This window comes from Mesorhizobium sp. M0145 (assembly GCF_040322355.1).
Lineage (GTDB): Bacteria > Pseudomonadota > Alphaproteobacteria > Rhizobiales > Rhizobiaceae > Mesorhizobium.
Genome location: NZ_JAMYTK010000006.1, coordinates 1 through 56,613, shown reverse-complemented (window position 1 = coordinate 56,613; position 56,613 = coordinate 1). Strand labels below are relative to the sequence as shown.

The following is a 56,613-nucleotide window of genomic DNA, read 5'->3' as shown; positions in this document are numbered from 1 at the left end:
GAATTTGCGGGGCTGGTCGAGGGTCGGGGTAATTCCGGCGCACTACCCGTGCAGAGATCGTCGGTGCCGCTGCTCGGCTTCGCCCAGGCGGGCGCCGGTGGCTTCTTCGACGACGCCGGGTTTCCAGCGGGGCAGGGATGGGACCTGATCGAGCTTCCGGCACGGGCAACCGAAACCTCCTATGCCTTGAAGGTCCAGGGCGATTCCATGCTGCCGCTCTATCGCAATGGCGATGTCCTGATCGTCGAGCCAGGGGCTACCATACGAAAGGGTGATCGCGTCGTCGTCAAGACCAATGCCGGCGAGGTGATGGCCAAGGTGCTCGACCGCCAGACACCGAGGTCGATCGCGCTGGTCTCCCTCAATCCCGATCACCCGGACCGCGACATCCCCATGCGCGATGTCGAATGGGTGGCGCGGATTGTCTGGGCAAGCCAGTAGGCGCGGGGCCGGTGCGTCTGCCTCACCTTGCCTTGGCTGTTCTGGCGATCCCGGCGATGGCCACGGCAATTGTCGCCGGCGGCCGCGCCGTCCAGAGCGAAAGCGGCGGCCCCTGGGAGCAAATCCAGGTCGGCGCTGAACCGCAGCCCGCCGCGCCGGCTACGTCGGCCATCCCGAAACCAGTGCCGGCCAAGCAGGCGGCGCATTCGAGGGCAATCGATCCAGAAATCGTGGTGCCGCCGCAGCTCGGTTCCAACGAGCTTGAACGGATAGAGCCGCGCGCCCCGTTGAGCGATCTGGCATTGGCCGGACCGCCCAAGCCGCCAAAAACGAAAATGCCCGACGACTGGAAAGGCACGAAACTATTCCAGCCCGTCGCGTCGGCCGCCGGGGTCATCGAAGCAAAGGGCTATTCGATTGCGGTTTCCGGTATCGACATCGTCAAGCAGGAGGAGACTTGCACCGACGGCGGCGAGTCCTGGAATTGCGGCATTCGGGCGCGAACGGCCTTCCGCGCCTTTCTCCGCAGTCGTGCGGTGGTCTGTGCCGTGCCGCCCGAAGGCGGTCCTGATCTGATCGCCGCCGAGTGCCGGATCGGCAATCAGGATATCGGCCAATGGCTGGTCGAAAATGGCTGGGCGCGCGCCGCCAAGGGCGGCCCTTACGTAGAAGCCGGCGAGAAGGCGCGTGCAGCAAAAAAAGGCGTCTTCGGGCCGCCGCCGAGCGTTTCAGGCCTGCCGCCGCTCCCGGCTGCTGCGTCGCGATCCGCGCCTGTAGCGCCTAGCTCGATCCTGGAGGAGCAAGACGGCGTCCTCATGCCGCCAGCTGACCAGCCAGCGCCCGCTGAATGAGCTCGCGCGTTTCGGCGATGCCGTAGAGCGCGGCGAAGGAGCCGAAGCGCGGCCCGCGTTCCTGACCTATCAGCACCTGATAGATCATCTGGAAGAAGGCGACGGAGACACCGGGTCCGCCCTCCGGGCTCTGCTTGGAATGATCCTGGTAGCGCTCGATCTTGCGCGCAACATTGAGGGCAGCGTTCTGGATTGCCTCGCTGTCGGCATCAGCCGGCAGCGCGGCGAGCGCTTCCGAAAGCTTGGTCAGCGCCTCGCGCTCGACCGCGTCGGCAGCACGGTACACTTTCGCCGGCTTCACGAAATCGTCGAAATAGCGGATGGCATATTCGGCCAGCCGGTCGAGCTCGGGATGGGTTGTCGGCGTCACACCCGGCGCGTGGCGCGAAATGAAACCCCACAGCACGTCCCTGTTCTGCGCATTCGAGGCGCTGACCAGGTTGAGCAGCAGCGAGAACGGAACCGGCAGGTCGACTGCCGGGGGATTGCCGTCATGCATGTGCCAGACCGGATTGCCCAGCCGCTCCTTCCAGTCCTGCCCCTGATAGGCAGAGAGGAACGTGTAATATTCGTCTACCGCCTTCGGGATGACGTCGAAATAAAGCTTCTTCGCGGTTCGCGGGCGCTGGAACATATAAAGGCTAAGGCTCTCGGTCGGCGCGTAAGTCAGCCACTCGTCGATGGTCAGCCCATTGCCCTTCGACTTCGAGATCTTCTGGCCGTTCTCATCGAGGAACAGCTCATAATTGAAGCCCTCCGGTGCCGGAGCATCGAGCGCGCGGCAAATCTGCCCGGCGAGCTTGACGGAATCGATCAGATCCTTGCCGGACATCTCGTAATCGACGCCGAGTGCTGCCCAGCGCATCGCCCAATCTGGCTTCCATTGCAGCTTGGCATGACCGCCGGTCACCGGCGTCTCGAAGCGCTCGCCGGTGTCCGGGTCGCGCCACACGATGGTGCCGGCGTCGAGCTTGCGCTCGTCGATCGCGACTTGCATGACGATGCCGGTCTTGGGATGGATCGGCAGGAAGGGCGAATAGCTCAGCGCCCGCTCCTCGCGCAGCGACGGCAGCATAATTGCCATCACCTTATCGAAGCGCTCGAGCATCTTGAGCAGCGTCGCGTCGAAGCGGCCGGAAGTATAATAGTCGGTCGAGGAAGCGAATTCGTAATCGAAGCCGAAACGGTCGAGGAAAGCGCGCAGCCGTGCGTTATTGGCGGCGCCGAAGGACGGATACTCATTGGAGAACGGGTCCGGTATCCTGGTCAGCGGCTTGCCGAGATAGGCGCGCAGCATGTCCTTGTTAGGCACATTGTCCGGCACCTTGCGCAATCCGTCCATGTCGTCGGAGAAGCACAGCAGCCGCGTCTTGACCTTGTCTTCAGTCAGCACGCGGAAGGCGTGGCGCACCATAGATGTGCGCGCCACCTCGCCGAACGTGCCGATGTGCGGCAGGCCGGACGGGCCGTAGCCGGTCTCGAACAGCACCGTTTCCGGGTAGCCGCTGCTCGCGTAGCGGGCGACGATCTTGTTCGCTTCCTCGAATGGCCACGCCTTGCTTTCGGCGGCGGCGGCGAGGACTTCCGGGCTGAGATCGATCGGCTGTTGTTCGGCCATGATGCTATTCCTGCAACTTTGCCAGCATCCATGCCGGCAGCCGCATGCTCTAGACCATGATCCCGAAAAGTGGAACCCGGTTTTCGGGCAGCACCGTGATCAGGCAAGAAGATTAAGAGCCCCCGTCCCGATAGTCAGGATGGATCAGGTTCCAAGGCGTGATCGGAGCGCCAACGATCGCGGCTGTTTTTCCTTGCGGCGCCGGTCCCTCGTTCCTAACTTCGGGACCGTCTCAAGGAGTTGTAAATGCCATTGTCGCCACACGAAGCCATGATCTACCTGATGGTCATCACCTCGGCGTCAGACCGCGACATGACCGACGTCGAACTGGCGCGGATCGGCGACGTCGTTCGATCCTGGCCGGTGTTTGAGGATTTCAACCAGGAGCGGCTGGTCGAGGTCGCCCAGGCCTGCCAGAAAATGCTGCATGAAAAGGATGGGCTGGAGGGCGTCCTGGCGCGCGTCGCCGAGGCGCTGCCCGAACGCCTGCGTGACACCGCCTATGCCGCCGCCTTCGAGGTCGCAGCTGTCGATCTCGAAATGCGCCTGGAGGAGGTGCGCGTCCTGCAGCTCGTCCGCCGGGAACTCGACCTCGATGCGCTGACGGTCGCCGCCATTGCGCGAGCCGCCAAGGCCCGCCTTCGCACGCTGACCTGAGCCGGCGGCCAAGCTCAGAAAAGACTGACGGGAAAATAGCGCAGATAGAACTCAGCGAACGTGCCTTTCACCGAGATTTCCTGCAGCGCGTAGTCGAAAGCGGCGGCCAGTGCCGGATCGTCGGCCCTAGTGGCGATTGCCATGCCTGAGCCGAGATATTCGGGCGCCAGATAGGGGCCGCCGGCAAAGCGGCAGCAGCCCGCTGCATCCGAACCGCCGAGCCAGAAGGCGAAACGCATGCCGTCGCCGAAGGCGGCGTCGATCTTGCCGGCTTTCAGCTCGCCATAAAGCTCCTCCGGCTTTGCGAACGGGACGATTTGGACGTCGCCGAAATAATCGCGCAGCATCCGCTCGTGCGCGGAGCCGGCGATCACGCCGACACGCTTGCTGCGCAGCTTGTCGAACATTGGTTCGGTCAGCGCCTGTGTCTTCAGCATGATGAAGCGTGCCGGAAATTGCAGGTAGGAGCGTGAAAATGCGTATTTCGACCGCGACTCCGGCGTCGCGGCGATGCCGGCAATGATCGCTTCGCCCTCGCCTTTCCCGAGCGCACCTTCGAGCTCGGCCCAGGGCAGCGCCTGGATCTGGCATTTTTCGGCAATGCCGAGCTCGGCGCAGATGGCGCGCGCCAGGTCGACATGGAAGCCCGACAGCCGGCCTGCCCCATCGAGGAAATTGAACGGCGGGAAATCCGTGGTGGTCAGGAATCGCAGCCGCGGCAGCGTCGAAAGGTCCGGCTTTGGCAGCCGCTCCTTGGCGTCCCAGAACACCGGCACCTGCGGCTCCGCGGCGAGCGCAGCAGCCGCAAGCGATTGCGCTCCGATCAATATCAAGATCAATGAAATGGATATGCGCCGAAACGCCACGCGACGACTCCGTCCGGTCTTGCCCCGCCTTTCGTACGAAATAACACAGGTTTTTGTACGAAAAAAACACAGGTACGACGGTTTTTGGTTTCATCATTGCAATTTAGGGATATTGTTTAGTGAGTTTGCAAGTGACTGCGTGATGCCGGCTGAAGAGGAGCAGTAGGACGCACAGGGGAGGCAGCTTTGCAGTCCGGGGTTGATGGCGTGGTGCGGGTTGATCACTGCCATTGGCCTCAAGAGCGGAAGGCAACATGGGGTAGATGTTGCGATGGGTCATTTCGATCGTACGCTGGAGTTGATAGATCAGTTGCAGCACGCCGGCACAGCCGCCGCCGTCTGCGAAAAGCTGCTGGGGGTAACAAGCGGGTTCGGGCTGACGGCGCTGATGGCCGGGACGGTTCCGCAACCTGGCACGCCGAGAAACCAGCAAAAGGACCATGTGCTGCTCTGCGACTGGCCGGCTGAATGGCTTGAGCGCTACGTCGCGCGCAACTACGTCGATCACGACCCCGTCGTCAGCCACATGAAGCAGCTTCAAGCGCCATTCCAGTGGCGGGAAGCATCTCAGGGCATCCGCATCGGCAAGAGCGGCGGCGAGGTGATGGGCGATGCCGGCGAATTCAAGCTGCGCGACGGGTTGGCCTTCCCGCTAATCACGCTCGATGGCCAGATCGTCATGGTGTCGCTAGGCGGCGAGGCTGTCGAATTGTCGAGCGCCGAGTTCGGGTTGGTGTCGCTGGTCTCGACTTATGCGATTGGCCGCGCAATGCAGCTCCACACCATGGCGGGCAAAACCATCGATCATGTCGAATTAACGCCGCGTGAGCGCGAATGCCTGCAATGGGCTGCTGTTGGCAAGTCCGAATGGGAGATTTCACAAATTCTCGGCATTTCGGAACACACGTCAGAGAAACACCTTCTTAACGCCAAAAGCAAACTCGGTGCCGTCAACCGGGTCCAGGCCGTCGCGGAAGCGATAAGGCGCGGCTATATTAACTAGGTCGGCCGCGCCGGCCTAGAAATTCTTGCTTGCGTGATCGCGTAATTTTTTTGGGAAAGCACGGCCGTATCTTCCTGTTGAAACTAGGAGACGGCAAATGCTTTTTTCCCTCACGACCCAGGAATTGATGGAACGGCCCGACCTCTGGGAGGCAGTTCATCGTTTGCGTTACAGAGTTTTCGTCGAAGAGATGGGATGGACCGATCTGCAGCGCCCTGATGGCCTCGAGATCGATCAATTCGACCACGACGAGGCAGTGCACCAGATCGTCATCCGCAATGGCGAGCTCGCCGGTTATCAGCGGATGTTGCCGACGACCCGAGCACATCTTCTAACCGATGTGCTGGCGGACCTTTATGAGGGAACCCCACCGTCGGGCCCGAATGTCTATGAACTGACCCGCTATGCGGTTGCGCCGGGATTCCGCGACGGTCGGCGCGGCGTGTCGACGGTCGGCACCGAGCTGATCGCCGGCTTCGTCGAGTGGGGTCTGAAGCGCAACGTCAACCAGGTGATCATCGAATTCGAGCCGATGTGGGTGCTTCGCGCGCTGCAGCTGCATTTCCTGGCAACGCCGCTCGGTTACCAGCGTACCTATGGCAACCAGCAGGTGGTTGCCACACTGCTCACCTTCAACGAGCACACGCTCGACGTGGTGCGTTCGCGCCGCAACCATTTTGCGCCGGTGCTGGCCAGAGGGTACCCGGACATGCTCGGACAGAGACGCGCCTCGTGAGATTGGAGAGAGGCCATGAACGTTCACTCAAAAGCAGAATTCCGCAATCACACGCTGATCGTCACGGTATCGTCGGGTGACGGCCGCCCGGTGCTGGACAGGCGGGCCTATGAAAGCCTGGCCAGGACATTCCACGAAGCCGCTGTCGACGACGACGTCCGCGTCGTGGTCCTGCGCGGCTTGGCCGGGTGCTTCTGCCTCGGTGCCGATTTCTCCGAATTTCTCGACGCCACCAAACATCGGCGACTGATCGCCGCCGTCACCGATATGTTCCGCACGCTGGCGACGTTCCCGAAACCGGTCCTTGCCTGTGTCGACGGCGACGCCGTCGGCGTCGGTTGCACCATCCTGTTCCACTGCGACATGGTGATCGCCTCGAGCAAGAGCACGTTTCGGGTGCCGTTCGTCGATTTCGGCCTGGTGCCGGACGCGGCGACCAGCATTCTGGCGCCGCAGAAGCTCGGCTATGCCGGGGCGTTCCGCTTCTTCTGCCTGGGCGACACGCTCGCCGCCGAAGATGCCAGGGCACTGGGCCTTGTCGGCGAGATCGTGACGGACGGCAGCGTCGAGGAAGCCACGTTGGCAAGAGCCAGGCAACTCGCCAAGAAGCCTGTCGCGGCGCTGCTACAGACGCGCGACCTGCTTAGGGGCGACACCGGCGCGCTCTGCGACCGCATCGACCAGGAGATCTCGCTTTTCCAGCAGGCGCTGCAGGACGACACCACGCTGAAGCGACTGCAGCGGATTGCCCGGCTGGCGGCATGAGAGCCGCGTATCGATGAGGTGAGCTTATTTTTCGAGGAAAGTCGGCCCTTCGCCGATGATCTTCTTGTCCTCCTTGCCGATGACGTCGAGGTAGCGGCCGTCATAGGGAAGCGAAAGGAGAATGCGCTGCATGACGGCCAGCCGAGCGCGCCGTTTGTCGTTCGCCCGCACAATGATCCAGGGCGCGAACTCCTTGTGCGTGCGCTCGACCATCAGGTCGCGCGCTTTGGTGTATTCGTCCCATTTGGTGATGCCGGCGATGTCGATTGGCGAAAACTTCCAGCTCTTCAGCGGGCTCCAGCGGCGGTCGTGGAATCGCTCGAGCTGCGTTTCCCGGCCGATGTTCAGCCAGAATTTGAAGAAATGTATGCCCTCGTTGCGGATCATCCGCTCGAAATGCGGAACCTCGTCCAGAAATTGCTCGTGCTGCTCGGGCGTGCAGAATCCCATCACCGGTTCAACGCCGGCGCGGTTATACCAGGAGCGGTCGAAGGTGACGAATTCGCCCGACGTCGGGAAGTGGTCGACGTAGCGCTGGAAGTACCATTGTCCAAGCTCGGTGGGCGTTGGCTTGGTCAGCGCCACGTTGCGCGCCGTGCGAGGGTTCAGATACTGGCGCAAAACGAAGATCGTGCCGCCCTTGCCGGCAGCGTCGCGCCCCTCGAACAGCGACATTACCCGCTTGCCCGTCGACTGCAGCCACGCCTGCGCCTTGACCAGCTCGATCTGCAGCTTCTCTAGCCTCTCGTCATACTCCTCGCTCTTCATCTTCTTGTCGTAAGGGTAACCGCCGGCGGTGAGCTTGCGGTCCTCGACCCAGTCGGGAAGCGCGGGGGCCTCGATGTCGAACGCCCTCTCCTTGCCGTCGATCATGATCTTCAGCGGCCCCGATGAGGGTGCGGCGGGGCTTTCCTTAGCGTTTTTCATCGAGGCGAACCTTTCCAGCTTCCGGACTCGTGCTATTGGGAGCCTTACTGCATCGGCCCGAAAATCGGAATCGATTTTCGGAAAGAACGATGCAGCAGATAAAGTGGTAGAGCGTCCTTTGTGCGTCCAATTGGACGCACTGCGCTCTAGCGCCGGTCCAGCAAGAAGTTCTTGAAGTGGCCGCAGACGGAGCGCAAATGGCCGACATCGGCACAGAGCGGAGAGGCAGGGCGCAAGCCGTCGCCATGCGGCTGTGGAACAGCCGCTGGCTGCTGGCGGCCGGCCTCGTTGCGGTTCTGATGGTCTATGGTTTTGCCGGCATGTCTGGCTATGTGGTGCTGCTGGCTGGCGCCGTGCTGGTTGCCGCTGCGATGCTGCCGGCCGGCATCGCCCGCCAATCGACCGAAAATGCCGCGGCCATCGAGTCGAGCGTGCAACAACTTTCCGGCGAATATCTCGCGGCGGCGGTTGCCGATCCGCTGATCATTTTCGATCGCTCCGCCGCCATCGTCCACGCCAACGCCGCTGCCTTTGCCGCCTTCGGCGGGATTGCCCCCGGCATGTCGCTGTCGCTGAAATTCCGCGCGCCGGAAATGCAGGGCTTGCTGGATAGTATCTTGGCGGGCAACGTCGCTTCGGACAGCGTCGACTACATAGAAAAGCTGCCGGTCGAACGAGCCTATCGGGTGAGCGCGTCTTCAGTCGGCCATGCCACGGATCTCTACGTACTGGTGTTCAAGGACCAGAGTGAGGCGCGCCGGATCGACAGAATGCGTGCCGACTTCATTGCCAATGCCAGCCACGAGCTGCGCACGCCTCTCGCCTCGATCGCCGGCTTCATCGAGACGCTGCGCGGGCCGGCCCGCAACGACCCCGCGGCGCGCGAGCAGTTCCTGCAGATCATGCAGAACCAGACCAGCCGCATGGCGCGCCTCATCGACGACCTTCTGTCGCTGTCGCGCCTGGAGATGAAGCCCTATCTCAAGCCGGGAACCGAGGTCGACCTGCGCCAGGCCATCGACAGCGTCATCGATTCGCTTGGGCCGCTCGCAAAGGAAAACGGCGTCGTCATCGAGCGTGATTTCGCGGAAGGGCCGCTCGACGTGCCCGGCGATCGGGACGAGCTTTTCCAGGTCTTCGAAAACCTGCTGGAAAACGCCTGCAAATATGGTCAGTCGGGCGGACGCGTCGTGGTGTCGATCATACGCAGCGACAGCGATCCCGAACCGGGCATCGACGTCACCATCAGGGACTTCGGCCCCGGCATCCCCGAAGAGCACATCCCGCGCATCACCGAGCGCTTCTACCGCGTCGACGTCGAGAACAGCCGAACCCAGAAGGGCACCGGCCTTGGCCTGTCCATCGTCAAGCATATCCTGACCCGCCACAACGCCAGACTCTCCATCAGGTCGGAGGTCGGCAAGGGTGCGGCGTTCACGGTCCATTTGCCGGCTCGCTAACGTAGTACTATCTCTAGCACATAATGGGCCGTTTCTTTTTTCTGTCATCCGGCTAGCGTATCAGCGGGGATTCGAGGGAACGACTCAACCACGAGATCCCGGGAAGGCATTTCGTCCATGCAGTCCGTGCATATCGTCAGCGCCTATGACGAGGAGCTGAAATATCTGTCGAAGCGCATCGCGGCGATGGGCGGGCATGCCGAGCGCATGGTCGAGCAGGCGGTCGCGGCGCTGGTCAATGCGGATCCGGGGCTTGCCCAGAAAGTCATTCGGGACGACCTGGTTCTAGATGAGGGACAGCGCGAGATCGACGACAAGGCGATCATCATCATCGCTAAACGCCAGCCGATGGCGACGGATCTGCGCGAGATCGTCGGCGCGATCCGCATCTCGGCTGACCTCGAACGGATAGGCGACCTCGGCAAGAACGTCGCCAAGCGGGTGGTTGCCGTCGCAGACGGGCGCCAGCCGAACAGCCTGTTCCGCGGCCTCGAGGCTTTGGCCAATCTGGCACTGACCCAGCTCAAGGAAGTACTCGACGTCTATGCGTCGCGGTCGGTGGAGAAAATCGGTTTCGTGCGCGACCGCGACGACCAGATCGACGCCATGTACACCTCTCTGTTTCGCGAATTGCTGACCTACATGATGGAAGACCCACGCAACATCACGCCCTGCACACATCTCCTGTTTTGCGCCAAGAACATCGAGCGCATCGGCGACCACGCTACCAACATCGCCGAGACGATCTACTATATCGTCACCGGCGATCAGATGCCGGCCGATCGTCCGAAGGGCGACAAGACGGACAAGATTATTCTTCCCGCAACCCAACCAGCGAAGTGAGTTCTCTCAGCACTGATGCGAATTTCGGATTCGCCACCTGACAGAAAATTGCGCTAAGCTTTCGACGCGCCGACTTCTCAGTTCCGCGATGAAGGCCCCGCCTTCAGGAGGCTGCGATGGAATACGTCCGCGAGTTTGCTCCTGCGCCGCCGATGTCGGGTATAATCGCTTGCGGCGTCTATACGGCTGGGCGGCGCATCGCCGACATTCCGATCGAGGAAGCCGGCGAATGGGCCGGGAAGCCGGGTCACGTGGTCTGGATCGGACTGCTGGAGCCCGACCGCAATTTGCTGCTGCGCGTCCAGGCGCAATTCCATCTGCATGAGCTGGCGATCGAGGACGCCGAGCATCCGCACCAGCGACCGAAGATCGAGCAATATGGTGATGCCCTGTTCATAGTTGCCCGCACGGCGCAGCTGATCGAGAGCCGCGTCACCTTCGGCGAGACGCATCTGTTCGTCGGCGCGGGCTACATTGTCAGCGTCAGGCATGGCCCGTCGACCTCCTACGCCGCCGTTCGGCAGCATTGGGAAAGCTGCCCGCATTCCCTTGCCAAGGGCGAGGATTTCGTCCTCTACGCCATTCTCGATTTCATCGTCGACAACTATATGCCGGTGCTTGAGCAGATCGAAAACGAGGTCGAGGCGATCGAGGACAAGGTTCTGCTGAAACCGATGACCGGCTCCGATATCGAACGGCTTTATATGCTGCGCCGCGATCTCTTGCGCCTGCGTAATGCGGCCCTGCCGCTGGTGGAGGTCTGCCGGCGGCTCACCAGCGCCGATCTGCCGCAAATCCACACAGCCATGCACCCGCTGTTTCGCGACGTCACCGACCACATCCGCACTGTCCAGGAAAAGATCGACAGCCTGCGTGAGGTTCTCGCCTTCGCCTTCGAGGCGAGCCTTCTGGTCGGTCAAAGCCAGGAGACGGCGATCTCCAAGAAGCTTGCCTCATGGGCCGCAATCTTGGCCGTGCCGACGGCATTCGCCGGCATTTACGGCATGAATTTCAGCGACATGCCGGAACTGAGGATGGAATATGGTTACCCGGCCGTCCTGGCGGCAATTGCCCTGATCTGCACGTTTCTTTACTGGCGGTTTCGCAAGAATGGGTGGCTATGAAGTGGGTGAATGGTGAATAGGGCTAGACAAGAGCCTTGCTTTCTTACTCCAAGCTCAGCCCGCCACCATTCACCATTCACCATTCACCATTCACCATTCACCTGCTCCGCCGCCGCTCCGATGCCGGCTGGAACGCCACGCGGGCGTGGTACTTGCAGTAGGGGCCGGTTTCGGCTGCGTCGTTGCCGCAGAAATGGAAGTCTTCCGAAAGCGGATCGCCGTTCGGCCATTTGCAAGTGCGCTCGTTGAGTTCGACAAGTTGCAGATGCCGCGAGATCGGCACGACGACGTTCTCGACCGGGCGGATATAGTGGCGCGCCACCGGTTCGGCATCGAACTGCGCCTTGAGCGCGGTCGCACCGATCGACATCGAGGTGGTGGCATGGCGCGTGGCGCTTGCTGCCCGGGACACCGATTTCTGGATCGTCGATCCCTGCACCGTCTTCTTCTGGCGTGCCGGTGAGGCGGTCGTGCGTCCGCGACCGGACAGTTTCAGCCGGTGCACTTTGCCGATGACCGCATTGCGGCTGACCCCGCCAAGCTGTGCGGCGATCTGGCTGGCGCTGAGGCCCTCCGACCACAATTTTCTGAGAAGTTCGACTCGCTCGTCAGTCCAGTTCATGAGACCGCGCTCCTGCTGAAACGTGCGGCAATCGGAATCCATTCCCGACCCGGCTTCTGCCGGGCAGACACCACATATATCGGGTGATTAGGTCCGCCGCACGAAATCTAGTTATTTCTCTACTACAATTACCTTATGCGCTGACTCGGTGACAAGAGTCCCAAGGCCAACACGAATCGGTTTTTTCGGTTTTCCCCAACTTGCCCGGTCGCTTATGAGCCGGCGTTATGCTGGGGGGCTTGCCGCGCGACCTTGCGCGACCTTTTCGTTGACTTCACGGCCGAAAAACACGATAAGCCACAAGGGCCGCCGCTTTGGCGGCTTTTTGATTTTTCCGGTTCCGGAGACGCATATAATGAGCGGTTCGGCGCTTTTCGAGACCTTTGTTCGCGCACCCCTGGCTTTCGACCACGGTGAAGGCACCTGGCTGGTCACCGACAAGGGCGAGCGATATCTCGATTTCGCCGGCGGCATCGCCGTGAATTCGTTGGGCTACAGCCATCCGCATCTGGTCGCGGCCCTCACCGAGCAGGCCGCCAAGCTCTGGCACGTCTCCAATCTGTACGAGATTCCTGGACAGAGCCGGCTCGGCGAGCGGCTGGCCGACGCAAGCTTCGCCGACAAGGTGTTCTTCACCAATTCCGGCGCAGAGGCGCTCGAATGCGCCATCAAGACGGCGCGGCGCTACCACTTCGTCAAGGGCCATCCCGAGCGCTACCGCACAATCACCTTCGAAGGCGCCTTCCACGGCCGCACCCTGGCGACCATCGCCGCCGGCGGCCAGTACAAGTATCTGGAAGGTTTCGGCCCCAAGGTCGACGGCTTCGACCAGGTCGGCTTCGACGATGTGGATGCCGCCGAGAAGGCGATCACGCCTGAAACCGCGGCGATCCTGATCGAGCCGGTGCAAGGGGAGGGCGGCATCAGGCAAGTGCCGACGCAATCGCTGAAGCGGCTCAGGCAGCTCTGCGATCAGCACGGACTGCTCCTGATTTTCGACGAGGTCCAATGCGGCGTCGGCCGCACCGGAAAGCTGTTCGCGCATGAGTGGGCGGGTGTCACACCCGACCTCATGGCGGTGGCCAAAGGCATCGGCGGCGGCTTTCCGATGGGTGCCTGCCTCGCCACCGACGAGGCAGCGGTCGGCATGACCGCCGGCGTGCACGGCACCACCTTCGGCGGCAATCCGCTGGCAATGGCGGTCGGCAACGCCGTGCTCGACGTGGTGCTGGAAGACGGCTTTCTCGAAGACGTCCGGCGCAAGGCACTGCTGTTGAAGCAGGGGCTCGCTGGCGTCGCCGACGAATTTCCGGATGTTATCGAAAGCATCAGGGGCACCGGCCTGATGCTCGGGCTTAAATGCGCGATGCCCAACACCAAGGTCACGGTGGCACTGCGTGACCAGCATCTCTTGACGGTTCCGGCCGGCGACAACGTTATCCGCCTGCTACCGCCTCTCACCGTCACCGACGCCGAGATCCACGAAGCGCTCGAGCGCATTCGTGCCGGCGCCAAGAGCCTGGCAGATGCCATCGTCGCTGCCGCTGCGAAGTAATCCTGGAATTTCTGATGTCCCTTCGCCATTTCACCGATCTTTCCGCCGTTTCCGAAGGCGATCTGCGCTTCATGCTCGACGACGCAGCGGTGCGAAAGGCAAGGCTCAAGGCCGGCGAACGCAGCAAGCCGCTCGAAGGCAAGGTGCTGGCGATGATCTTCGACAAGCCGTCGACGCGCACGCGCGTGTCGTTCGACGTCGGTATGCGGCAGTTGGGTGGCGAGACGATCATGCTGACCGGCACCGAGATGCAGCTTGGCCGCTCGGAGACCATTGCCGACACGGCCAAGGTGCTGTCGCGCTATGTCGATGCCATCATGATCCGCACCACCTCGCATGACCGGCTGCTGGAACTGACGGAAAACGCTACGGTCCCCGTCATCAACGGGCTGACCGACGAGACCCATCCCTGCCAGCTGATGGCCGACATCATGACCTTCGAAGAGCACCGCGGTCCGGTGGCCGGTAAAACGATCGCCTGGACCGGCGACGGCAACAACGTGCTGCATTCGCTGCTGGAGGCATCCGCGCGGTTCCATTTCAAGCTGAACGTCGCCGTGCCCGAGGGCAGCGAACCGGCCCAGAAGCATGTCGACTGGTCGAAAGCCAATGGCGGCAAGCTGAAATTCAGCCGTTCGCCCGAGGAGGCCGTTCACGAGGCCGACTGCATCGTCACCGACTGCTGGGTGTCGATGGGCCAGGAGCACCGTGCCCGCGGCCACAATGTCTTCCTGCCCTATCAGGTCAATGCGGCACTGATGGCGAAAGCCAAGCCGGACGCGCTGTTCATGCACTGTCTACCGGCGCATCGCGGTGAGGAGGTTACCGACGAGGTCATCGACGGACCGCATTCGGTGGTGTTCGATGAGGCCGAGAACCGGCTCCATGCCCAGAAGGCGGTCTTGGCCTGGTGCCTGGGCGCTTGATACGAGCCGCGGTGATCCGGGCCGGCCTGATCTGCGCCGCCTTGATCTGGGCCGCCTTGATCCGGGAGTTGGTGGTGCCTATCTCAGGCGCATCACGCAAATCGAGCGCGTCTCGTCGCATGCGCCCCGGAGGGCGGCATCGCCGCGCCCCGGAGCTTTGTCATGTTGGAAACTCATCAATTGGCTGAACATAAACCCAAGCTCGGCGAATTCGGCTACGCCGGCGACGACCATGTCGTGCCGTTCGAGGTCGGCCCGCTCGACGTGCGCGGTCGCACCGTCCAGCTCGGGCCGATGCTCGATGCTATTCTCAGCCGCCACGACTATCCCGAGCCGGTCGCCCGGCTCCTGGCTGAAGCCTGTGTGTTGACGGTATTGCTCGGAACTTCGCTGAAGTTCGAGGGCAAGTTCATTCTGCAGACCCGCACCGACGGGCCGGTCGACATGCTGGTCGCGGATTTCTCCACGCCGCACGCGCTGCGCGCTTATGCCCGCTTCGATGCCGACCGGCTGCAGGCTTTGACTTCTGCCGGCGAGACGTCACCGCAGACGCTGCTCGGCAGCGGCGTCCTGGCGCTGACCATCGACCAGGGCGCTCACACACAACGCTACCAGGGCATCGTCCAGCTCGACGGCGTCACACTGGAAGATGCCGCACGCACTTATTTCCGCCAGTCGGAGCAGATTCCGACCGACCTCCGGCTTTCGGTTGCCAAGCTTCTGACGCCCGGCGTCGGCGGTGCCCGCGAGCAATGGCGGGCCGGTGGCCTGCTGGCACAATTCCTGCCGCAGTCGGCGGAGCGCATGCGCGTACCCGACCTTCCCGGTGGCGACGGCGATCCGCGTGAGGAAATCCACGACCCGACCGACAATTCCTGGCAGGAGCTGCTGGCGCTGGTTGGTACTATTGAACCGACCGAGCTGATCGATCCGACGATCGGCGCCGAACGGCTGCTTTACCGGCTTTTCCACGAGCATGGCGTCCGCGTGTTCGGCGGGGTGCCGGTCGCCGACCAGTGCTCATGCTCGAGGGAGAAGATCCACGGCATCCTCGAAGGCTTTTCCGCCGAGGAGATCAGGGACAGCACCGAGGATGGCAGCATTCACGTCGCCTGCGAATTCTGCTCGAAGCAATATGACTTCGACCCGGCGGAGTTTGCAGCGGCCGGATGACGGCCGTCAATTGACGGTGCGCCGCATTCCCGGCAAGTCGAGCGAGAAGGCGGGGATGGCGACGTCGAACGTCTCGCCCCGCTTGTTGCGCATGGTGTAGTGCCCGACCATGATGCCGGACGGCGTCGAGAGCGGGCATCCAGACGTATACTGATAGCTGTCGCCGGGGTTGAGTCCGGGTTGCTCGCCGACGACCCCGGGGCCGCGCACTTCCTCGACCTTGCCGGTGCCGTCGGTAATGTGCCAGTAGCGCGACAGAAGCTGCACGAACTCATCCGACTGATTGTCGATGGTCACCTGATATCCCCAGACATAGCGGTTTTGCGGCGGGTCGGAGTGATCCTCCAGATAGAACGGCCTGACCTGCACTTCGATGTTGCGGGTGACGGCGCTGTACATAAACTGCTCCAAAGCAATGTAGATGGAACTTCGACGCTCAGCGCAGTTTGATCAACGATGCGCGTCATCTCCTTGCCCGACTCGAGCGCAGGTGCCGAAAAACAATGTCATTTAAGTGACACATGACAATGATGGTGTGCAGGCTTGTGCCGGGCGACTCAGCGTTCTGTCGAATTGTTGAAAACGGCCGTCATGCGGCCGGCACTTCTGGAGTGACCAGATCTCGATGGAACCGACATTCGCAGCCGCCCTCCTTTCCATAGCCCTCCTTCTTTCAAATCTCGCCAGCATCCTGTTAGCTTCGCTGAAGCTGAAGCGACCAGGCAGGATCGCACCGCCCGCGGCCAACGCGCCGCCGGTATCGATCGTCATCCCGGCGCGCGGCGTCGAGCCGTTTGCCGAAGAGACGCTGGAGCGCGCCTTCTCACTCGACTGGCCGCGCTACGAACTCATCTTCTGCGTTGCCCATGCCGACGACCCGGTGGTCAAGCCGATCACCGCCGCAATGGCGCGCTTTCCAGCTATTCGCGCCCGTCTTCTAGTCGGTGACGACCGCATCAGCGGCAATCCAAAACTCAACAATTGCGTGAAGGGTTGGGAAGCGGCGCATTATAGCTGGGTCATCCTTGCCGATTCCAACGTGCTTATGCCGAGCGACTACGTCCAGCACCTGATGGCGGCGTGGCGGCACGACACCGGCCTCGTCTGCTCGACGCCGATCGGCTCGCGGCCGGACGGCTTCTGGGGGGAGGTCGAATGCGCCTTTCTCAACACGCTGCAGGCACGCTGGCAGTACGCCGGAGAGGCGCTCGGCCTCGGCTTCGCGCAGGGCAAGAGCATGTTGTGGAATAAGCCGATGCTCGACGCCAATGGCGGCATCTGCGCGCTTGCTGCCGAGATCGCCGAAGACGCCGCCGCGACCAAGCTGGTCAACGGGTTCGGACTGCGGGTCAATCTTGTCGCCTCGCCCTTCGAACAGCCGCTCGGCCGGCGCACGTTTGGCGAGATCTGGTCGCGGCAGGCGCGCTGGGCGCGGCTGCGCCGCGTCACCTTCGCGCTGTTCTTCGCCCCCGAGATCCTGATCGGCGCAGCGCCGCCGCTGGTGCTTGCGCTGATCGCGGCGGCTGACGCCGGCGTCAGCCTGCCGGCAACCGCCATCGCCGTGCTGGTCGCGGCCTACCTGCCGGAATGCGCCTTGGCCTCGGCCAAGGGATGGCACCTGTCGCTGCGCACCATCCTGGCGATGATGGCGCGAGACCTGATGCTTCCCGCCATTTGGGCGCGCGGATGGCTGAGCGGCGCCGTCGACTGGCGCGGCAATGTGATGACTATCCAGACCAAGGCCGTCGCGGAGCTGGAAGAGACCCCGTCCGGCGCCTGATCGGCGCGTCCCCGCTCGCCTCTGTTCGGCCAGCCCTTATCCGGCAACTCTCAGTGCCTGCTCGATGTCTTCGAGCAGGTCGTCGGCGTCCTCAAGGCCAACTGACAGCCTGAGCGTTCCCGGTCCGATGCCGAGCTCGGCGCGGGCCTCATCGGTCAAGTTCTTGTGCGTCGTCGTCGCCGGATGGGTGATCAGGCTCTTGGCGTCGCCGAGATTGTTGGAAATCAGCACGACGTCGAGTGCGTTCTGGAAGGCAAAGGCCGCCTGCTTGCCGCCCTTCACATCGAGGCAAATCAGCGTCGAGCCGCCCGACATCTGCTTCTGGACCACGGCCGCTTGCGGGTGGTCGGCGCGGCCGGGATAGATGACGCGGGCGATTTGCGGGCGCTCGGCCAGGAAATCCGCGATGCGGCCGGCACTTTCCGTCTGCTGGCGTACGCGTAGCGGCAGCGTCTCCAGGCCTTTCAGCAGCGTCCAGGCATTGAAGGGCGAGAGGCTTGGGCCGGTGTGGCGGAAATAGTCATGCAGGTTCTCGTCGATCCATTTCTTGTCCGACAGAACGATGCCGCCAAGACAGCGCCCCTGGCCGTCAATATGCTTCGTGGCCGAATAGACGACGATGTGGGCGCCGAGCTGCAGGGGTTTCTGCTGCAAGGGCGTAGCGAAGACATTGTCGACGATCAGCCTGGCGCCGATCGAATTGGCAAGTCCCGCGACGGCGGCAATGTCGACTACCTCCAGCGTTGGATTGGTAGGGCTTTCCAGGAAAAACAGTTTGGTGTTGGGCTTGACCGCCTTTTCCCAATTGGCGATGTCGGTGCCGTCGACCAGCGTTGCCTCAATGCCGTATTTCGGCGCCAGCGTCTCGACCACCCAGCGGCAGGAGCCGAACAGCGCGCGCGCCGCCACGATATGGTCGCCCGCCTTGGCGCTGCACAGCAGTGCTGCCGTCACCGCCGCCATGCCGGATGCCGTGGCGCGCGCGTCCTCGGCTCCTTCCAGCGCGCACATGCGTTTCTCAAACATGTCGACCGTCGGATTGGCATAGCGCGAATAGATGAAGCCCGGCTCCTCGCCCTTGAAGCGCGCCTCCGCCGCTTGCGCCGTCTCGTAGACATAGCCTTGGGTGAGATACATCGCCTCGGAGGTCTCGCCGAAGCCGGAACGCAGCGTTCCGGCATGCACGAGTGCGGTCTGAGGCTTCCAGTCGCGCTTCTTGGTCATCATTCTATCCAAACACCAAAATTGGTCCAAACAACAAAAAACCGGTCGCGAAAGTCGCAACCGGTCCATATGGCCTTGCGGCCCGACGGTCCTTTAGCGACTTGTTTAACGTGGCTGCAAGCCGACCGGCCAAATCACCACGGGATAACGAGCTTTAGACCCGCGCCACGCTTGCGTCAATTGCCGGCATGATTAAGAGGGTTGTACCAAGCAGGTGCCAAAGGCGTCCATGGTCGGACCTGCGACAGAACAAGACCTCGCCCGGCGTTCGAACGGAGCCAGACCCTTGCGGCAGACAGGCATTCTTCCCGATCAGGATATTTCCACGCTGTTCCAGACGGGCGCGCTGAAATCGCCGCGCACGCTCGATGCCGATCAGATCCAGCCGGCCAGCCTTGACCTCAGGCTCGGCGACAAGGCCTGGCGAGTGCGTGCTTCCTTCTTGCCCGGCCCGGACCACAGGGTTGTCGACAAGCTCGACCGGCTGAAGCTGCACGAGATCAACCTCGCCGAAGGTGCCGTGCTGGAAACCGGCTGCGTCTACATCGTGCCGCTGCTCGAGAGCCTGGCGCTGCCCGCGCATATTTCCGCCTCCGCCAACCCGAAAAGCTCGACCGGACGGCTCGATATCTTCACTCGGGTGATGACCGACCGCGGCCACGAGTTCGACAAGATCGCCGCAGGCTATGAAGGTCCGCTCTATCTGGAGGTCAGCCCGCGCACTTTCCCGATCGTCGTGCGGACCGGCTCGCGGCTGTCGCAGGTCAGGTTCCGCACCGGCAATGCGCTCTTGTCGGAAAACGAGCTGCACGAGTTGCACCACGCCGAAATGTTGGTCGCCACCGAACCACCCAACATCTCAGGCGGGGGCATCGCGCTGTCGATCGACCTCGACGGCGACAAGGATGGGCTTGTCGGCTATCGCGGCAAGCACCACACCGGCCTGGTCGACGTCGACAAGCGCGCCGCGCAGGATGTCGTCGATTTCTGGGAGCCGCTCTACAAGAGCGGTGCCGGCGAGCTGGTGCTCGATCCGGACGAATTCTATATTCTGGTGTCGCGCGAGGCGGTGCATGTGCCGCCGCTCTACGCGGCCGAAATGACGCCCTTCGATCCGCTGGTCGGCGAGTTCCGCGTCCATTATGCCGGTTTCTTCGACCCGGGTTTCGGCCATTCGGCGTCGGGCGGCACCGGCAGCCGGGCGGTGCTCGAGGTACGCAGCCACGAAGTGCCGTTCATCCTCGACCACGGCCAGATCGTCGGACGGCTGGTCTACGAGCACATGCTGAAACGGCCGCAGGCGCTCTACGGCACAGATCTAGGCTCGAACTATCAGGCGCAGGGCCTGAAACTGTCCAAGCATTTCCGCACCGCGCGCTGAGCTTTTTCGCAAGCCGTCAGCTGCGAAACAGATATTCTTTCGCGGCGCCAAGGCAGCCATGAAACTGACCGACAAAGAGCAGTTCTCGCACTGCCAATCGCCTCTTCCCCCAAAATCCTCTGGTTTGCTTCTCGTCGTCAAGTGAGGCGCTTGAGCTGGACTGCAAGGGGAACAACTGCTTGCCGAGACATCCCAGCACATGGGCTCTGGCGGAGTCGATACCGCAGGCTCTGCCATTGTCGTTCAGTCTGTCAGCGCGGAGTGCGGACGTCATGCGATCCGCGTTGCGCATCAGAAAGCTCACTTGCGATTTCGAATAACCGGTGGCCAGAAGCCGGTTAGTCGTCGACATCCGGGCCTCGCGATAGGATTTTGCGCTGCATTGTCCGGCGCTGTAAGCCGCTGGCGAGAAATAGGCGAGGAACAGCACTAAACTTACGAACACAGTGCCAATCCGCAGGCCGTTCATTTCTCGCCCCTGAATTATGTCACCAGTTTACAACGCCTTCACCGCCACCTTCACCGGCTGCTCGATTTCAAGCGGGTTGCGCAGCGGCAGGCCGAAATCCTGCGCCTCGATTTCGAATACGTCGCCGGCCTCGGTCCTGATGCCGTCGGCGAAGGACAGCGTCGCCGTGCCGAACATGTGCACATGCACGTCGCCCGGCTGGCGGAAGGCCGAGTATTTGAAGTGGTGATGCTCGAGATTGCCAATGGTGTGCGACATGTTCGCCTCGCCCGACAGGAACGGCTTTTCCCAAAGCAGCTTGCCGTCGCGCAGGATGCGTGAAGCGCCGCGGATGTCGGGCGGCAGGTCGCCGATCAGGATCTCCGGCCCGAACGAGGCGTTGCGCAGCTTGGAATGGGCGAGGAAGAGGTAGTTCACGCGCTCGGTGACGTGGTCGGAAAACTCGTTCGACAGGGTGAAGCCGACACGGAACGGGGCGCCGTCGTCACCGATCACATAGATGCCGGCAATTTCCGGCTCCTCGCCGGCATCCTGAGCGAAGGCCGGCGACATAAGCGCCGCACCGGGCGCCACCGCCATGGTGCCGTTGCCCTTGTAGAACCATTCCGGCTGCACGCCGATCTGGCCCTTCGCCGGCTTGCCGCCCTCAAGCCCCATGCGGAACATCTTCATGGAATCGGTCAGCTGTTCCTCGCCGTCCGTGCTGAGCTTCTTGTGCATGGAATCGCGGGTCGCGGCGGAGCCGAGATGCGTCAGCCCGGTGCCGGTGAGATGGAGATGCGCCGGATCGGGATGGTTGATCGGCGACAGCAGCCGTCCCTTCTTGTAGGCTGCGTCCAGATCGATGGTTTCGCCGAAGCCCTTGCGCTCGATCAGGGCGACAAGCCCGCTGCCGGTACGCGCGGCTTCCATCGCCAGCGAATAGACGCTGCGGGCGCCGTTGATGACGCGGGTCTTGCCGCCGTTGCGCGCAACGACGCGGATCGTCTCGGCGTCGTCGAGGATCTGTGAGATCAGCATGGTAACCCTCTCTGAATTGCGGGCTTGGCGTGCCTTTCTCGGCAAACCCTGCCCAGCGCGGTTCGGACCCTTGTCCGCGCCTCGGTTGAAATTCTTCGTCCGGATTGCGCTCGCGGATCAGGTCCCTCGGGGGACTTCTTTGCGCCGCCCGGCAGCGCCGCGATGTGACCCGTATGCCTCCTGGTTGCCTCTCAAGCCTTGTTCTTGTTGTAGACGTCGAAGACGACGGCGCCGAGCAGCACCAGGCCTTTGACCACCTGCTGCCAATCGACATTGACGCCCATGATCGACATGCCGTTGTTCATGACGCCCATGATGAAGCCGCCGACCACCGCGCCGATCACCTGGCCGACGCCGCCCATCGCCGAAGCGCCACCGATGAACACCGCGGCGATGACGTCGAGCTCGCTGCCGAGGCCGGCCGCCGGCACAGCCTGCCCCAGGCGCGCTGCGATAATCAGGCCGCCGAGTGCCGACAGCACGCCCATATTGATGAACACCATCAACGTCAGCCGTTCGGTCTTGATGCCCGATAGCTGGGCTGCCTTGACATTGCCGCCCATCGCATAGATGCGACGGCCGATCGTCATGCGTTTGGTAACGAAGACGAACAACGCGATCAGCACGCCCATCACCATGAGAACGATGGGGAGGCCCCTATAGGTGGCGAATTGGTAGACGAGAAACAGCGCCAGCGCGCTGATCACCAGGGTCTTGACGACGAACAGCGAGAAGGGCTCGGCTTCGTAGCCATGTTTCTCGCGGGTGCGCCGTGCCCTGAGCCCGAAATAGGCATAGGCGAGCACGGCGACGAGGCCGATCACGATCGTCGTCAGGTGCAGCGTCAGGCCGCTGCCGACAATGGTTTTGCCGGCGGCGTTCACGGTTGGCGGTATCAGCGTCAATGGGCCGATCAGGTCCGGAATGAAGCCGGAACTGAGCGCCTTGAAGCCGACGGGAAGCGGCCCTACGGAAGACCCGCCACCCAGCAGCGCCTGGCAGATGCCGCGGAAGATCAGCATGCCCGCCAGCGTGACGATAAAGCTCGGTATTCGGTGATAGGCAATCCAGTAGCCTTGTGCCGCGCCGATCGCACCACCGACGATCAGGCAGATGATCGACACCACCAGCGGATTGCTCAATGGGCCAAGCGGCCAGATGACCATCATCATCGCCGCCAGTGCGCCGATGAAGCCGGCGACGGAGCCGACGCTGAGATCGATGTGACCCGAAACGATCACCAGAAGCATGCCCAGCGCCATCACGATGATGAAGCTGTTCTGCTGCACGAGATTGCTGAGGTTCACCGGCTTGAACAGCGTTCCGGACGTGGTGAACTGGAAGAACACCATGATTGCGATCAACGCCAGCACCAACCCGTATTCGCGCAGGTTGGTGACCAGCGCCGAGACGGCAATGCGAGGTCCCTGTTGTAGATCCTGGGCAACGCCGGTCTGCGGCCCGGGAGCGCTTTCGGTGCTCATGATGCTTTTCCTTCTCCGCGGACGATGGCGCGCATTATCTTTTCCTGGCTGGCGTCGCTTGCCGCCATTTCGCCGACGATGCGTCCTTCGTTCATGACGTAGATGCGGTCGGTGATGCCGAGCAGTTCGGGCATTTCCGACGAGATGACGATGATTGCCTTACCCTCGGAGGCGAGACGCGCGATGATCGTATAGATTTCATACTTGGCGCCGACGTCGATACCGCGTGTCGGCTCGTCGAGGATCAGCACTTCCGGATTGGCGAACAGCCATTTCGACAGCACCACCTTCTGCTGATTGCCGCCAGAAAGGTTGCCGGTCATCTGGTAGACGCTCGAGGCGCGGATATTGGTCCTGCCGCGATAATCGTTGGCGACCGAAAGCTCGCGCAAATCGTCGATCACGCCGTGGCGCGACACGCCGGGCAGGTTGGCCAGCGTGATGTTGTGCTTGATGTGGTCGATCAAGTTGAGACCGTAGGTCTTGCGGTCCTCGGTAACGTAGGCGATGCCGTGTTCCACCGCCTTGCTCACCGAAGAGACGTCGATCGGCTTGCCGTTGAGGAACACCTCGCCGGTGATGCGACGGCCATAGGACCGGCCGAACAGGCTCATGGCAAACTCGGTCCGGCCGGCGCCCATGAGCCCGGCAATGCCGACCACTTCGCCCTTGCGGGCGTTGAGGTTGATACCCTTGATGACCTGCCGCTCGGCATGGATGGGGTGATAGACCGACCAGTTTTTCACTTCGAGAACGGTCTCGCCAATCTTCGGCTCGCGCGGCGGATAGCGGTCGTCGAGCGAACGGCCGACCATCGAGGTAATGATGCGGTCCTCCGAGATGTCCTTCTTGGCCAGCGTCTCGATGGTCCGCCCGTCACGGATGATGGTGACCTTGTCGGCGACCCGGTTCACCTCGTTGAGCTTGTGCGAGATCAGGATCGAAGTGATGCCTTGCCGCTTGAATTCGAGCAGCAGATCGAGCAGCGCCTGGCTGTCCTTTTCGGACAGGCTCGCGGTCGGCTCGTCGAGAATGAGCAACTTCACTTCCTTGCTGAGCGCCTTGGCGATCTCGACCAGCTGCTGCTTGCCGACGCCGATATTGGTGATCAGCGTGTTGGGGTCTTCCTTGAGGCCGACCTTCTTGAGCAGGGCGCTGGTGCGCGCCTCATTGGCATTCCAGTCGATGACGCCGTATCTGGCGTGCTCGTTGCCGAGAAAGATGTTTTCGGCGATCGACAGCATCGGCACCAGCGCAAGCTCCTGGTGGATGATGACGATGCCCTTGCGCTCGCTGTCATGGATGCCTTTGAAATGGCACTCATCGCCGCGATAGATGATCTGGCCGTCATAGGTGCCGGACGGATACACACCCGACAGCACCTTCATCAGCGTCGACTTGCCGGCGCCGTTCTCGCCGACCACGGCATGGATCTCGCCTTCCTCGACCATGAGCTTGACGTTCGACAGCGCCTTGACGCCGGGAAACGTCTTGGTGATGTCGCGCATCTCCAAAATCGTCGATGCCATTGAGAATACCACTCCTGCGAGGTCCGCAAACAATACCGGGCTGGCTCGCCAACGAAAAGGGGCCCTGCCTGCGCAGGACCCCAGGCTTTGTAACCGCGATTACTTCAGCTCTTCGGCCTTGATGTAGCCGGAGTCGACCACCAGGGCCTGATAGTTCGACTTGTCGACGTCGTGCGGTGTCAACAGGATCGAGGGAACGACCTTGACGTCGTTGTTGTAGGTCGTGGTGTCGAGGCCTTCCGGCTTGCCGCCCGAGAGCACCTTGTCGACGAGTTCGACCGTCGCCTTGGCGAGTTCGCGGGTGTCCTTGAACACGGTCGAATACTGTTCGCCGGCGATGATCGCCTTGACCGAAGCGGTCTCGGCGTCCTGTCCGGTGACGATCGGCCATGGCTGATCGGCGGTGCCGTAGCCTACGGCGCGCAGCGAAGCGATGATGCCGCGCGACAGGCCGTCATAGGGCGAGAGCACGCCATCGACGCGGCTGCCGTCCGAGTAGTTGGCGGAGAGCAGATTGTCCATGCGGGCCTGGGCGGTTGCCGCCAACCAGCGCAGCGTGCCGACCTTGTCCATGCCCATCTGGCCGGACTTCACGACGAGGGTCTTGTCGTCGATCAGCGGCTGAAGAACCGACATGGCGCCGTTATAGAAGAAGAACGCATTGTTGTCGTCCGGCGAACCGCCGAACAGCTCGATGTTGAACGGGCCCTTCTTCTCGGAATAACCGAGACCCTTGAGCAGCGATTTGGCCTGGATGACGCCGACGCCGAAATTGTCGAAGGTGGTGTAGTAGTCGACATTTGGCGTCTTCTTGATCAGGCGGTCGTAAGCGACGACGACAACGCCGGCGTCATTCGCCTTCTGCAGCGCATCGCCCATCGTGGTGCCGTCGATCGAAGCGATGATCAGCGCCTTCGGGCCCTTGGTGATCTCGTTTTCCAGCTGGCTGAGCTGGTTCGGAATGTCGTCCTGCGCGTACTGCAGGTCGACAGTGTAGCCCAGAGCCTCGAGCTGGGACTTGACGGCGTCGCCGTCGTTGATCCAGCGCTGCGAGGTCTTGGTGGGCATCAGCACGCCGATCAGGCCTTCGCCCGCCTGCGCCGGCAGCGTCATGGCCGCGATGCCTAGGGCCGCGACGGCGGCCAGTGTCTTGACAATCTTCACATTAACTCTCCCTGGTTGATGGACGCGTACCCTTGGGTTTCGTGGGCCGCGCAATCGTGCAGGAGCGCCAAACGCGCCGCTGCCGTCAATCGATCTCCGGTATCCTCCCAATCGGCCCCGAGACTCTGGTTTCATCGATACGAGTTTTCCCTCGTCACCGACCGTCAAGCCTCAGGACGCGCGAAGGGTGTGTCGCTTTGCCATAACTGTCAAATGCGATCTTTGATGGTTGCTATATCGAGACTGATATGGCTTAGGCTAGTGACGACGCTGCCGGATCCAGCCAGGGCGCCGGGCGTAAGAGTAGGGAAGAATCATGGCGGCGCTGCGAAATCCTGATGGAATATCAGCCAGTTACGATGAAATTCCGGGTGATGGCGGAACCTTGCTGCGCAGCGGCTTGAGCCTGCGTCACATGCGCATGATCGCAGCCCTCGACGAGCACGGCCGGGTGAGCGCCGCGGCCCAGGTCATGAACATCTCGCAGCCGGCGGCCTCGCGCATGATCGCCGAGATGGAGGCCGTGCTCGACGTCAAGCTCTGCGAAAGGCTGCCGCGCGGCATCACGCTGACACCCTATGGCAAGGCGTTGGCACGGCGCGCTCGATCGATCCTGCTCGAGATGCGCGAGGTCGACCGCGAGATTTTCGAGCTCAAGGCGGGCAAAGGCGGCTCGGTGTTCCTGGGCGCGGTGACAGCACCGGCGATCGAGCTGGCGGTGCCGGCGATCCGCGAAATCCGGCGCCTTTATCCGCGCATCGAAATCACCATGCAGGTCGAGACCTCGAACGTCCTGGCGCGCGAGCTGATCGCCTCGCGCCACGATTTCATCATCGCCCGCATCCCCGACGACCTCAATCCGCGGCTGTTCGAAGCGCGCGTCATCGGCGTCGAGAAAGCCTGCCTGATCGTGCGCCGCGGCCACCCGCTGACCAAGGGCAAGGCGGTGCGGCTGGAAGACACCGCCGCCTATGACTGGGTTTTCCAGTCGGGCGGCTCGCCGCTGCGCCAGGCGATGGAGAGTAACTTCCTGAACCGAAACATCGCGCTGCCGGACCGCATCCTCAACACCAGCTCGCTGCTATTGACTCTGGTCATGGTCGCGCAATCCGACGCCATCGCGCCGGTGTCGATCCAGGTCGCGAAGTTCATCCAGAACCCCGAAGGCCTGGCCGGCGCTATCGATGTCGTCCAGACTGAATTCGACATCGAGGTTAGGCCCTACAGCCTGATCACGGTGAAGAACCGCGCGCTGTCACCGGCAGCCAAGATGCTGCACGATTTTATTTTGCGAGAGGTGGGCTGAGGGTTGGAGCGGGTAGCGGGCGCATCCCGTGGCCGGCCAGACGACCGGACAGGCCCGCCAGCAGCGGCGCCGATGCACGTCGGCCACTACTGCCTGATGCTCAAAAAAGCCCGCCAGCAGAAGCCAGCGGGCAAAGGGTAGACTTTCCGGTTGGGGTCATTCGAGGCCCCGCCGACCCTCAATGTGAGATATTCCACAAACTGGCACATCGGCCAAACAGATGAAAGACGGCCAGCCGGGCTGTAAAACTGCCTATAAATCCGCTGGTTTTCAGCTTGGCCAGAACAAGTGCAATGCACCGGGGGCAAAAGCTGGAGCGGGTAGCGGGAATCGAACCCGCGCGTTCAGCTTGGGAAGCTGACAAGCTACCATTACATCATACCCGCGCTGGTTCCTCCGATATCATGGCCCGGCGCCGATGCGCAATCCGGTTTGAGGGCTCGGCTTGATGCAGGGCTATCAACTGCGTATTTCTAGGCATGTGCCCGAATCGCGGCACCCGACTGTGGAGACAGGCTTGTCCGCACTGAACCGCTTTCTCGGCGATACGCCGCTCCGGGTGATCCTGAAGCTGCTTGTGGTGTCGTTCCTCGTCGGGCTGGTCATGAATGCCTTCGGCTGGTCGCCGATGGATGTGCTTTATGGCATTCGCAAATTCTTCATCGACCTGTGGAATTTGGGCTTCCACGCCATCGACCGCTTTCTCGGCTACATCCTGCTCGGTGCCGCGATCGTCGTGCCGGCCTTCATCCTGCTCAGGATCGCTAACTACCGGAAGTGAATTTTCAGGCGTAGCCCGCCGCCACCTCGAACAGGATGGCGTGCCGTGCAGCAAGTGCTGCGACATCCGTCGAATAGCCTCCGCCGATAACGCCGCAAACCGGTATGCCAAGCGTGCGGAAATGGCGGATCACCATATCGTCGCGGGCGCGCAGCCCGTCATCCGTGAGCGACAACCTGCCGAGCCGGTCCTCGACATGGACATCGACGCCGGCATTGTAGAAGACGAGGTCCCAGCGCCTTCGCGCCGACAGCTCCGGCAGGATGGCGTCCAGCCGCTCCAGATAGGCTGCATCGCCGGCGCCGTCGGGCAGGGCGACATCGAGATCGGAGGCGATCTTGCGCGCGGGGTAGTTGCGGTCGCCATGCATGGAGAAGGTAAACACGCGCGGCTCGTCGTTCAGGATATCCGCCGTGCCGTCGCCCTGATGCACGTCGAGGTCGACGACCAGGATGTTTTGGACAGCAGCTTCGGCGAGCAGCACCAGCGCGGCAACGGCTACGTCGTTGAAGGTGCAGAAGCCGGCGCCTTGCGCGCGCCGTGCATGATGGCTGCCGCCGGCGGTGTTGCAGGCGATGCCGTTCAGCAACGCCAGCCGCGCTGCCAGCACCGTGCCGGCCGTTGCGAGCTGCGCCCTCAGCGAAACCCGCGGTCCCACGGGAAAGCCGATCTCGCGCTCGATCGCCACCGGCACTTCGCAGGCAAGCACCTGGTCGACATAGTCGACCGCGTGGGCAAGCTTCAGCCATGATGGCCGCGCCGCCTCCGGCATGTTGAGCGCTTCGGGCTGCGCCAGGCCGCGTGCCCGCAAGGCATCCATCAGCAGCGGATATTTGCTCATCGGGAAGCGGTGGTTGACGGCGAAGCCGGCGTCGTAGTCGGGATGATGAACGATCTGCAAGGGCATGGGACGGACGGTGCGCCAGAGGCGGGTTTCGGTTGACCATAGCGGGGTGGATGGTTGCGCGAGGTCCGCAAACTGGGGCACATCGGCTAGCCGATCAAGCCGCAACAGGAAGCAACACGCGTTTGGAGCAGGCTTTACCCACCGAAGTCCACGCCACCGAAGCCAGGGCCTTCGTCGTCACCAACCGCTCGGTGCTCGCCATCGCCGTGCCGATGACGCTTGCCTATCTGACGACGCCGTTGCTCGGAATTGTCGACACGGCTGTGGTTGGGCAGTTCGGCGACGCCGCCCTTCTCGGCGGCCTGGCGGCCGGCGCCCTGATCTTCGACGTCGTTTTCACCACCTTCAACTTCCTGCGCTCCGGCACCACCGGCCTCGTCGCCCAGGCCTTCGGGCGCGGCGATGCGCTGGAGGAGCAGGCGGTGTTCTGGCGCGCCGTGCTGATCGCGGTCGTCGCCGGCGTCGTGCTTGCCGCGCTTGCGCCGCTGGTCTCCACCGCCGGGCAATGGTTCATAGGCGCCGAACCGCGCGTCAGCGCGGCGATGGACGTCTATATCCGCATCAGGATGCTCGCAGCACCGTTCTCGCTGATCAATTACGCCATCCTCGGTTACGTGCTTGGGCGCGGCGAGGGCGGGCTCGGGCTGATGCTGCAGTTGATACTGAACGGCATCAACATCGCCCTCTGCTTCCTGCTTGGCCTGGAGCTCGGCTGGGGCGTTGCCGGCGTTGCCTGGGCAACGGTCACCGGCGAATTCGTCGCCATGCTGCTTGGTCTCGCCATTGTCGGCCGGCGCTTTTGGGCGGCGCCCAGGCTGCCGCGCCACCGCGTCCTCGATTTGCCGGCATTCCTGCGCATGATGTCGCTCAATCGCGATATCATGATCCGCTCCTTTTCGCTGCTCGCCGCCTTTGCGCTGTTCACGCGCCAAGGCGCGCAGTTCGGCACGCTGACGCTGGCCGCCAACGCCGTGCTGATGAACCTCTTCCTGGTTGCCGGCTATTTCCTCGATGGTTTCGCCACAGCCGCCGAGCAGCTCGCCGGCCGCGCCATCGGAGCGCGCGCCGCCACCGCCTTTAACCAGGCGGTGCGGCTAACGCTGCTTTGGGGGCTCGGGCTGGCGGGCGCGGCGACGCTCTTCTTCCTGCTGGAGGGCACCGATCTCGTCGCCCTGATCACAACCTCGACGGACGTCCGCGCCATTGCCGACATCTACCTGCCCTGGGCGGCGTTCACCGCGCTCAGCGGCGTGCTGGCTTTCCAGATGGACGGTGTCTTCATCGGCGCAACATGGTCGCGCGACATGCGCAACATGATGCTGTTGTCATTCCTGGCGTTCAGCGCCGCGCTGCTGATCCTGGCGCCGGCCTTCGGCAATCACGGCCTGTGGGCGTTGCATGTCTTCCTGCTGGTGCGCGGCTTCAGCCTGCTCGCCATGTTGCGGCTGCGGGTGCGCACCGCCTTTGGCTGATCGCTAAAGCGGTTTCACCGCCCATTGATCGAGGCGGCTGTCGCGAAGCTCGCGCAGCGACTTCAGCCGTTGACTGTCCATGAAACGGACCATGCCGGAAAGAATACGCCCCGGCAGCGCAGGCCCAGCATAGATCATGCCGGTATAGAGCTGGACGAGATCGGCGCCGGCGCGGATCTTTTCCAGCGCCGTCTCGGCGGAATCAACGCCGCCGACGCCGATGATCGCGCGGTCCGGGCCAAGCAGTTTTCGCATCCTTGCCAGCACGATAGTCGAGCGCTCGAACAAGGGTTTCCCCGAAAGCCCGCCGGTCTCGCCGGCAAGGCCGGCGCTGCTCAGGCCGGCTCGCGCGATCGTTGTGTTGGAGACGATGACGCCGTCCACTTGCTTGTCGCTGATCTCGGCGGCGATGTCCTCAAGCTCGACCTCGACCAGATCCGGCGCGATCTTGAGGAACACGGGCGGTTTTGCCGGTGCCGCCGCACGCGCGGCCATGACCCGCGACAGGAGCTCGCCAAGCTGTTCGCGCGCCTGCATGTTGCGCAGGCCCGGCGTGTTCGGCGAGGAGATATTGATTGTCAGATAGCCGGCGTATCGCGCGAACCGGATCACGCCGCGCTCATAATCACTGACGCGGTCGGCGCTGTCCTTGTTGGCGCCGATGTTGATGCCGACGATGCCGGGGCGGCCTTTTCGGGCGGCAAGACGCTTCTCTGCGGCGGCGTGGCCTTCATTGTTGAAGCCCAGCCGGTTGATCACTGCCCCGTCCGAAGGCAGCCGGAAGATGCGCGGCTTCGGATTGCCCGTCTGCGGCAGCGGCGTGATCGTGCCGACCTCGGCGAAGCCGAAGCCGAGGCCGAGCAGCGCGTCCGGCACTTCGGCATTCTTGTCGTAACCCGCGGCCATGCCGAGCGGGTTCGGGAAATCGAGCCCGCAACGGCTAACCTTTAACCTGTTGTCCTGCGGCGGACGACCGGCGACCGGCAGCCCGCATCTCAGCGCGGCAATCGACAGCCCATGCGCGGTTTCCGGATCGAGCGTGAACAGCAGTTTCTGGCCGATCCGGTCGAACGCGCTCATTCGGCCTCCAGCGCCGGGAATTCATGCCGGCCGTCAGCGCCGAGCGGCAATGCCTGCACCGAAACGACCGCATCGAGGCCGAGCCCGCCATAGAGATGCGGGAACAGGGCGCCGCCGCGCGAGACCTCATATTTCAGCGCATCGCCGAGGCGCGCGCTATCGACGGCGACCAGCAGCAACCGGCTTTGGCCGGCGAAATGTTTGGCCGCCGTTTCCCGAACCTGCCCGGCGGTGGAAAAATGGATGAAGCCGTCGGCGGCGTCGATAGGCGCGCCGGTGAAGCGGCCTTCTCTTTCAGCCTCGCGCCACAGCACCTCGGGAACTATCTTGTAGATGATCTCGGACATGGTTGCGCTATAGTCCGAACCGACCACGCGGGGAAGGGCAGGCCCGTGTTCTTCCCCATTTCAGGTTCGTCCCCATTTCAGGCGCAAACTGTGATAGATTGCGCTGACTGGCTCATGGAGGAAAACATGCGTCTGAAACACGTCTTGATCCCCGCAGCACTGGTGTCGCTTGTCGCGGCGTCGGCCTTTTCCGAGGAAGCCGATCGCTACCGGTTGGAGAAATCGGCCAATGGCTATGTCCGCATGGATACGCAAACCGGCGCCATGTCGCTCTGCGAGGAACGCTCCGGCCAGCTCGTCTGCAAGACGGCGGCCGACGAACGTGCCGCCCTACAAGATGAGGTCGACCGGCTGCAAAATTCGGTGAAGGCGCTCGACGAACGCGTCGCCAAGCTCGAAAATTCGCTTGCCGCGCGTTTCGAATCGACTTTGCCCAGCGAGGAGGATTTCAACAAGACGATGGGCTACATGGAGCGCTTCCTGCGCAGCTTCATGGATATCGTCAAGGACATGGACAAGGACGAAGACAGCGCCAAGCCCAATTCGCAAAAGACCTAGGCAATTCGCAAAAAGACCTGGGGCGGGAATAGCAAGCCGCCCACCCGAACAGCAGGCGTAGTGTTATGATCGTTCAGATCCTGCAAGGCGGAAAATCGCCAACGGGATTCGGGGAGGGATATCACCGTTGGGCTACACATTCGTCATTGCCGATGATCACCCGCTTTTTCGCGGTGCATTGAGGGAGGCACTCGCGGGCATCGGAGATGTTGCCGCCATTCACGAGGCTGGCGATTTCGAAAGCGCCAAGGCGCTGGTCCTGGCCAACGAGGATGTCGATCTGGTGCTGCTCGATCTCTCGATGCCGGGGGCAAGCGGTCTTTCCGGCCTGATTTCGTTGCGCGGCATCCATCCGGCGGTGCCGATGATGGTGGTCTCGGCGCATGACGATCCGGTGACGATCCGGCGCGCGCTCGATCTCGGCGCCTCCGGCTTCATCTCCAAATCGGCCAGCATGGAGGAGATCCGCAATGCGGTGCAGTCGGTGCTCGCAGGTGATATCGCGGCACCCGCCGGGGTCGATCTCGGCGTCGAGCGCGATCCCGAGATTTCCGACCTGATCAAGCGGCTGCAGGCGCTGACCCCACAGCAGACGCGCGTGCTCGGCATGCTGGCTGAGGGACTGCTCAACAAGCAGATCGCCTATGAGCTCGGGGTCTCCGAAGCGACGATCAAAGCGCATGTCTCGGCTATCCTGCAGAAGCTCGGCGTCGACAGCCGCACGCAGGCGGTGATCCTTTTGTCCAAAATCGGCAGCGACCCGCTGCAGACGGCCGGCTGATTCCTATTCGGCCGCCGGCGCCAGCGGCCTGACCCTGGCCATCATCGAGCGCAGCATCGCCGGTTTCAGTGGTTTGCTGATCACCGGCACGTCGAGCCTGCCGGCAGCGGCGCGAACCTCGCTGGAGCGGTCGGCGGTGACCAGCACGGCCGGCAGGTCCTCGCCATGGATCGCACGCAACTGGGCGATCAATTCGAGGCCGGTCTTGTCGTCGAGATGATAGTCGGCAAGCACGATGTCCGGCCGATGCATGCCGGATCTGTCGAGATCCTCCGCGCCGGAAAGCGTGTCGACGCTGCAGCCCCAGCCCTCGAGCAGCAGCCGCATGCCGTCGAGGATGCGGGCGTCGTTGTCGATGCAGAGCACATGGAGCCCGGCAAGCGAGGCCGCGGCACGGGCAGGCGGCTTCGCCTCGGCCTCGCGCCGCGGTGCCTGCACGGCCACCACCGGCAGCAACACGGAAAAGCGTGTGCCCTTGCCTGGGTTGGAGAAGATCCGGATTTCGAGGCGCAGGACGCGGGCGATGCGGTCGACAATGGAGAGCCCAAGGCCGAGGCCTTCCGCCTCGCGTGCGCCCTCGTCCAGCCGGGTGAATTCGCGAAACACGGTGTTCAGCTGGTCGCCGGCAATGCCGATGCCGGTGTCGATAACCTGGATCTCGGCCAGTTCGCCGCGCCGCCGCGCGCCGACCAGGATGCGGCCACGGCGCGTATACTTGATGGCGTTGGAAACCAGGTTCTGGATCAGCCGGCGCAGCAGATTGCGGTCCGTCATGACGCTGAGCGACGACGGCATGATCGAGAGTTCGAGCTTCTTTTCGGCGGCAAGCGGCCGGAAGTCGTTGCCGATCTGGCGCAGCAGCCCGTCGAGGCCGAAGCTCGTATCGTCCGGCTTCATCGCGCCGGCATCGAGGCGCGAAATGTCGAGCACCGCGCCGAGGATGGTCTCGACCGATTCCAGCGACGATTCGATGTTCATCGCCGCCTTGCCGGCAGGTCCCTTGCCGGTCTTCTCGATCAGCGACGAGCAATAGAGGCGGGCGGCGTTCAGCGGCTGCAGGATGTCGTGGCCGGCGGCAGCGAGGAAGCGGGTCTTGCCGAGATTGGCCTCCTCGGCCAGCATCTGCGCCTGCGCCAGCTCCTCATTGACGCGGGTGAGCTCGGCGGTGCGGCTCTTCACTCGCTGTTCCAGGGATTCGTTCGCGCGCTTCAGCGCCAGATCCTGCTCGACACGTCCGGAAATGTCGGCGTAGGTGGCGACGATGCCGCCGTCCGGCATCGGATTGGAGCGCAATTCCAGGATGCGCCCGCTTGTCTTCAGTTCCATCTGCCACGGGCTGACGAAGCTGGTCAGGCGGTTGAGCATGGTGACGCGTTGGTCGGCCGGTATGTCGCCGCGCTCGGCGAGATGGCGCAGGATACGATCGAGCGAGACGCCGACCTGGCCCATCTCGTCGGGCAGGTCGAACAGCGCCCGGTACTGGCGGTTCCAGCAAATCAACCGGAAATCCCGGTCGAAGACAGTGATGCCCTGTTCCATCTGGTCGAGTGCGATCTGCAGCAGATCGCGATTGTGCTGCAGCGCCTCGGTGGCGTCGTCGAGCAGGCGGAAGGCGTCCTTGGATTCGCGGTCGTTGCGGCGCAGCAGCAGCGACAGGATCAGCCGCGCCGAGGATGAGCCGACGGCACTGGCCAGAAGCTGCTCGGAGAAGCGGATGACATCCATGCTGGCCTGTTCGTTGCCGAGCAGTGAAGTGCCGCTGCTCTTTTCGAACGACTGAAAGGACCGCTCGGTCCGTTCGACACCGAGATAGCGCGCGATCGTGTCCTTGAGGTCGTTGACGGTAATGGTGGTGCGGAAGCGGCGCAGGCTGGGCAGAGGACCCGCTTCGCGCGGCACGAAGATCGACGCCTGGATGCGTTCCAGCGGCACAGAGGCGCGCGACAGCGAGCCGAACATAAAAAAGAGCGTGTTGATCGACAGGCTCCACAGCACGCCATGGTTCAGCGGCTCGGCGACGGTGCCGAAAAGAGCCTGCGGCCGCAATGCATCGAAGCCGAACAGGCCGTGGACGAGGATGCCGGTATCAGGCGCGACGAGCGAGGGAAGCAGCAGCGTATAGCTCCAGACGACGATGCCGGCGACCATGCCAAGTGCGGCACCCCTTCCGTTGGCGCCGCGCCAGACCAGGCCGCCGATCATTGCCGGCGCGAACTGCGCGATCGCGGCGAACGACATCAGGCCGATCGAGGACAGCCGCGCGCTGTTGGTGCTCTCGCGGTAGTAGAGAAAGGCGATGAACAGCATGATGAAGATCGCCGCCCGCCGTACATTGAGGATGAGCGTCGACCAGTCCTCGTTCTCGGATGTCGTGGTCCGCAGCAGCCGGCGCACGAACAGCGGAATGACCAGGTCGTTGGAGATCATGATCGACAGCGCGACGCTTTCGACGATCACCATTGCGGTCGCCGCCGACAGCCCGCCGATGAAGGCGGCCATGGCCAGCACGTCGTGGCCGCTGAACAGCGGCAGCGACAGCACGTAAAGGTCGCTGCTGGTCCTGGGGCCGACCAGTTCCAGGCCGGCCAATGCGATCGGCAGCACGAACAGGTTGATTGCCACCAGATAGAGCGGAAACACCCATGTCGCGGTGCGCAGCTCGGCCTCGCTGCGGTTTTCGACGATGGTGACGTAGAACTGGCGCGGCAGCATGAGGATGGCAAAGCCGCTCAGGCATGTCAGCACCAGCCAGGTAGCGAGCGAGGTGTTGTAGCCCATCGCCTGGCGCACCTGCGTGTTTTCGGCGAGCTGGTCGAACATATCGCCTGGCCCGCCGAAGATCAGGAACGTGACCATCAGGCCGATCGCCAGGAAGGCGGCGAGCTTGACCACGGTCTCGACCGCCACAGCCAGCACCAGCCCGTCCTGGTGCTCGGTGGCATCGGCATGGCGCGTGCCGAACAGCACCGCAAACAGCGCCAGCAGCATGGCAACGACCAGCGAGATGTCGCTGACGAACGGATCGAACGACGGCGGCGAGCCGGTATAGTGCTCGACCATCAGGCTGACCGAGCCGGAGATCGCCTTCAATTGCAGCGCGATGTAGGGCACGGCGCCGATGGTCGCGATCAGCGTAGCGATCGCCGCAACAGCGAAGCTCTTGCCGTAGCGGGCACCGAGAAAGTCGGCGATCGAGGTGATCTTCTCGGTCTTGGCCAGCCTGACGATGCGCTGCAGCAGCGGAAAGCCGAACACGAACACCAGAACAGGCCCGATATAGATGCCGAGGAACTCCAGGCCGCGCTCGGAGGACAGCCCGACCGAGCCGAAGAAAGTCCAGGAGGTGCAGTAGATGGCGAGGCTGAGCGCATAGATGAAGGGCCGGGCGCGGCCAGGCCCCGATGACGTCGAGCGCCGGTCGCCCAGGCTGGCGATAGCAAACAGCAACGTCACATAGGCGATCGCGATGATGACGATGAACCAGCCCTGCACGCCTCGAACTTCCTCCCTGCGCCGGTTTTTTCATCCGGCCTTCCAGACGCAATCACAGCTTGGCGATCAAGTCCATCGCGGCTTTCGGCGTATTATATCGGCTGCGTCGGGCAATCGTGACCGGCTGAAACCAGCTTTTGATCCTGTTGCAACCGCAGGTTTTTGCTATTCTGCCCGCCGGTCGATGCCGAAGGGTGGACGGCAGCACGGCCGGTCAGGACAAGGAGGCGTCGAATGCTGAAAGAATTTCAGGAATTCATTTCCAGGGGCAATGTGATGGACCTGGCCGTCGCCGTCATCATTGGCGCTGCCTTCGGCAAGATCGTCACCTCGCTGGTCGACGACATCATCATGCCGGTCATCGGGGCGATTTTGGGCGGATTGGACTTCAACAACTACTTTCTGCCCTTGTCCTCGGCCGTTAACGCCACATCGCTGGCTGAGGCAAAGAAACAGGGCGCGGTCTTCGCCTACGGCAGCTTCATCACCGTGGCACTGAATTTTCTCATTCTCGCCTTCATCATCTTCCTGATGGTCAAGGCGGTGAACAATCTGCGCAAACGGCTAGAGCGTGAGAAGCCAGCTGCGCCGGCCGCTCCGCCACCGGCCGACGTCGCCCTCCTCACCGAAATTCGCGATCTCCTCGCCAGGAAATAGTTCGAAGACAGATTCCCTGGACCAAAACCCCGGCCGCAAGCGACCGGGGTTTTCTGTTTTCGTCCGCCCTGAAACACGCTAGCAGTCGAGCAAACGAAAACGGACCCATCCATGACCCTGATCGATACTCTGCGCGCCGAAGCGCGGGCGGCGCCTGAAAGCGGCATTGTCGCCGTCATGAACCGCGGCCGCGGCCGCGACGGCATGATCCCGCTCTGGGCCGGCGAGGGCGACCTGCCGACGCCTGCCTTCATCACCGATGCAGCCGCCAAGGCACTCGCCGGCGGCGAGACCTTCTACACCTGGCAGCGGGGCATTCCCGAACTCAGGCAGGCGCTCGCCCGCTACTACACCAGGCATTTCGGCAAGACTTTCGCCAACGAGGAATTCATCGTCACCGGCTCCGGCATGCACGCCATCCAGATGGCCATCGATGCGGTGGCCGGCAAGGGCGACGAACTCGTCTACCTATCGCCGGCATGGCCGAACTTCGCCGCCGCCGCCGGCGTCGCGGGCGCCGTGCCGGTCGCCGTCACGCTCGACCAGTCGGGCAATGGCTGGTCTTGCGATGTCGACAAGATCGCAGCGGCGATCACTCCGCGGACCAAGGCGCTGTTCGTCAACACGCCGTCCAACCCGACCGGCTGGACCGCCGACAAGGAGACGCTGCAGGCGATCCTCGACCTTGCCCGTGAAAGGGGCCTGTGGATCATCGCCGACGAGATCTATTCGCTGTTTCATTACGGCCATGGCCGCGCGCCGTCCTTCATCGACATCATGGCCGATGAGGATCGCATCCTGTTCGTCAATTCCTTTTCCAAGAACTGGGCGATGACCGGCTGGCGCATCGGCTGGATCAAGATCCATCCCGCCTTGCAGCAGGTGTTCGAGAACCTGGTCCAGTATTCGACTTCCGGCGTTGCGCAGTTCATGCAGCGCGGCGCCGTCGTCGCCCTCGACGAAGGCGACGCCTTCATCGTCGAGCAGGTGGAGCGGGCGAGGGCGGCGCGCGACCTGGTGTGCGGCATTCTCGCCGAAACCGGCAGGGCGCGGTTCACCGTGCCGCAGGGCGCATTCTATCTGTTCTTCGCGGTCGACGGCATCTCCGATTCCCGCGCTGCCGCCTTCGACATGGTCGACCGCGCCAATGTCGGCCTGGCTCCCGGCACCGCCTTCGGCCCCGGCGGCGAAGCCTTCCTCAGGCTGTGCTTCCACCGCCGCCTCGACCAGCTCGAGGAAGCGGCAAATAGGCTGGCGAAATGGATGAAGACTGTCTGAGCGACTTCGCTCTGACGACCAAATGGTTCTCGGCGTAGAGTTTTAAACGACCTTCAGCCGCCCGACTTCGGCACCAGCAGCGGAATGACGCGGTCGCTCTTGGCGACCGACGGTCGGCCCGCCGAACCGTAGGGAATCCCCAACGCATCCCATGTCTCGACCAGCGCGTCCTGCAGGGACGCAATCAACGCGTCCGAATGGAACGGTGTAGGCGTGATGCGCAGCCGCTCGGTGCCGCGCGGCACTGTCGGGTAGTTGATCGGCTGGATGTAGATGCCGTGCACACCGAGCAGGCGGTCGCTGGCCATCTTGCAGAGCTCGGGATCGCCGACCAGAAGGGGCACGATGTGGGTAGGCGACTCCATCACCGGCAGGCCGGCCGCGGCCAGCACTTGCTTGGTCCGTGTCGCCTGACGCAGCTGCGCGTCGCGCTCGGCCTGCGAGCGCTTGAGATGGCGGATCGAGGTGGTTGCCGCGGCAGCGATCGCCGGCGGCAACGCCGTGGTGAAGATGAAGCCCGGCGCATAGGAGCGCACCGCGTCGATCACCGCAGTGTTGCCGGCGATGTAGCCGCCAAGCGTGCCGAACGCCTTGGCCAGTGTGCCCTCGATGATGTCGATGCGGTCGGCCAGCCCTTCGCGCTCGGTGATGCCGCCGCCGCGCGGCCCGTACATGCCGACGGCGTGGACCTCGTCGATGTAGGTCATGGCGTTGTAGCGCTCGGCGAGGTCGACGATCTGCTTGATCGGCGCGATGTCGCCGTCCATCGAATAGACGCTCTCGAAGACAATCAGCTTGGCGCGCTCGCGGCCGGCCGTCTGCAGCAGGCTTTCGAGATGCGCGACGTCGTTATGGCGGAAGATCTTCTTCTCGGCGCCCGAGCGCCGCACGCCCTCGATCATCGAAGCGTGGTTGAGCTCGTCCGAGATGATCAGGCAATTGGGAAGCAGCTTTGCAATGGTCGAGATCGACGCCTCGTTGGAAACGAAGCCGGAGGTGAAAACCAGTGCGGCTTCCTTGTCGTGCAGGTCGGCCAGCTCCAGTTCGAGCTCGACCAGCGGGTTGCTGGTGCCGGAGATGTTGCGGGTGCCGCCGGCCCCCGACCCCATCTTGCCTGCCGCCTTCTGGAACGCGGCAATGACGTCGGGATGCTGGCCCATGCCGAGATAGTCGTTGGAGCACCAGACGGTGATTTCCTCGGCGCGGCCATTGGCGCGCCAGATGGCGCGCGGGAATTTCCCGACAATACGCTCAAGGTCGGCGAAGACGCGGTAGCGACGCTCCGCATGGAGCTGGTCGATCGCTTCCTCGAAAAACCGCTGATAGTTCATGTCGCCTTCCCAGTTTTGCGCGGGATCATAGTCATTGGCCCATTCATCGTCCACCTGGCCTTTTTGGTCAAAATGCCACGCCCCGAGCCTGTTCCTAACGACCACGGAACGTGGCCTATTCCCTTGATGTGGATCAATCTTGTTTCACGACAATGCCACACGCCGATGAGACCGGTTACCGCAGGTTCTAATGGCTTGGCGGCAGGTTTTCCAGTAAGGCGACGATTGAGACAGTTCCGACAAATCATGAATAGCGAGGATGCGGATGACGGTTTTGGTGACAGGCGGTGCCGGCTATATCGGTAGCCATATGGTCTGGGAATTGCTGGACACGGGCGACAACGTCGTCGTCCTCGACCGGCTTTCCACCGGCTTTGAATGGGCGGTCGCCCCGGAAGCAAAGCTCGTCGTCGGCGACGTCGCCGACAGGGAACTGGTCGCCTCGATCATTCGCGACAATAAGGTCGACGCGATCATCCATTTCGCCGGCTCGATCGTGGTCCCCGAATCGGTCGCCGACCCGCTTGCCTATTACGAGAACAACACCTGCAAGACGCGCACCTTGATCGAGACCGCGGTGCGCGAAGGCGTGCCCAATTTCATCTTTTCCTCGACCGCCGCCGTCTATGGCGGCGCCGGCCTGGAGCCGGTGCGCGAGGATGCCCGGCTTGCGCCGGAATCGCCCTATGGCCTGTCCAAGCTGATGAGCGAATGGATGCTGCGCGACGCGGCGATTGCCCATGGGTTGCGCTATACGGCGCTGCGCTATTTCAACGTCGCCGGCGCCGATCCGAAGGGCCGCACCGGCCAGTCGACGCCCGGTGCCACGCATCTGATCAAGGTCGCCTGCGAGACGGCGCTCGGCAAGCGCCCCTTCATGCAGGTGTTCGGCATCGACTATCCGACGCCGGACGGTACCTGCATGCGCGACTATATTCACGTCAGCGACCTGGCGGCGGCGCATCGGCTGGCGCTTCAGCGGCTGCGTGCCGGCGGATCGAGCCTGGTCGCCAATTGTGGTTACAGCCACGGCTATTCGGTGCTCGAGGTCATCGACAGCGTCCGCCGGGTCTTCGGCCATGATTTCGAGGTGCGGATGGGCGATCGCCGCGCCGGCGACGCCGCCGCGGTCGTCGCCAATTCGGAGCTGGCGCGCGGCGAGCTCGGCTGGACCCCGCAGCGCGACAACCTCGACCAGATCGTTGCCGATGCGCTTGCCTGGGAGCGCATCCTGACCAGCAAGAATTCGGCTCTGGGGTGAAGTGGGCTCTCCGCAAAGGTTGGTTCAGCGCGCTGGGGGCGGAATGAAAATCCTGGTGCTTGGGGCCGGCGCCGTCGGTACGGCGGCGGCCTATTATCTGGCCAGCGACGGCCATGAGGTGACGGTGATCGAGCGCCATCCGGCGGCAGCACGCGGCACCAGCCGGTCGAATGCCGGCCTGGTGTCGCCCGGAGACGCCACCGCCTGGGCCTCGCCAGCCGCGCTGAAGACGTTCCTGCGTGGCCTCTACAACCACGATCTCGGCATCAAGGTGCGCCTGCGCTTCGATCCGTATTTTTTCGCCTGGAGCCTGCGCTTCCTGCGCCAGTGCACGCATAAGCGCATGCGCGCCAACACCGACGTCAAGCTTCGTCTGGCGCTCTATTCGCGCGACTGCATCAACGCCGTCTCGGCCGAAACCGGCATCCACTATGACGAGCGCAAGAAAGGCATTCTGTATTTCTTCCGCTCGCAGCAGAGCTTTGATACCGGCACCGACAATTATCGCTATCTCGGCGAACACGGCCTGCCGATCGAGATCGTCGGCCGCGACCGGCTGGTCGAGCTCGAGCCCGGCCTTGCCGGCGCCAAGAACAAGATAGCCGGCGGCGTCTATTCGCCGATCGACCAGACCGGCGACTCCAGCCAATTCACGCAGAACCTCGCTGCCTATGCCGCCGAGAAACTCGGCGTCCAATTCCTCTACGGCACCACGGTCGAAGGCCTCGACATCGACGGCGACCGGGTGCGCGCCGTGATGACCTCGACCGGCCCGGTGGCCGGTGACGCGGTGGTCATTTCCATGGGGCCGGAGAGCGGTCTGCTCGGCCGCCGCTACGGCATCGACCTGCCCGTCTATCCCGTGAAGGGCTATACCGTGACTGTTCCGCTGGAAGATGAAAGCAAGGGGCCGATCATGGGTGGCGCCGACGAGGACCGGCTGATCGGCTATTCCAGGCTGGGAAATCGGCTGCGGATGTCCTCGACGGCGGAGTTCACCGGGTTCGACCGCACGTTCAAGCCACGCGATTTCAACTCGATCCTGAACACCGGCAAGGACCTGTTCCCCGGCGCTTTCGACGAGAGCAAGGCTGAGCTCTGGGCTGGACTTCGCCCGATGATGCCTAACTCCGTGCCGGTCATCGGACGGGCGCGGTACGACAATCTCTACCTCGACACCGGCCACGGCCATCTCGGCTGGACCATGGCCTGCGGTTCGGGAAAATTCCTTGCTGACGTGGTCGCCGGCCGCAAGCCGGAGATCGATCCGCAAGGATTGCTCTACAGGAACTAGGCATCTCCAGACATCAGGGCGCCATGAGCTCGGCGGTCAGGTTCGTTCGTCGACCGCCGAACGCCAGGAGCGCACGTAACTTGTCCAGAGTGGATCGGCCGACGGTTCGGTCCTTTCGCCTCTGCCTTGCGGTGTCCCCTGGTCCGACGCCAGCAAGGCGGCGCCGATGCTGGTGCCTGTCGCAGCCTCGGAGGCAATGACGGCGCGCGCCGCCGCCGCAGCCAGCATGCGGGTGAACAGCCGGTTGCGGGCGAAGGGTCCTTCGACGATGGTGGGACCGTCCGCGCCGATCAGGTCGAGGCAGGTCGCGGTCATCAGCGCCAGGTAGAACGAGATGGCGACAAAGCGCTGGCCGACGGTGATACCTTCGGCACTGAGCCATGCGGCGGCGTGGTGCGGAAACGGCCCCGAACCCTGTTGGGTCGAGGGCAATAGGGACGTCTTGCGCGCTAGCACCGTGGCAACATCGTCTTCCGTCCAGTTCTCCGATTGGCCCTCGGTCAGCACGGAAAACTCGCGGCCACCCATGAAGCGCGCCGACGGCACGGGATCGCCGAGCGCGTTGACATTGACCAGCGTATCGCGGGCCGGGTCGAGCGCGATCTTGTTGCCGCCAACCGCCATCGACACCACCCAGGTGCCGGTCGAGACCACGGAGAAAGGCGGTCGGTCGGACAGGAGATGCGGCAGCAGCGAGGCGTTGGAATCGTGCAGGCCGCAAAACACCGGCGTTTGCGGGTCGAGGCCGGTTTGCCGCCCAAGAGCGGGCAGGATCGGGCCCAAGCGGTCCTTGGCCTGCCGCACCGGCGCCATTAGCCGGCGCCATTCCAGCCGGTCGACCAGCGACGAAAAATCCGCTTTCCACGGGTTCCACAGATCGGTGTGGCAGCCGAGCGAAGTCGCCTCGCTGGCGGCGACGCCGGTCAGGCGCAAGGCCCAGTATTGCGGATACATCAGGATCGCGGCGGTTCTGGCGAAATCCGCCGGAAAGCGCTTCTGCTGCCAGAACAGCTGCGCGCCGAGATTGAGGCCGGCCGGCAGGCGCGGCGTGCCGGTCTCGGAGAACGCCGGACGGATCGTGTCATAGTCCCCGGCAAGGGCATCCGGCCCGTCGAATTCGTAGTCGAGCACCGGCAGCGCCAGTTCGCCTGATGCGTCGACCAGCACGCCCGTTGCGCCATGGGTGGTGATCGATATCGCACCGATGCGCTGCTCGCGATCGATCTCGGCCAGGCTGCCAAGGATAAACGCCCATAACCGCTCGACGTCATGGTGCGGGTATGGGCCTTGCCGAACCGGCTCGTTCACCATCCTGCGCAGCGCGACTTCGCTTGCTGCGGCAAGATCGACCAGCGCCACCTTGGCGTTGGTCTTGCCGATATCGATGACGGCGACGTGGCGGGTCATTCCATATGGAACATTGTTTCCAGCGGCACCGCCACCGGCTCGTTGTTCGGCTTGGTCTCCATGATGTCCGCCATCTCGGCCCACCAACGCTGCATCACCGGATGCTTCGGCAATTCGTCCATGCCATGGTCGTCACGGCGCCACAGCACGCCGAACAAGGTGTTGGTCTCTTCGTCGAGATGGATCGAGTAATCGGAGATACCGGCCTGCTTGAGCAGCGCGACCAGCGACGGCCAGATCTCGTCGTGGCGCCTCTTGTATTCGGCCTTCATGCCCGGATTGAGCTTCATCTTGAACGCGTATTTCTCCGGCATCAGGCAAAGCGCTCCCGCCGCACGCGCCGCCACAGGATCGGCAGCGCGATGACGATGATCAGCAGCAGGCCGATGAAGATCGACATAACGATCCCCGGCACGTTGAGCAGGCCGAGGCCGAAGGTCACCAGTCCCATGATGAAGGCGGCCAGCACCACACCCAGAATGCTGCCGGCGCCGCCCAGGATGCTGACGCCGCCGAGCACCACCATGGTGATGACTTCCAGCTCGTAGCCCTGTGCGATGGACGGCCGGGTCGAGCCGAGCCGCGATGTGATCAGCACCGAGGCGATGCCCGCCATCAGGCCGGTCAGGCAAAACAGGATGAATTTGATACGGCCGACGCGTACGCCGGAAAACTGCGCCGCGACCGGGTTGTTACCGATGGCAAAGACCCGGCGGCCGAAGCTCGTCCGGTGCAGAAGGAACCAGTAGACGACTGCCGCGATCAGGAAAAGCGTCAGTTCGAACGACACCACCCACCAGACATAGCCCTGGCCGAAGAAGGCGAAGCTCGCGGGATAGCCCTTGTAGGCCTGGTCGCCGAGGATGATGAAGGCAATGCCGCGAAACAGGCTCATCGTGCCGATGGTGACGACGATCGACGGCAAGCCGAGCCTGGTGACGAGCAGTCCGTTGAAGGCGCCGCAGCCGAGCCCGACGACGAGGCCGATTGCCACCAGTTCAGGCATGCCGGCGCCGGCCTGCACCGCCATACCCATCATTGTTGACGCCAGCGCGATGATGGCGGCCACCGACAGGTCGATTTCGCCGGAGATGATCAGCAGCGCCATGGCCAGCGCGATCAGCGCCTTTTCCGTGAAGTTGAAGGTCAGGTCCGACAACGACCACGCGTCGAGGAAGTAGGGCGAGGCAAAGCTGTTGACGGCAAAGATGGCAACCGCCACGACGACCAGCAGCGCCTCCCATGAGAAGATCGCCGACGTCAGCGGCTTGTCGAGCCGGTCGGGAATATGGCGTGGGGCAGGGGTGTCGGTCATGCCGCTTCCGCCTTCTTGAGGATGATGCGGCCTTGCCGGCGTTCGCCGCGCGCGTTGAGCACCACGGCCAGGATGATGGCGCTGCCTGAAATCGCCATCTGCCAGAAGGGTGAAATGTTGATCACCGGCAGCGCGTTGGAGATGATGCCGAGGAACAGCGCGCCGAGCACCGCGCCGCCGACCGAGCCGATGCCGCCGGCGATCGAAATGCCGCCGATGACGCAGGCGGCGATGATGTTGAGCTCATAGCCGTTGGCGACCTCGACCGAGGCGATGACGTAGCGCGAGATCCAGAGATAGCCACAGAGGCCGCCGATCATCCCCGAAATGCAGAAGACGATGAATTTCGTCCGGCCGACATCGATGCCGGCATAGACCGATGCGGTCGGGTTGACGCCGATGGCATAGATCGAGCGGCCGAGCGCGGTGCGCGTCATCACGAGGAAGAACAGCGCAATAACCAGCAGGGCGATCCACGACAGTACCGGAATGCCGAGGAAAGCCGCGCGCTGCAACCCGATGAAATCAGCGCTCATCTGGTCGGCGTTGACCCAGGCGCCGCCTGAAATGACGAACGTGGCGCCGCGGTAGATGGTGAGGGTGCCGAGCGTTACCACGATCGAGGGAATGTTCAGCCGCCATACCAGCAGGCCGTTGATGGCGCCGAGCACCAGGCCGACCAGCAGTGCGATGACGATCAGCAGCGGGATCGGGATCGCCGGATGCGCGGCGTTCAGCATTGCCACCACCATGCCGGTGAAGCAGAGATTTGAAGCCATCGACAGGTCGATCGAGCGGGTCAGGATGACGACCATCTGGCCGAGCGCCAGGATCATCAGGATCGACGTGTCGTTGAACACCTGGCGCAGGTTGGCCGGATCGGCAAAACCTGGAAACCGCGTGGAGATCAGCCCGATCAGCACGACGATTGCCGCCAGCAGCCAGACCTCGCGATATTTGAGAAGAGCCTTCATGCCGCGATCCCCGCTGCCGTCCTGACCAAGGTTTCGGCGTCGAGCCCTTTATTGTCGTAGACCTCGGCAATGCGGCCCTCGCGCATAACGACGACGCGGTCCGACATGCCGAGGATTTCCGGCAATTCGGACGACACCATGATCACCGACAGGCCTTGCGCGACGAGCTCGGCCATGAAGCCGTGCACGGCCGCCTTCGAGCCGATGTCGATGCCCTTGGTCGGCTCGTCCAGGATGATCACCTTGGGCGCGGTCGCCAGCCATTTGGCGATGACGATCTTCTGCTGGTTGCCGCCCGACAGCGTGCCGACGTCCTGGCTGAGCGAGGAGGCGCGCAGATCGAGCCGCTCGGTGTAGGAGCGGGCCAGCGCGAACTCTTCGGCCAGCCGCAATATGCCGGATTTGGATGTCTGTTTGAGCGATGGCAGCGAGACATTCTGGAAGATCGGCAGGCCGATCACCACGCCTTGCTTGCCGCGCTCCTCCGGCACATAGACGATGCCGGCGTCGATCGAATCCGCCGCCGATTTCGGCGCGATTGCCTTACCCTCCAGCGTGATCGTGCCGCCGCTGGTGCGGGTGATGCCTGATATCGCCTGCATCACCTCGCTGCGCCCGGCGCCGACAAGGCCGTAGAAGCCGAGGATTTCGCCCCTGTGCAGCTCGAAGCCTATGTCGTCGAACTCGGTCGGGTGCGACAGGCCGGAGACGGCCAGCACCGGCGCGCCGATCTCGGCCTTGCGCTGCGGAAAGATGTGATCGACCGAGCGGCCGACCATCATGCGCACGATCTGGCTCTGGCCGGCGTCCTTGATCAGGCCTTCGCCGACCATCTCGCCGTCGCGGAACACGGTATAGCGGTCGGCGATGCGGTAGATCTCATCGAATTTGTGGCTGATGAACAGGATCGCCTTGCCGTCGCTCTTGAGGAATTCGATCAGCAGGAAAAGCTCTTCGATCTCCTTCATCGAAAGCGCTGCCGTCGGCTCGTCCATGATGACGATCCGCGCGTCGATGGACATGGCGCGGGCAACCGCGACCAGGTGCTTGTTGGCAATGCCGAGATCCTTCAGCCTGGCGTCGGCGTCGATATGGCCGGCGCCCATCGTGTCGAGCACCTCGCGGGCATTCTTGCGCATGGTGCGCCAGTCGATGGTTTTGAAACGCGTGCGCGGCGCATGGCCGAGGAAGATGTTTTCGGCCACCGTCAGGTCGTCGAACAGCACGGTTTCCTGGTGGATGGCGGTGATGCCGTGCCCGAACGCGGCGTGGGCGCTGGGCAGTGTGACCGGCTGGCCGTCGATGCTGATCGTGCCAGCATCCGGCTGGTAGATGCCGGTCATGATCTTGACCAGCGTCGACTTGCCGGCACCGTTTTCGCCGATCAGCGCGGTTACCTGGCCGGGATAGAGCAACAGGCCGACATTGTGCAGCGCCCGCACGCCGGGAAAGCTTTTCGAGATGCCGGACAGCGTCAGGCGCGGTCCGGATGACAAAGGCGCTTCATTTGCCACTTCGTGCTGGGCTGTCGTGTCCATAATCGTATCAGGCCCTGTAGCAAGGTTCGTTTGAAAGCGCGGCGGAACCTGAGCCCCGCCGCACCGTTTCGAAGGTTCCAGGATCAATAGATCTTGGAGAACTTTTCGATGTTCGACTTGTCGAACTGGAATGGCGGAGCCATCGCAGCCGAGTTGGTGTCGTCGAGCGTGACCTTGCCGACGCGGCCGATCGACAGCGTAGCACCGGGCTTGGCCTCTTCCTTCTTCACCGCCAGGTCGTGGGCGAGGTAGACGGCGGAGTAGCCGAGATCGATCGGGTTCCACAGCGCAACCGCCTGGCTGGCGCCATTGTCGATGAACTTTTTGAACTCCGACGGCAGCGCCAGGCCGGTGACGTTGACCTTGCCGATCAGGCCCTCGTCGGTCACCACCTGCGCGGCGGCAACGACGCCGACCGTGGTCGGTGCGATGATCGCCTTGAGGTTCGGATAGGACTTCAGCAGGCCCTTGGCTTCGTCCGTGCTCTTGGCCGAGTCGTCGTCGCCATAGACGGTGGCGACGAGCTTGATCTTGGGGAACTTCTCCGGCAGCACCTTCTTGGCCGCGTCGATCCAGGCATTCTGGTTGGTCGCGGTCGAAGAAGCCGACAGGATGGCGACATCGCCGCCTTCCGGCAGGTAGTCGGCGGCCAGCTTGATGATGGTCTCACCGATCAGGTTGGTATCGGAGGGGTTGAGGTGAAGCTGGCGTCCTTCCGGCGCGACGCCTGAATCCCACGAGATGACGGTAATGCCGCGCTGCATCGCCTTCTTCAGCACTGGCACCAGCGCGTCGGCGTCGTTCGCCGAAATGGCGATGGCATTGACCTTCTGGGCGATCAGCGAATTGACCACTTCGATCTGCGCTTCGGCGGTCGCCTTGGTCGGGCCGGTGTAGATGATGTCGACATCGCCGAGCTCCTTGGCCGCCTCTTCGGCGCCCTTGTTGGCGGCGTCGAAGAAGCCGTTGCCGAGCGACTTCACCACCAGCGCGATCTTGACGTTTTCGGCGTAGGCGGCATTCACGAACATGGCGGCGGAGAACGCCGCCGTAACCATCAATTTCTTCAGAAAGCTCATCGAATATCCTCCCTTGAGCGTTGCATTCCATCGCCGCTGCGGGCGTGAGTGGTTCTCAGGCCTGCAGCGAAGATTCTTCCTTGTTGGTTGCCGTTGTGCGGGCGATGATCAGCGTCACGCCGGCGGTCTCCAGCATCTTGGCTTCGCGATCCTCGATGGCGTCGTCGGTGATCACCGTGGCGATGCGCGACAGGCCGCACAGGATCAGGCTCGAGCGTTTGCGGAACTTCGAGGAATCGACCAGCACCACCAATTCGTCTGCCTGGTCGATCAGTTTCTGCTCGGCCTGGATCAGCAGCGGGTCGCCTTCCATAAGACCGAGCGGCCCCAGCCCTTGCGCGCCCATGAACATGCGGCGCGCGTAGAAATTGCGCGTCACGTCATTGTCGAACGGCGACAGGATGATGTTCTGCTCGCGGTAGATGGTGCCGCCCGACAGCATCACCGTGTTCTTGGAGTGCCTGAGCAAGTGCTCCGCGATCGGGAAGGAATTGGTGAAGATCGGCATGCGGCGGCCGGTCAGGAAATGCACCATCTGGAAGGTGGTGGTGCCGCCATTGATGATGATCGGCTCGCCGTCCTTGCACAGATCCACGGCTTCCCGCGCGATTGCCCGCTTCTGCGAAGCGTTGATGGTCTCGTTGACGGAAAAGGGCCGGCCGGCAAGGCCGATGAACTGCGGCGGCGAAAGCGCCTCGGCGCCGCCGCGCACCCGGCGCAGCCGTTTTTGCACATGCAATGCCGCGATGTCGCGCCGGATCGTCGCCTCCGACGACTCCGTCAGGTCGACCATCTCCTGCACCGTCACCACAGGCTTTTCCTGGACGGCGGACAGAATGATCCTGTGGCGCTCTTTCTCGTGCATGGTTCCTCCCTGCCGGAGCATCTAGTCACCCAAAGCGCGCAGTGTCAATCATTTCCGATCAGATAATTTTCATTGTGCAATGCAATATGACTGATATTGATCGTTTGTGATTGACAAGGCCGCCGCTTGCGTAGAAATTCGTACAAAAGGGACCCGCGCCGTTTGCGTGTCCCAAAGGGAGGATACCTATGCTCGACAAGCGCTCCGGCACGCGCCTCGCCAATCTTTGGGATGACGCAAAAGCGCAAGCAATGAGCGAGCCCGAACGTCTGGTCTATCGCTCGAATGTTCTTGGCTCCGACAAGCGCGTCACCAACTATGGCGGCGGCAACACCTCCTCCAAGATCTGGCAAAACGATCCGCTCACCGGCGAGAGCGTGGAAGTGCTGTGGGTCAAGGGCTCGGGCGGCGACAGCGCCTCGATCAAGCTCGACGGCTTCGCCACGCTCTACATGGACAAATTGCGCGCGCTGAAAGGTCTCTATCGCGGCCTCGAACATGAAGACGAGATGGTCGGCTATCTGCCCCATTGCACCTTCAACCTCAACCCGCGCGCGGCTTCCATCGACACGCCGCTGCATGCCTTCGTGCCGAAGCCCTATGTCGACCATATGCATCCCGATGCCATCATCGCCATTGCCGCCGCCAAGGATTCGCAGGCGCTGACCAAGGAAATCTTCGGCGACACGATCGGCTGGCTGCCATGGAAACGTCCGGGCTTCGAGCTCGGCCTATGGCTGGAGAAATTCTGCCGCGAAAACCCCGAAGCCAAGGGTGTCGTACTGGCCAGTCATGGCCTGTTCAGCTGGGGCGACACGCCGAAGGAATGCTACGAGACGACGATCTCGGTGATCAACCAGGCGATCGACTGGTTCGAGCGCAAGAGCCATGGCAAGCCGATTTTCGGCGGCGAAGTCGTCAAATCCCTCGATGCGCCTGCGCGTCGCGCCGTGGCCGCAAAACTGATGCCGAGGATCCGTGGCCTGATCTCGGAGAACAGCCACAAGCTCGGCCATTTCGACGATTCCCCTGCCGTGCTCGAATTCGTCAATTCCAGGGATTTGCGGCCGCTGGCGGCACTCGGCACGTCCTGCCCGGACCACTTCCTGCGCACCAAGATCCGGCCGCTGGTCATCGAGTTCGACCCCCAAAATCCCGACGTCGATGCCGTCATTGCCCGTCTTGCCGATGATGTGGCGGAGTATCGCGTCGGCTATCAGGCCTATTATGACCGCTGCAAGCACGCTGACTCGCCTCCGGTGCGCGACCCTAACGCGGTGGTCTATCTGATGCCGGGCGTCGGCATGTTCACCTTCGCCGGCGACAAGGCGACGGCGCGCATTTCGGGCGAATTCTACGTCAACGCCATCAACGTCATGCGCGGCGCCTCGACGGTCTCGACCTATGTCGGCCTGCCCGACCAGGAAGCCTTCGACATCGAATACTGGCTGCTCGAAGAGGCAAAGCTGCAGCGCCTGCCGAAACCAAAGGCTCTTGCCGGCCAGATTGCGCTGGTCACCGGCGGCGCCGGCGGCATCGGCCGGGCCACCGCCAACCGGCTGCTGCGCGAGGGCGCGTGCGTCGTGCTGGCCGATATCGACGAAGCAGCCCTTGCCAGCGCCAATGACGAGCTTGCCAAGGCCTATGGCAAGGATTTCGTGCGGCCCGTAGTCATCAACGTCACGTCCGAGGATCAGGTGATCTCCGGCTTTGCCGAAACGGCGGTCGAATTCGGCGGCATCGATATTCTGGTCTCCAATGCCGGCCTGGCCTCCTCGGCGCCGATCGAGGACACCACGCTGACGCTGTGGAACAAGAACATGGACATCCTGTCGACCGGCTATTTCCTGGTTTCGCGGGAGGCGTTCCGGCTGTTTCGGGCGCAGAAGATCGGCGGCAACGTCGTCTTCGTCGCCTCCAAGAATGGGCTTGCCGCATCGCCAAACGCCGCCGCCTATTGCACTGCCAAGGCCGCCGAAATCCATCTGGCACGCTGCCTGGCGCTGGAAGGCGCGGAAGCGCAGATCAGGGTCAATGTCGTCAACCCCGACGCTGTGCTGCGCGGCTCGAAGATCTGGACCGGCGAATGGAAGGAACAGCGCGCCGCCGCCTACAAGATGTCGACCGACGATCTCGAGGAGCACTACCGCTCGCGTTCGATGCTGAAGCGGTCGGTGTTCCCCGAAGACATCGCCGAGGCGATCTATTTCTTCGCCTCCGATATGTCGGCCAAATCGACCGGCAACATCATCAACGTCGACGCCGGCAACGCACAGAGCTTTACGCGATAAGCAGTCGTTTGAGGGTTGGCGCCGACGCCGGAGCTTTACCCTTCTCCCCGTCACCATACGGGGAGAAGGTGCCGGCAGGCGGATGAGGGGCAGCGCCAACCGAACGCATTTGGGAGGAAACTTTAGTGTCCGAAACCATCATCTCCGCCGATGTTGTCGAGAAAGACAATGCCGCGCGCAACGCCAATCTCAAGCGCGACTACGAGTCTCTCGGCGAGCGCCTCGACCGCCGCGGCATCGCCATCGACGCCATCCGCGACAAGGTCGAGAAATTCGCCGTCGCCATCCCGTCCTGGGGCGTCGGCACCGGCGGCACCCGCTTTGCCCGCTTTCCCGGCGCCGGAGAGCCGCGTGACATTTTCGACAAGATCGAGGACTGCGCCGTCATCCGGCAATTGACGCAGGCGACGCCGACCGTCTCGCTGCATATTCCCTGGGACAAGGCCGATCCGAACCGGCTGAAGCAGGCGGCATCCCGCTTCGGCCTCGGCTTCGACGCCATCAACTCCAACACCTTCTCCGACGCCAGGGACCAAAAACTTTCCTATAAATTCGGCTCGCTGTCGCATGCCGATGCAGCAACACGCCGGCAGGCGGTCGAGCACAATCTCGAATGCATCGAGATCGGCAGGACGCTGGGCTCCAAAGCGCTGACGGTATGGATCGGTGACGGCTCGAACTTTCCCGGCCAGGTCAATTTCGCCAAGGCATTCGAGCGCTATCTCGACGCGATGAAGGAGATCTATGCCGGACTGCCGGACGGCTGGAAACTGTTCACCGAGCACAAGATGTACGAGCCGGCCTTCTATTCGACCGTCGTGCAGGATTGGGGCACCAACTACATCATCGCCAAAGAGCTTGGCGACAAGGCGTTCTGTCTGGTCGACCTTGGCCATCACGCCCCCAACGTCAACATCGAGATGATCGTGTCGCGACTGATCCAGTTCAAGAAACTTGGCGGCTTCCATTTCAACGATTCGAAATACGGCGACGACGATCTCGACGCCGGCTCGATCGATCCCTACCGGCTGTTCCTCGTCTTCAATGAACTGGTCGATGCCGAGCTTTCAGGTGCAGAAGGGTTCGATCCGGCTCACATGCTCGACCAGAGCCACAACGTCACCGACCCGATCGAAAGCCTGATGCTGTCGGCAATTGAGGTGCAGCGCGCCTATGCTCAGGCGCTGCTGGTCGACCGCAAGGCGCTCGAAGGTTTCCAGGACGCCAATGACGCGCTGATGGCGACGCAGACGCTGAAGATAGCCTATCGCACCGACGTCGAGCCGATCCTTGCCATGGCGCGGCTGAAGACCGGCGGCGCCATCGATCCGGTCGCCGCCTACCGCGCCGCCGGCTACCGAGCGAAGGTCGCAGCCGAACGGCCGGCGGTGGCGAGCGTCGGCGGCGGGATTGTTTGATGTTGGGGGTGAAAATGAAAAACCCGCCACGAAGGGCGGGTCGTTGGAGCCAATTAGCACCACACTCAAATTAGTAGCATAGCTGCCGGCACAAAGCAAGAACAAAATTGCTGTAACGTGAAAATTCTGGGAGCCGCGATGAAGCGTGGCCTTGTTTCCAACGCTGCGGCGCTCAGAAGTAACGGCATGGATCCTAGGGTCTCCGCGACGTCGCTTCGCTCCTGCTCCGCCCTAGGATGACGAAGGCGTGAGGGCCTACAGCTAATCGCAGATGTTGGGGATTGGCGGCTGATGGCAATGGCAAACGTTGCAGGCTGGCGGCTGCTGGCAAATCGCAAACTTTCGGGATTAGCCGATCCCTCCCTCCCTTCGTCATCCTAGGGCGGAGCAGGAGCGAAGCGACGTAGCGGAGACCCTAGGATCCATGCCGTTGCAGTCGCCGAAGATTGCAACGGCGGTTGCGAGGCGAACCGGCACAGGCGTGCGAACCCTCCCGATTCTTTCGATCTTCGCAGTAGACTCAACCGCTCCAAGCGCGTTTCCTAGGCCTACCCCACGCCTCGGAGTACGGCCATGCACAACACCCGCCGAACCCTAATCGCCGTAAGCCTTTCCCTCACCCTGACCTTCGTACCCTTCCTCGCCTATGCCGCCTCGCCGCAGCCGGCGAAGGGCGAGCACGGCATGGTGGTGACCGCCCAGCACCTTGCGTCTGAGGTCGGCGTCGAGGTGCTGAAGCAGGGCGGCAACGCGGTCGATGCCGCCGTCGCCGTCGGCTATGCGCTGGCCGTGGTCTATCCGACCGCCGGCAATATCGGCGGTGGCGGCTTCATGACCATCCGCTTCAAGGACGGCCGCTCGACCTTCCTCGATTTTCGCGAGCGCGCGCCGCTGGCCGCGACCAAAACCATGTATCTCGACAAGGACGGCAAGCCGGTAAAAGGCGCCAGTCTCGACGGCTATCTGGCGGTCGGCGTGCCGGGCTCGGTCGCTGGTTTCGAAATGGCGCGGGAGAAATACGGCACGCTGTCGCGGCAGGACTTGCTGGCGCCGGCCATCCGCTTTGCCAAAGAAGGCTTCGTGCTGGAGCAGGGCGATGCGGCCTCGCTCCAGGGCGGCGCGGAGCGGTTGGCCAGGGACCCAGCGGCGGCGGCCATTTTCCTCAAGCCGGACGGCAAGCCTTATGCTGTCGGCGAGCGCCTTGTTCAGCCCGATCTCGCGGCTTCGCTTGCCGCCATTTCCGAACGCGGGGCGGATGCCTTCTACAAAGGCGCGACCGCCGACGCCATCGTCAAGGCGAGTGGCGAGAAGGGCGGCATTCTGGCCAGGGCTGATTTCGAAAACTATGCGGTGCGCGAGCTCAAGCCGGCGACCTGCAATTACCGCGGCTACGAGATCATTTCCTCGCCGCCGCCGAGCTCCGGCGGCGTCATCATCTGCGAGATCCTCAACGTGCTTGAGTTCTATCCGTTGTCCTATCTCGGCGCCGGTTCGGCCGAGACGGTTCACGTCATGGTCGAGGCGATGCGCCACGCCTATGTCGACCGCAATTCGGCGCTCGGCGATCCCGGCTTCATCGACAATCCGGTCGCAAAACTGCTCGACAAGAATTACGCCAGGGAAATTCGCGAAAAGATCGATCCGTTCCGGGCCGGCGTCTCGCAGGAATTGATGCCGAAGGGCTTTGGCGAGAGCAACGAGACGACGCATTTTTCGATCATCGACAATGACGGCAATGCCGTCGCGGTAACCTACACGCTGAACGGCTCTTTCGGCGCCGGCGTTGTCGCCGCCGGCACCGGCATCCTGCTCAACAACGAGATGGACGATTTCACCCAGAAACCCGGCGTGCCCAATCTCTATGGCCTCGTCCAGGGCGAGGCGAATGCGATTGCGCCGAAAAAGACGCCGCTGTCGTCGATGAGCCCCACCATCCTCGCCAAAGACGGCAAGCCGTTCATGGTCATCGGCAGCCCCGGCGGTTCACGCATCATCACCATCACGCTGGAGGCGATCGTCAACGTCGTCGATCACGGCATGAACATCCAGGAGGCCATCGACGCACCGCGCATCCATCACCAGTGGCTGCCTGACACGGTCTATATCGAACCCTTCGGCCTGTCGCCCGATACCGAAAAGCTGCTTACCGGCATGGGCTACCGCCTCGATCTTGCCGACACGACCTGGGGCCAGGCGGCCGGCATCCTGGTCGGCGGCAAGAGCCTGGCGGAAATCGAGAAGGGTGGCGGCGCCCGCTACAATGGCGCCATCGACAGCCGCGCCGCAGCCGGCAAGGCTATCGGGTATTAAACCCCAAAAAGTGGGAACCGGTTTTCGGATAAGATCATGGTCAACAAGAAGATTGCGCCTTGCTTCAGGTGACCAGCGCGATCGTCGACGCTATCAGCATCAGCGCCGCGATGCCGACGAACAGGGCGTAGATGCGCGGCCGGTCGAGCAGAAGTGCATTGCCGGATATCCATGCCGCGGTGGCGCCACCAAGCGCGAAAAAGAAGGTGCTGCGGCGCCCGAAGCTCAAGCCGGCAGCCATCAGGCCACCGATGATCAGGGCGCCGAACACGATGATCACGGCGACTGCGTATTTTTCGAAATCGTTGCTGCCGGCGCTCGGGCCGATTGCGTTCAACCTCGACAGATCGTCCGGATCGAACGGGCTGGTCGACCCATATTCGTCTTGACCGACAGGCTCATGCATTATTCGTTCTCCGCAAACCGACAGCAAATCATCAAGCCTCGCCGAGCGCAACCGCTCGCCGAATGTGATCGGCACGGTGTTCAACACTTTCTGGCGGCGGCTTGCCAGAGATTTTTGAATTCGCGCTTGGATCGCCGCCCCGCTGCGCGGCCTGGTCAAGCGCTTTGCCCGAGCTGAATCTTCATGCCGCCCTGGCCAAAGACCGCGTCGCCTGAACGGAAGCCCCAAGCACCGCCTGTGCGGTGTCGGCCTGCCTTTCATCGACATGCGCCAGCACCAGGATCACACCTTGTGCGGCATCCGGCTGGCCTAGCTGCTTGCCGGTACCGGACAATGTGTCGAAAAGTCTGCCGGCAACGCAGCCCAAGGCTGCACCGACGAAGGCCGATGCCAGCCATCCCGCGCCGAGGGGATCGATGCCGGGGATATCAAAGGCGCCGAGGCCGGCCAACAAACCCGCCGCCGCGCCAAGGGCGGCACCGGTGCCTGGACCGCGCAAGACGGCGCCGATTTCGTCATCGTAGGGTCCGATGACACTGATTTCGTGGCGGGCGATCCCTGCCGCCTGAAGTGCTTCGACGGCTCGCGCCGCCTGGTCATGGGAATCAAAAAGTCTGCTGATTGTTCGCATTGAAACTGCCTGTGAGGCCCCCCGGCCCTCGACGGTACGGCGGGTTCCTGCTGAGCGACGACGCCGAGGAACCGCCTAACGCATACGTCGCCCCCCGCGGAATTACGGGCGGCGGGGGCCGACTGGCCGCGCGTTAACGGGACACGATGGTGTTTACCGGGTCTATTTTTAAAATGTACGCGCCCACGCGGCCCGGAGGGGTGGGGGTTTGGGGGG

At 62.9% G+C, this 56,613-nt stretch carries 51 protein-coding genes, 1 tRNA gene and 1 riboswitch (1 of these 53 only partly in view); of the genes, 26 read left to right on the top strand and 26 right to left on the bottom strand.

Annotation, left to right across the window (positions count from 1 at the left end):
• Positions 1-441, top strand: partial view of a S24 family peptidase gene (locus tag NKJ28_RS12195; RefSeq protein WP_023677336.1) — the 3' portion only. Its footprint begins 204 nt before the window's first position; 441 of the gene's 645 nt are visible here — the last part of the coding sequence; the start codon falls outside the window, past its left edge; the stop codon is at positions 439-441.
• An 11-nt stretch (positions 442-452) separates the two neighbouring features.
• The gene (locus tag NKJ28_RS12190) at positions 453-1,292 is read left to right on the top strand and encodes a thermonuclease family protein (RefSeq protein WP_023677337.1); all 840 of its coding nucleotides are present in this window, start codon (positions 453-455) and stop codon (positions 1,290-1,292) included.
• Here NKJ28_RS12190 and NKJ28_RS12185 read toward each other — a convergent pair.
• On the bottom strand, positions 1,255-2,910 hold the full coding sequence (locus NKJ28_RS12185) for a lysine--tRNA ligase (RefSeq protein WP_352635727.1): 1,656 nt from the start codon (positions 2,908-2,910) through the stop codon (positions 1,255-1,257). The genes NKJ28_RS12190 and NKJ28_RS12185 overlap by 38 nt on opposite strands.
• A gap of 246 nt (positions 2,911-3,156) precedes the next feature.
• Between NKJ28_RS12185 and NKJ28_RS12180 the strand changes: the two genes are divergently transcribed.
• Complete coding sequence (locus NKJ28_RS12180) at positions 3,157-3,567, top strand: tellurite resistance TerB family protein (RefSeq protein WP_023677339.1); 411 nt, start codon at positions 3,157-3,159, stop codon at positions 3,565-3,567.
• Between the two features lie 14 nt (positions 3,568-3,581).
• On the opposite strand, the gene NKJ28_RS12175 is transcribed toward NKJ28_RS12180, so the two are convergent.
• Entirely contained in the window at positions 3,582-4,433 is an 852-nt protein-coding gene (locus tag NKJ28_RS12175; RefSeq protein ID WP_502902179.1) for an ABC transporter substrate-binding protein, read from the bottom strand.
• A gap of 271 nt (positions 4,434-4,704) precedes the next feature.
• Here NKJ28_RS12175 and NKJ28_RS12170 point away from each other — a divergent pair, with 271 nt between their 5' ends.
• The 3 genes from NKJ28_RS12170 (at position 4,705) to NKJ28_RS12160 (ending at position 6,937) form a co-directional block, all read left to right on the top strand.
• A complete protein-coding gene (locus tag NKJ28_RS12170; protein ID WP_023677341.1) occupies positions 4,705-5,436 on the top strand; it encodes a helix-turn-helix transcriptional regulator in 732 nt (243 codons plus the stop codon).
• 97 nt (positions 5,437-5,533) lie between these two features.
• Positions 5,534-6,172 (top strand): acyl-homoserine-lactone synthase, encoded by a 639-nt coding sequence (locus NKJ28_RS12165; protein ID WP_023677342.1) that lies wholly within the window; start codon positions 5,534-5,536, stop codon positions 6,170-6,172.
• 15 nt (positions 6,173-6,187) lie between these two features.
• Entirely contained in the window at positions 6,188-6,937 is a 750-nt protein-coding gene (locus NKJ28_RS12160) for an enoyl-CoA hydratase-related protein (protein WP_023677343.1), read from the top strand.
• Between the two features lie 24 nt (positions 6,938-6,961).
• On the opposite strand, the gene ppk2 is transcribed toward NKJ28_RS12160, so the two are convergent.
• Positions 6,962-7,864 carry a polyphosphate kinase 2 gene (ppk2, locus tag NKJ28_RS12155; RefSeq protein ID WP_352589132.1) on the bottom strand — a complete coding sequence of 301 codons (903 nt, stop codon included), beginning with the start codon at positions 7,862-7,864 and terminating at the stop codon, positions 6,962-6,964.
• A 197-nt stretch (positions 7,865-8,061) separates the two neighbouring features.
• Here ppk2 and NKJ28_RS12150 point away from each other — a divergent pair, with 197 nt between their 5' ends.
• From NKJ28_RS12150 to NKJ28_RS12140, 3 genes are all read left to right on the top strand, one after another.
• The gene (locus NKJ28_RS12150; protein ID WP_352589135.1) at positions 8,062-9,324 is read left to right on the top strand and encodes a sensor histidine kinase; all 1,263 of its coding nucleotides are present in this window, start codon (positions 8,062-8,064) and stop codon (positions 9,322-9,324) included.
• A 117-nt stretch (positions 9,325-9,441) separates the two neighbouring features.
• Positions 9,442-10,167, top strand: a complete 726-nt coding sequence (gene phoU / locus NKJ28_RS12145) for a phosphate signaling complex protein PhoU (protein WP_352589138.1) — start codon at positions 9,442-9,444, stop codon at positions 10,165-10,167.
• A gap of 116 nt (positions 10,168-10,283) precedes the next feature.
• Entirely contained in the window at positions 10,284-11,291 is a 1,008-nt protein-coding gene (locus NKJ28_RS12140) for a magnesium and cobalt transport protein CorA (RefSeq protein WP_352621868.1), read from the top strand.
• Positions 11,292-11,388: 97 nt separating this feature from the next.
• Here the strand turns inward: NKJ28_RS12140 and NKJ28_RS12135 are convergent, their stop codons facing one another.
• Positions 11,389-11,913, bottom strand: a complete 525-nt coding sequence (locus tag NKJ28_RS12135) for a GcrA family cell cycle regulator (protein ID WP_023677348.1) — start codon at positions 11,911-11,913, stop codon at positions 11,389-11,391.
• Positions 11,914-12,268: 355 nt separating this feature from the next.
• Here NKJ28_RS12135 and NKJ28_RS12130 point away from each other — a divergent pair, with 355 nt between their 5' ends.
• From NKJ28_RS12130 to NKJ28_RS12120, 3 genes are all read left to right on the top strand, one after another.
• Positions 12,269-13,468: an aspartate aminotransferase family protein gene (locus tag NKJ28_RS12130; protein WP_023677349.1), complete on the top strand. Its 1,200-nt coding sequence runs from the start codon at positions 12,269-12,271 to the stop codon at positions 13,466-13,468.
• A gap of 14 nt (positions 13,469-13,482) precedes the next feature.
• Complete coding sequence (gene argF, locus NKJ28_RS12125; RefSeq protein ID WP_031211966.1) at positions 13,483-14,394, top strand: ornithine carbamoyltransferase; 912 nt, start codon at positions 13,483-13,485, stop codon at positions 14,392-14,394.
• A gap of 162 nt (positions 14,395-14,556) precedes the next feature.
• Positions 14,557-15,567 carry an Hsp33 family molecular chaperone gene (locus tag NKJ28_RS12120; RefSeq protein WP_023677351.1) on the top strand — a complete coding sequence of 337 codons (1,011 nt, stop codon included), beginning with the start codon at positions 14,557-14,559 and terminating at the stop codon, positions 15,565-15,567.
• A 6-nt stretch (positions 15,568-15,573) separates the two neighbouring features.
• Here NKJ28_RS12120 and apaG read toward each other — a convergent pair whose 3' ends face one another.
• The gene (apaG, locus tag NKJ28_RS12115; protein WP_023677352.1) at positions 15,574-15,966 is read right to left on the bottom strand and encodes a Co2+/Mg2+ efflux facilitator ApaG/CorD; all 393 of its coding nucleotides are present in this window, start codon (positions 15,964-15,966) and stop codon (positions 15,574-15,576) included.
• A gap of 226 nt (positions 15,967-16,192) precedes the next feature.
• Here apaG and NKJ28_RS12110 point away from each other — a divergent pair, with 226 nt between their 5' ends.
• Positions 16,193-17,347 carry a glycosyltransferase gene (locus NKJ28_RS12110; protein WP_352621865.1) on the top strand — a complete coding sequence of 385 codons (1,155 nt, stop codon included), beginning with the start codon at positions 16,193-16,195 and terminating at the stop codon, positions 17,345-17,347.
• Positions 17,348-17,383: 36 nt separating this feature from the next.
• Here NKJ28_RS12110 and NKJ28_RS12105 read toward each other — a convergent pair whose 3' ends face one another.
• Complete coding sequence (locus tag NKJ28_RS12105) at positions 17,384-18,574, bottom strand: O-succinylhomoserine sulfhydrylase (protein WP_352635722.1); 1,191 nt, start codon at positions 18,572-18,574, stop codon at positions 17,384-17,386.
• A 70-nt stretch (positions 18,575-18,644) separates the two neighbouring features.
• Positions 18,645-18,722: riboswitch (SAM riboswitch) on the bottom strand.
• A 78-nt stretch (positions 18,723-18,800) separates the two neighbouring features.
• On the opposite strand from NKJ28_RS12105, the gene NKJ28_RS12100 reads away from it, so the two are divergent.
• A complete protein-coding gene (locus NKJ28_RS12100; protein ID WP_502898204.1) occupies positions 18,801-19,952 on the top strand; it encodes a 2'-deoxycytidine 5'-triphosphate deaminase in 1,152 nt (383 codons plus the stop codon).
• A 16-nt stretch (positions 19,953-19,968) separates the two neighbouring features.
• Here NKJ28_RS12100 and NKJ28_RS12095 read toward each other — a convergent pair whose 3' ends face one another.
• From NKJ28_RS12095 to chvE, 5 genes are all read right to left on the bottom strand, one after another.
• Positions 19,969-20,421, bottom strand: coding sequence for a hypothetical protein (locus NKJ28_RS12095; protein ID WP_352635718.1), 453 nt, complete (start codon positions 20,419-20,421; stop codon positions 19,969-19,971).
• A 27-nt stretch (positions 20,422-20,448) separates the two neighbouring features.
• Entirely contained in the window at positions 20,449-21,441 is a 993-nt protein-coding gene (gene araD1, locus NKJ28_RS12090; RefSeq protein WP_352589151.1) for an AraD1 family protein, read from the bottom strand.
• A gap of 191 nt (positions 21,442-21,632) precedes the next feature.
• Positions 21,633-22,925 (bottom strand): multiple monosaccharide ABC transporter permease, encoded by a 1,293-nt coding sequence (mmsB, locus tag NKJ28_RS12085; protein ID WP_023677358.1) that lies wholly within the window; start codon positions 22,923-22,925, stop codon positions 21,633-21,635.
• On the bottom strand, positions 22,922-24,454 hold the full coding sequence (gene mmsA, locus NKJ28_RS12080; RefSeq protein WP_023677359.1) for a multiple monosaccharide ABC transporter ATP-binding protein: 1,533 nt from the start codon (positions 24,452-24,454) through the stop codon (positions 22,922-22,924). Before mmsA ends, mmsB begins: the two co-directional genes overlap by 4 nt.
• A 99-nt stretch (positions 24,455-24,553) precedes the next feature.
• Positions 24,554-25,618, bottom strand: a complete 1,065-nt coding sequence (gene chvE / locus NKJ28_RS12075) for a multiple monosaccharide ABC transporter substrate-binding protein (protein ID WP_352635715.1) — start codon at positions 25,616-25,618, stop codon at positions 24,554-24,556.
• A 316-nt stretch (positions 25,619-25,934) separates the two neighbouring features.
• Here chvE and NKJ28_RS12070 point away from each other — a divergent pair, with 316 nt between their 5' ends.
• A complete protein-coding gene (locus NKJ28_RS12070) occupies positions 25,935-26,924 on the top strand; it encodes a LysR family transcriptional regulator (protein WP_352448650.1) in 990 nt (329 codons plus the stop codon).
• Between the two features lie 312 nt (positions 26,925-27,236).
• On the opposite strand, the gene NKJ28_RS12065 is transcribed toward NKJ28_RS12070, so the two are convergent.
• Positions 27,237-27,310: transfer RNA gene (locus NKJ28_RS12065), tRNA-Gly, on the bottom strand.
• A 131-nt stretch (positions 27,311-27,441) separates the two neighbouring features.
• On the opposite strand from NKJ28_RS12065, the gene NKJ28_RS12060 reads away from it, so the two are divergent.
• Complete coding sequence (locus tag NKJ28_RS12060) at positions 27,442-27,705, top strand: DUF6460 domain-containing protein (protein WP_023677362.1); 264 nt, start codon at positions 27,442-27,444, stop codon at positions 27,703-27,705.
• A 4-nt stretch (positions 27,706-27,709) separates the two neighbouring features.
• Here the strand turns inward: NKJ28_RS12060 and NKJ28_RS12055 are convergent, their stop codons facing one another.
• The gene (locus NKJ28_RS12055; protein WP_352635713.1) at positions 27,710-28,612 is read right to left on the bottom strand and encodes a histone deacetylase family protein; all 903 of its coding nucleotides are present in this window, start codon (positions 28,610-28,612) and stop codon (positions 27,710-27,712) included.
• Positions 28,613-28,662: 50 nt separating this feature from the next.
• Here NKJ28_RS12055 and NKJ28_RS12050 point away from each other — a divergent pair, with 50 nt between their 5' ends.
• Positions 28,663-30,084, top strand: coding sequence for an MATE family efflux transporter (locus tag NKJ28_RS12050; protein ID WP_352635857.1), 1,422 nt, complete (start codon positions 28,663-28,665; stop codon positions 30,082-30,084).
• A 3-nt stretch (positions 30,085-30,087) separates the two neighbouring features.
• Here NKJ28_RS12050 and NKJ28_RS12045 read toward each other — a convergent pair whose 3' ends face one another.
• Together NKJ28_RS12045 and NKJ28_RS12040 are read right to left on the bottom strand one after the other, a co-directional pair.
• Positions 30,088-31,164: a quinone-dependent dihydroorotate dehydrogenase gene (locus NKJ28_RS12045; RefSeq protein ID WP_352635711.1), complete on the bottom strand. Its 1,077-nt coding sequence runs from the start codon at positions 31,162-31,164 to the stop codon at positions 30,088-30,090.
• Positions 31,161-31,511, bottom strand: coding sequence for a DUF952 domain-containing protein (locus NKJ28_RS12040; RefSeq protein ID WP_352635709.1), 351 nt, complete (start codon positions 31,509-31,511; stop codon positions 31,161-31,163). The genes NKJ28_RS12045 and NKJ28_RS12040 overlap by 4 nt, the downstream gene beginning before the upstream one ends.
• Positions 31,512-31,637: 126 nt before the next feature.
• On the opposite strand from NKJ28_RS12040, the gene NKJ28_RS12035 reads away from it, so the two are divergent.
• A complete protein-coding gene (locus tag NKJ28_RS12035) occupies positions 31,638-32,069 on the top strand; it encodes a hypothetical protein (protein WP_352448652.1) in 432 nt (143 codons plus the stop codon).
• 118 nt (positions 32,070-32,187) lie between these two features.
• Positions 32,188-32,850, top strand: a complete 663-nt coding sequence (locus NKJ28_RS12030) for a response regulator (protein WP_473556440.1) — start codon at positions 32,188-32,190, stop codon at positions 32,848-32,850.
• 3 nt (positions 32,851-32,853) lie between these two features.
• Here the strand turns inward: NKJ28_RS12030 and NKJ28_RS12025 are convergent, their stop codons facing one another.
• The gene (locus NKJ28_RS12025) at positions 32,854-36,342 is read right to left on the bottom strand and encodes a PAS domain-containing hybrid sensor histidine kinase/response regulator (protein ID WP_352635707.1); all 3,489 of its coding nucleotides are present in this window, start codon (positions 36,340-36,342) and stop codon (positions 32,854-32,856) included.
• Positions 36,343-36,576: 234 nt separating this feature from the next.
• On the opposite strand from NKJ28_RS12025, the gene mscL reads away from it, so the two are divergent.
• Positions 36,577-36,999: a large conductance mechanosensitive channel protein MscL gene (gene mscL / locus NKJ28_RS12020; RefSeq protein ID WP_352635705.1), complete on the top strand. Its 423-nt coding sequence runs from the start codon at positions 36,577-36,579 to the stop codon at positions 36,997-36,999.
• Between the two features lie 111 nt (positions 37,000-37,110).
• Complete coding sequence (locus NKJ28_RS12015) at positions 37,111-38,277, top strand: pyridoxal phosphate-dependent aminotransferase (RefSeq protein WP_352635703.1); 1,167 nt, start codon at positions 37,111-37,113, stop codon at positions 38,275-38,277.
• Between the two features lie 53 nt (positions 38,278-38,330).
• On the opposite strand, the gene hemA is transcribed toward NKJ28_RS12015, so the two are convergent.
• Positions 38,331-39,608: a 5-aminolevulinate synthase gene (gene hemA, locus NKJ28_RS12010; protein ID WP_352448656.1), complete on the bottom strand. Its 1,278-nt coding sequence runs from the start codon at positions 39,606-39,608 to the stop codon at positions 38,331-38,333.
• A gap of 265 nt (positions 39,609-39,873) precedes the next feature.
• Between hemA and galE the strand changes: the two genes are divergently transcribed.
• Complete coding sequence (gene galE / locus NKJ28_RS12005) at positions 39,874-40,869, top strand: UDP-glucose 4-epimerase GalE (RefSeq protein ID WP_352635701.1); 996 nt, start codon at positions 39,874-39,876, stop codon at positions 40,867-40,869.
• 43 nt (positions 40,870-40,912) lie between these two features.
• Positions 40,913-42,163: a D-amino acid dehydrogenase gene (locus NKJ28_RS12000; RefSeq protein WP_352635699.1), complete on the top strand. Its 1,251-nt coding sequence runs from the start codon at positions 40,913-40,915 to the stop codon at positions 42,161-42,163.
• A 36-nt stretch (positions 42,164-42,199) separates the two neighbouring features.
• Here the strand turns inward: NKJ28_RS12000 and NKJ28_RS11995 are convergent, their stop codons facing one another.
• From NKJ28_RS11995 to NKJ28_RS11965, 7 genes are all read right to left on the bottom strand, one after another.
• Positions 42,200-43,570, bottom strand: a complete 1,371-nt coding sequence (locus NKJ28_RS11995; RefSeq protein ID WP_352635697.1) for an FGGY-family carbohydrate kinase — start codon at positions 43,568-43,570, stop codon at positions 42,200-42,202.
• Positions 43,567-43,884, bottom strand: coding sequence for an L-rhamnose mutarotase (gene rhaM / locus NKJ28_RS11990; RefSeq protein ID WP_352635695.1), 318 nt, complete (start codon positions 43,882-43,884; stop codon positions 43,567-43,569). Before rhaM ends, NKJ28_RS11995 begins: the two co-directional genes overlap by 4 nt.
• On the bottom strand, positions 43,884-44,885 hold the full coding sequence (locus NKJ28_RS11985; protein WP_352448661.1) for an ABC transporter permease: 1,002 nt from the start codon (positions 44,883-44,885) through the stop codon (positions 43,884-43,886). Before NKJ28_RS11985 ends, rhaM begins: the two co-directional genes overlap by 1 nt.
• Entirely contained in the window at positions 44,882-45,859 is a 978-nt protein-coding gene (locus NKJ28_RS11980; protein WP_352635693.1) for an ABC transporter permease, read from the bottom strand. The genes NKJ28_RS11985 and NKJ28_RS11980 overlap by 4 nt, the downstream gene beginning before the upstream one ends.
• Positions 45,856-47,397, bottom strand: coding sequence for a sugar ABC transporter ATP-binding protein (locus tag NKJ28_RS11975; protein WP_352635691.1), 1,542 nt, complete (start codon positions 47,395-47,397; stop codon positions 45,856-45,858). Before NKJ28_RS11975 ends, NKJ28_RS11980 begins: the two co-directional genes overlap by 4 nt.
• Positions 47,398-47,480: 83 nt before the next feature.
• Positions 47,481-48,476, bottom strand: a complete 996-nt coding sequence (gene rhaS / locus NKJ28_RS11970) for a rhamnose ABC transporter substrate-binding protein (protein ID WP_352448664.1) — start codon at positions 48,474-48,476, stop codon at positions 47,481-47,483.
• A gap of 55 nt (positions 48,477-48,531) precedes the next feature.
• On the bottom strand, positions 48,532-49,341 hold the full coding sequence (locus NKJ28_RS11965; RefSeq protein WP_023677380.1) for a DeoR/GlpR family DNA-binding transcription regulator: 810 nt from the start codon (positions 49,339-49,341) through the stop codon (positions 48,532-48,534).
• Between the two features lie 188 nt (positions 49,342-49,529).
• Here NKJ28_RS11965 and NKJ28_RS11960 point away from each other — a divergent pair, with 188 nt between their 5' ends.
• The 3 genes from NKJ28_RS11960 to ggt all read left to right on the top strand — a co-directional run bounded on the left by NKJ28_RS11960 (position 49,530) and on the right by ggt (position 55,360).
• Positions 49,530-51,632, top strand: coding sequence for a bifunctional rhamnulose-1-phosphate aldolase/short-chain dehydrogenase (locus NKJ28_RS11960; RefSeq protein ID WP_023677381.1), 2,103 nt, complete (start codon positions 49,530-49,532; stop codon positions 51,630-51,632).
• Positions 51,633-51,757: 125 nt separating this feature from the next.
• Positions 51,758-53,050 carry an L-rhamnose catabolism isomerase gene (gene rhaI / locus NKJ28_RS11955; RefSeq protein WP_023677382.1) on the top strand — a complete coding sequence of 431 codons (1,293 nt, stop codon included), beginning with the start codon at positions 51,758-51,760 and terminating at the stop codon, positions 53,048-53,050.
• Between the two features lie 573 nt (positions 53,051-53,623).
• A complete protein-coding gene (ggt, locus tag NKJ28_RS11950; RefSeq protein WP_023677383.1) occupies positions 53,624-55,360 on the top strand; it encodes a gamma-glutamyltransferase in 1,737 nt (578 codons plus the stop codon).
• 64 nt (positions 55,361-55,424) lie between these two features.
• Here ggt and NKJ28_RS11945 read toward each other — a convergent pair whose 3' ends face one another.
• Both NKJ28_RS11945 and NKJ28_RS11940 read right to left on the bottom strand, forming a co-directional pair.
• Positions 55,425-55,766 carry a hypothetical protein gene (locus NKJ28_RS11945; protein ID WP_292663955.1) on the bottom strand — a complete coding sequence of 114 codons (342 nt, stop codon included), beginning with the start codon at positions 55,764-55,766 and terminating at the stop codon, positions 55,425-55,427.
• A 181-nt stretch (positions 55,767-55,947) separates the two neighbouring features.
• The gene (locus tag NKJ28_RS11940) at positions 55,948-56,397 is read right to left on the bottom strand and encodes a hypothetical protein (RefSeq protein ID WP_352572214.1); all 450 of its coding nucleotides are present in this window, start codon (positions 56,395-56,397) and stop codon (positions 55,948-55,950) included.
• Positions 56,398-56,613 lie beyond the last annotated feature (216 nt).

Bases quoted from the DNA above. Each gene is read 5' to 3' on its own strand.
- ppk2 (WP_352589132.1), bottom strand. From the start codon at position 7,864: ATGAAAAACGCTAAGGAAAGCCCCGCCGCACCCTCATCGGGGCCGCTG.
- galE (WP_352635701.1), top strand. From the start codon at position 39,874: ATGACGGTTTTGGTGACAGGCGGTGCCGGCTATATCGGTAGCCATATG.
- hemA (WP_352448656.1), bottom strand. From the start codon at position 39,608: ATGAACTATCAGCGGTTTTTCGAGGAAGCGATCGACCAGCTCCATGCG.
- NKJ28_RS12170 (WP_023677341.1), top strand. From the start codon at position 4,705: ATGGGTCATTTCGATCGTACGCTGGAGTTGATAGATCAGTTGCAGCAC.
- NKJ28_RS11980 (WP_352635693.1), bottom strand. From the start codon at position 45,859: ATGAAGGCTCTTCTCAAATATCGCGAGGTCTGGCTGCTGGCGGCAATC.
- NKJ28_RS11985 (WP_352448661.1), bottom strand. From the start codon at position 44,885: ATGACCGACACCCCTGCCCCACGCCATATTCCCGACCGGCTCGACAAG.
- NKJ28_RS12185 (WP_352635727.1), bottom strand. From the start codon at position 2,910: ATGGCCGAACAACAGCCGATCGATCTCAGCCCGGAAGTCCTCGCCGCC.
- NKJ28_RS12130 (WP_023677349.1), top strand. From the start codon at position 12,269: ATGAGCGGTTCGGCGCTTTTCGAGACCTTTGTTCGCGCACCCCTGGCT.
- NKJ28_RS11965 (WP_023677380.1), bottom strand. From the start codon at position 49,341: ATGCACGAGAAAGAGCGCCACAGGATCATTCTGTCCGCCGTCCAGGAA.
- NKJ28_RS11945 (WP_292663955.1), bottom strand. From the start codon at position 55,766: ATGCATGAGCCTGTCGGTCAAGACGAATATGGGTCGACCAGCCCGTTC.
- NKJ28_RS12135 (WP_023677348.1), bottom strand. From the start codon at position 11,913: ATGAACTGGACTGACGAGCGAGTCGAACTTCTCAGAAAATTGTGGTCG.
- NKJ28_RS12045 (WP_352635711.1), bottom strand. From the start codon at position 31,164: ATGAGCGCGTTCGACCGGATCGGCCAGAAACTGCTGTTCACGCTCGAT.
- NKJ28_RS12165 (WP_023677342.1), top strand. From the start codon at position 5,534: ATGCTTTTTTCCCTCACGACCCAGGAATTGATGGAACGGCCCGACCTC.
- NKJ28_RS11940 (WP_352572214.1), bottom strand. From the start codon at position 56,397: ATGCGAACAATCAGCAGACTTTTTGATTCCCATGACCAGGCGGCGCGA.
- araD1 (WP_352589151.1), bottom strand. From the start codon at position 21,441: ATGCTGATCTCACAGATCCTCGACGACGCCGAGACGATCCGCGTCGTT.
- NKJ28_RS12050 (WP_352635857.1), top strand. From the start codon at position 28,663: ATGGTTGCGCGAGGTCCGCAAACTGGGGCACATCGGCTAGCCGATCAA.
- mmsB (WP_023677358.1), bottom strand. From the start codon at position 22,925: ATGAGCACCGAAAGCGCTCCCGGGCCGCAGACCGGCGTTGCCCAGGAT.
- apaG (WP_023677352.1), bottom strand. From the start codon at position 15,966: ATGTACAGCGCCGTCACCCGCAACATCGAAGTGCAGGTCAGGCCGTTC.
- NKJ28_RS12055 (WP_352635713.1), bottom strand. From the start codon at position 28,612: ATGCCCTTGCAGATCGTTCATCATCCCGACTACGACGCCGGCTTCGCC.
- NKJ28_RS12120 (WP_023677351.1), top strand. From the start codon at position 14,557: ATGTTGGAAACTCATCAATTGGCTGAACATAAACCCAAGCTCGGCGAA.
- NKJ28_RS12015 (WP_352635703.1), top strand. From the start codon at position 37,111: ATGACCCTGATCGATACTCTGCGCGCCGAAGCGCGGGCGGCGCCTGAA.
- NKJ28_RS12000 (WP_352635699.1), top strand. From the start codon at position 40,913: ATGAAAATCCTGGTGCTTGGGGCCGGCGCCGTCGGTACGGCGGCGGCC.
- NKJ28_RS12180 (WP_023677339.1), top strand. From the start codon at position 3,157: ATGCCATTGTCGCCACACGAAGCCATGATCTACCTGATGGTCATCACC.
- NKJ28_RS12095 (WP_352635718.1), bottom strand. From the start codon at position 20,421: ATGAACGGCCTGCGGATTGGCACTGTGTTCGTAAGTTTAGTGCTGTTC.
- mscL (WP_352635705.1), top strand. From the start codon at position 36,577: ATGCTGAAAGAATTTCAGGAATTCATTTCCAGGGGCAATGTGATGGAC.
- NKJ28_RS12105 (WP_352635722.1), bottom strand. From the start codon at position 18,574: ATGATGACCAAGAAGCGCGACTGGAAGCCTCAGACCGCACTCGTGCAT.
- ggt (WP_023677383.1), top strand. From the start codon at position 53,624: ATGCACAACACCCGCCGAACCCTAATCGCCGTAAGCCTTTCCCTCACC.
- NKJ28_RS12160 (WP_023677343.1), top strand. From the start codon at position 6,188: ATGAACGTTCACTCAAAAGCAGAATTCCGCAATCACACGCTGATCGTC.
- NKJ28_RS11995 (WP_352635697.1), bottom strand. From the start codon at position 43,570: ATGACCCGCCACGTCGCCGTCATCGATATCGGCAAGACCAACGCCAAG.
- NKJ28_RS12140 (WP_352621868.1), top strand. From the start codon at position 10,284: ATGGAATACGTCCGCGAGTTTGCTCCTGCGCCGCCGATGTCGGGTATA.
- rhaS (WP_352448664.1), bottom strand. From the start codon at position 48,476: ATGAGCTTTCTGAAGAAATTGATGGTTACGGCGGCGTTCTCCGCCGCC.
- rhaM (WP_352635695.1), bottom strand. From the start codon at position 43,884: ATGCCGGAGAAATACGCGTTCAAGATGAAGCTCAATCCGGGCATGAAG.
- NKJ28_RS11975 (WP_352635691.1), bottom strand. From the start codon at position 47,397: ATGGACACGACAGCCCAGCACGAAGTGGCAAATGAAGCGCCTTTGTCA.
- NKJ28_RS12110 (WP_352621865.1), top strand. From the start codon at position 16,193: ATGGAACCGACATTCGCAGCCGCCCTCCTTTCCATAGCCCTCCTTCTT.
- NKJ28_RS11960 (WP_023677381.1), top strand. From the start codon at position 49,530: ATGCTCGACAAGCGCTCCGGCACGCGCCTCGCCAATCTTTGGGATGAC.
- phoU (WP_352589138.1), top strand. From the start codon at position 9,442: ATGCAGTCCGTGCATATCGTCAGCGCCTATGACGAGGAGCTGAAATAT.
- NKJ28_RS12035 (WP_352448652.1), top strand. From the start codon at position 31,638: ATGCGTCTGAAACACGTCTTGATCCCCGCAGCACTGGTGTCGCTTGTC.
- NKJ28_RS12100 (WP_502898204.1), top strand. From the start codon at position 18,801: ATGGTCGGACCTGCGACAGAACAAGACCTCGCCCGGCGTTCGAACGGA.
- NKJ28_RS12150 (WP_352589135.1), top strand. From the start codon at position 8,062: ATGGCCGACATCGGCACAGAGCGGAGAGGCAGGGCGCAAGCCGTCGCC.
- argF (WP_031211966.1), top strand. From the start codon at position 13,483: ATGTCCCTTCGCCATTTCACCGATCTTTCCGCCGTTTCCGAAGGCGAT.
- NKJ28_RS12040 (WP_352635709.1), bottom strand. From the start codon at position 31,511: ATGTCCGAGATCATCTACAAGATAGTTCCCGAGGTGCTGTGGCGCGAG.
- mmsA (WP_023677359.1), bottom strand. From the start codon at position 24,454: ATGGCATCGACGATTTTGGAGATGCGCGACATCACCAAGACGTTTCCC.
- NKJ28_RS12070 (WP_352448650.1), top strand. From the start codon at position 25,935: ATGGCGGCGCTGCGAAATCCTGATGGAATATCAGCCAGTTACGATGAA.